This is a genomic window from Vibrio sp. 1CM23M (genome assembly GCF_023161755.1).
Taxonomy (GTDB): Bacteria; Pseudomonadota; Gammaproteobacteria; order Enterobacterales; family Vibrionaceae; genus Vibrio; species Vibrio coralliirubri.
Genome location: NZ_JALNTR010000001.1, coordinates 115,343 through 173,013, shown reverse-complemented (window position 1 = coordinate 173,013; position 57,671 = coordinate 115,343). Strand labels below are relative to the sequence as shown.

54 protein-coding genes and 2 tRNA genes (1 of these 56 cut by a window edge) are annotated in these 57,671 nt (G+C 44.6%); 32 read left to right on the top strand and 24 right to left on the bottom strand.

Going from position 1 to position 57,671, the window contains the following annotated elements:
* Positions 1–6 precede the first annotated feature (6 nt).
* The 9 genes from MSG35_RS00775 (at position 7) to MSG35_RS00735 (ending at position 13,186) form a co-directional block, all read left to right on the top strand.
* Positions 7–1,314: an acetyl-CoA hydrolase/transferase C-terminal domain-containing protein gene (locus MSG35_RS00775; protein WP_248382471.1), complete on the top strand. Its 1,308-nt coding sequence runs from the start codon at positions 7–9 to the stop codon at positions 1,312–1,314.
* 9 nt (positions 1,315–1,323) lie between these two features.
* Complete coding sequence (gene fadB / locus MSG35_RS00770; protein WP_248382470.1) at positions 1,324–3,477, top strand: fatty acid oxidation complex subunit alpha FadB; 2,154 nt, start codon at positions 1,324–1,326, stop codon at positions 3,475–3,477.
* A 15-nt stretch (positions 3,478–3,492) separates the two neighbouring features.
* Positions 3,493–4,653 carry an acetyl-CoA C-acyltransferase FadA gene (fadA, locus tag MSG35_RS00765; RefSeq protein ID WP_086968241.1) on the top strand — a complete coding sequence of 387 codons (1,161 nt, stop codon included), beginning with the start codon at positions 3,493–3,495 and terminating at the stop codon, positions 4,651–4,653.
* Between the two features lie 284 nt (positions 4,654–4,937).
* Positions 4,938–5,507, top strand: a complete 570-nt coding sequence (locus tag MSG35_RS00760) for a hypothetical protein (protein WP_050634289.1) — start codon at positions 4,938–4,940, stop codon at positions 5,505–5,507.
* Between the two features lie 99 nt (positions 5,508–5,606).
* Complete coding sequence (locus MSG35_RS00755) at positions 5,607–7,034, top strand: TolC family protein (protein ID WP_248383226.1); 1,428 nt, start codon at positions 5,607–5,609, stop codon at positions 7,032–7,034.
* A 10-nt stretch (positions 7,035–7,044) separates the two neighbouring features.
* Entirely contained in the window at positions 7,045–8,757 is a 1,713-nt protein-coding gene (locus MSG35_RS00750; RefSeq protein WP_248382466.1) for an efflux RND transporter periplasmic adaptor subunit, read from the top strand.
* A complete protein-coding gene (locus tag MSG35_RS00745) occupies positions 8,754–11,897 on the top strand; it encodes an efflux RND transporter permease subunit (protein ID WP_248382465.1) in 3,144 nt (1,047 codons plus the stop codon). Before MSG35_RS00750 ends, MSG35_RS00745 begins: the two co-directional genes overlap by 4 nt.
* A 106-nt stretch (positions 11,898–12,003) precedes the next feature.
* Complete coding sequence (locus tag MSG35_RS00740; RefSeq protein ID WP_050644223.1) at positions 12,004–12,588, top strand: cupredoxin family protein; 585 nt, start codon at positions 12,004–12,006, stop codon at positions 12,586–12,588.
* Between the two features lie 112 nt (positions 12,589–12,700).
* Entirely contained in the window at positions 12,701–13,186 is a 486-nt protein-coding gene (locus MSG35_RS00735) for a hypothetical protein (protein ID WP_248382463.1), read from the top strand.
* A 160-nt stretch (positions 13,187–13,346) separates the two neighbouring features.
* Here the strand turns inward: MSG35_RS00735 and MSG35_RS00730 are convergent, their stop codons facing one another.
* Complete coding sequence (locus MSG35_RS00730; RefSeq protein ID WP_048613401.1) at positions 13,347–13,604, bottom strand: hypothetical protein; 258 nt, start codon at positions 13,602–13,604, stop codon at positions 13,347–13,349.
* Positions 13,605–13,904: 300 nt separating this feature from the next.
* On the opposite strand from MSG35_RS00730, the gene MSG35_RS00725 reads away from it, so the two are divergent.
* Entirely contained in the window at positions 13,905–16,190 is a 2,286-nt protein-coding gene (locus MSG35_RS00725) for a glycoside hydrolase family 9 protein (RefSeq protein ID WP_248382462.1), read from the top strand.
* A gap of 179 nt (positions 16,191–16,369) precedes the next feature.
* Here MSG35_RS00725 and MSG35_RS00720 read toward each other — a convergent pair.
* Positions 16,370–16,444, bottom strand: a tRNA-Gly gene (locus MSG35_RS00720).
* Between the two features lie 38 nt (positions 16,445–16,482).
* Positions 16,483–16,557, bottom strand: a tRNA-Gly gene (locus MSG35_RS00715).
* A gap of 525 nt (positions 16,558–17,082) precedes the next feature.
* Here MSG35_RS00715 and MSG35_RS00710 point away from each other — a divergent pair.
* The 6 genes from MSG35_RS00710 (at position 17,083) to MSG35_RS00685 (ending at position 22,483) form a co-directional block, all read left to right on the top strand.
* Complete coding sequence (locus MSG35_RS00710; protein ID WP_004731486.1) at positions 17,083–18,246, top strand: threonine/serine exporter family protein; 1,164 nt, start codon at positions 17,083–17,085, stop codon at positions 18,244–18,246.
* A gap of 179 nt (positions 18,247–18,425) precedes the next feature.
* Positions 18,426–18,764: a zinc ribbon domain-containing protein YjdM gene (locus MSG35_RS00705; RefSeq protein WP_017088858.1), complete on the top strand. Its 339-nt coding sequence runs from the start codon at positions 18,426–18,428 to the stop codon at positions 18,762–18,764.
* A gap of 99 nt (positions 18,765–18,863) precedes the next feature.
* Positions 18,864–19,286 (top strand): N-acetyltransferase, encoded by a 423-nt coding sequence (locus MSG35_RS00700; protein WP_248382461.1) that lies wholly within the window; start codon positions 18,864–18,866, stop codon positions 19,284–19,286.
* A 46-nt stretch (positions 19,287–19,332) separates the two neighbouring features.
* Positions 19,333–19,785, top strand: a complete 453-nt coding sequence (locus MSG35_RS00695) for a GNAT family N-acetyltransferase (protein WP_248382456.1) — start codon at positions 19,333–19,335, stop codon at positions 19,783–19,785.
* A 140-nt stretch (positions 19,786–19,925) separates the two neighbouring features.
* Positions 19,926–21,287, top strand: a complete 1,362-nt coding sequence (locus tag MSG35_RS00690; RefSeq protein WP_248382455.1) for a DUF1800 domain-containing protein — start codon at positions 19,926–19,928, stop codon at positions 21,285–21,287.
* Positions 21,288–21,295: 8 nt separating this feature from the next.
* A complete protein-coding gene (locus MSG35_RS00685; protein WP_248382454.1) occupies positions 21,296–22,483 on the top strand; it encodes a DUF1501 domain-containing protein in 1,188 nt (395 codons plus the stop codon).
* 68 nt (positions 22,484–22,551) lie between these two features.
* Here MSG35_RS00685 and MSG35_RS00680 read toward each other — a convergent pair whose 3' ends face one another.
* Positions 22,552–23,163, bottom strand: coding sequence for a LysE family translocator (locus tag MSG35_RS00680; protein WP_248382453.1), 612 nt, complete (start codon positions 23,161–23,163; stop codon positions 22,552–22,554).
* A 102-nt stretch (positions 23,164–23,265) separates the two neighbouring features.
* Between MSG35_RS00680 and MSG35_RS00675 the strand changes: the two genes are divergently transcribed.
* Positions 23,266–24,165 carry a LysR family transcriptional regulator gene (locus tag MSG35_RS00675; protein ID WP_248382452.1) on the top strand — a complete coding sequence of 300 codons (900 nt, stop codon included), beginning with the start codon at positions 23,266–23,268 and terminating at the stop codon, positions 24,163–24,165.
* A 50-nt stretch (positions 24,166–24,215) separates the two neighbouring features.
* Here MSG35_RS00675 and MSG35_RS00670 read toward each other — a convergent pair whose 3' ends face one another.
* From MSG35_RS00670 to MSG35_RS00645, 6 genes are all read right to left on the bottom strand, one after another.
* Positions 24,216–25,160 (bottom strand): ADP-ribosylglycohydrolase family protein, encoded by a 945-nt coding sequence (locus MSG35_RS00670; RefSeq protein WP_248382451.1) that lies wholly within the window; start codon positions 25,158–25,160, stop codon positions 24,216–24,218.
* Positions 25,161–25,352: 192 nt separating this feature from the next.
* Positions 25,353–26,279, bottom strand: a complete 927-nt coding sequence (locus tag MSG35_RS00665) for an amino acid ABC transporter permease (RefSeq protein WP_248382450.1) — start codon at positions 26,277–26,279, stop codon at positions 25,353–25,355.
* A gap of 128 nt (positions 26,280–26,407) precedes the next feature.
* The gene (locus MSG35_RS00660; protein ID WP_012600468.1) at positions 26,408–27,217 is read right to left on the bottom strand and encodes a transporter substrate-binding domain-containing protein; all 810 of its coding nucleotides are present in this window, start codon (positions 27,215–27,217) and stop codon (positions 26,408–26,410) included.
* Between the two features lie 12 nt (positions 27,218–27,229).
* Positions 27,230–28,027: an amino acid ABC transporter permease gene (locus tag MSG35_RS00655; protein ID WP_009845515.1), complete on the bottom strand. Its 798-nt coding sequence runs from the start codon at positions 28,025–28,027 to the stop codon at positions 27,230–27,232.
* Complete coding sequence (locus MSG35_RS00650; protein ID WP_282449796.1) at positions 28,027–28,773, bottom strand: amino acid ABC transporter ATP-binding protein; 747 nt, start codon at positions 28,771–28,773, stop codon at positions 28,027–28,029. Before MSG35_RS00650 ends, MSG35_RS00655 begins: the two co-directional genes overlap by 1 nt.
* Positions 28,774–28,998: 225 nt before the next feature.
* Positions 28,999–30,147: an iron-containing alcohol dehydrogenase gene (locus MSG35_RS00645; RefSeq protein WP_248382449.1), complete on the bottom strand. Its 1,149-nt coding sequence runs from the start codon at positions 30,145–30,147 to the stop codon at positions 28,999–29,001.
* Between the two features lie 193 nt (positions 30,148–30,340).
* On the opposite strand from MSG35_RS00645, the gene MSG35_RS00640 reads away from it, so the two are divergent.
* Positions 30,341–31,225 carry an AraC family transcriptional regulator gene (locus MSG35_RS00640; RefSeq protein ID WP_050646213.1) on the top strand — a complete coding sequence of 295 codons (885 nt, stop codon included), beginning with the start codon at positions 30,341–30,343 and terminating at the stop codon, positions 31,223–31,225.
* Between the two features lie 81 nt (positions 31,226–31,306).
* Here the strand turns inward: MSG35_RS00640 and MSG35_RS00635 are convergent, their stop codons facing one another.
* Together MSG35_RS00635 and MSG35_RS00630 are read right to left on the bottom strand one after the other, a co-directional pair.
* Complete coding sequence (locus MSG35_RS00635; RefSeq protein ID WP_248382448.1) at positions 31,307–31,831, bottom strand: hypothetical protein; 525 nt, start codon at positions 31,829–31,831, stop codon at positions 31,307–31,309.
* A 12-nt stretch (positions 31,832–31,843) separates the two neighbouring features.
* Positions 31,844–32,278, bottom strand: a complete 435-nt coding sequence (locus tag MSG35_RS00630; RefSeq protein ID WP_248382447.1) for a hypothetical protein — start codon at positions 32,276–32,278, stop codon at positions 31,844–31,846.
* 781 nt (positions 32,279–33,059) lie between these two features.
* On the opposite strand from MSG35_RS00630, the gene MSG35_RS00625 reads away from it, so the two are divergent.
* The 6 genes from MSG35_RS00625 (at position 33,060) to MSG35_RS00600 (ending at position 36,883) form a co-directional block, all read left to right on the top strand.
* Positions 33,060–34,307 carry a RidA family protein gene (locus MSG35_RS00625; RefSeq protein WP_050651724.1) on the top strand — a complete coding sequence of 416 codons (1,248 nt, stop codon included), beginning with the start codon at positions 33,060–33,062 and terminating at the stop codon, positions 34,305–34,307.
* A gap of 213 nt (positions 34,308–34,520) precedes the next feature.
* Positions 34,521–34,877 (top strand): hypothetical protein, encoded by a 357-nt coding sequence (locus MSG35_RS00620; protein ID WP_248382446.1) that lies wholly within the window; start codon positions 34,521–34,523, stop codon positions 34,875–34,877.
* A 94-nt stretch (positions 34,878–34,971) separates the two neighbouring features.
* Complete coding sequence (locus tag MSG35_RS00615; RefSeq protein ID WP_248382445.1) at positions 34,972–35,121, top strand: hypothetical protein; 150 nt, start codon at positions 34,972–34,974, stop codon at positions 35,119–35,121.
* 118 nt (positions 35,122–35,239) lie between these two features.
* Entirely contained in the window at positions 35,240–35,704 is a 465-nt protein-coding gene (locus tag MSG35_RS00610) for an acyltransferase (RefSeq protein ID WP_050620653.1), read from the top strand.
* 70 nt (positions 35,705–35,774) lie between these two features.
* A complete protein-coding gene (locus tag MSG35_RS00605) occupies positions 35,775–36,293 on the top strand; it encodes a GNAT family N-acetyltransferase (protein WP_248382444.1) in 519 nt (172 codons plus the stop codon).
* A 113-nt stretch (positions 36,294–36,406) separates the two neighbouring features.
* Entirely contained in the window at positions 36,407–36,883 is a 477-nt protein-coding gene (locus tag MSG35_RS00600; protein ID WP_248367605.1) for a hypothetical protein, read from the top strand.
* Between the two features lie 105 nt (positions 36,884–36,988).
* On the opposite strand, the gene MSG35_RS00595 is transcribed toward MSG35_RS00600, so the two are convergent.
* A complete protein-coding gene (locus MSG35_RS00595) occupies positions 36,989–37,435 on the bottom strand; it encodes a DUF417 family protein (RefSeq protein ID WP_248382443.1) in 447 nt (148 codons plus the stop codon).
* A gap of 281 nt (positions 37,436–37,716) precedes the next feature.
* On the opposite strand from MSG35_RS00595, the gene MSG35_RS00590 reads away from it, so the two are divergent.
* Positions 37,717–38,079 carry a RidA family protein gene (locus MSG35_RS00590; protein WP_017062654.1) on the top strand — a complete coding sequence of 121 codons (363 nt, stop codon included), beginning with the start codon at positions 37,717–37,719 and terminating at the stop codon, positions 38,077–38,079.
* A 129-nt stretch (positions 38,080–38,208) separates the two neighbouring features.
* On the opposite strand, the gene MSG35_RS00585 is transcribed toward MSG35_RS00590, so the two are convergent.
* Positions 38,209–39,795: a BCCT family transporter gene (locus MSG35_RS00585; protein WP_048606304.1), complete on the bottom strand. Its 1,587-nt coding sequence runs from the start codon at positions 39,793–39,795 to the stop codon at positions 38,209–38,211.
* Positions 39,796–40,246: 451 nt separating this feature from the next.
* Here MSG35_RS00585 and MSG35_RS00580 point away from each other — a divergent pair, with 451 nt between their 5' ends.
* Entirely contained in the window at positions 40,247–43,414 is a 3,168-nt protein-coding gene (locus MSG35_RS00580; RefSeq protein ID WP_248367604.1) for a glycosyl hydrolase family 18 protein, read from the top strand.
* Positions 43,415–43,709: 295 nt separating this feature from the next.
* Complete coding sequence (locus MSG35_RS00575; RefSeq protein WP_050646202.1) at positions 43,710–45,173, top strand: sensor domain-containing diguanylate cyclase; 1,464 nt, start codon at positions 43,710–43,712, stop codon at positions 45,171–45,173.
* A gap of 135 nt (positions 45,174–45,308) precedes the next feature.
* Here the strand turns inward: MSG35_RS00575 and MSG35_RS00570 are convergent, their stop codons facing one another.
* Positions 45,309–45,563: a YgjV family protein gene (locus MSG35_RS00570; protein WP_017068159.1), complete on the bottom strand. Its 255-nt coding sequence runs from the start codon at positions 45,561–45,563 to the stop codon at positions 45,309–45,311.
* A 268-nt stretch (positions 45,564–45,831) separates the two neighbouring features.
* Here MSG35_RS00570 and MSG35_RS00565 point away from each other — a divergent pair, with 268 nt between their 5' ends.
* The 3 genes from MSG35_RS00565 to MSG35_RS00555 all read left to right on the top strand — a co-directional run bounded on the left by MSG35_RS00565 (position 45,832) and on the right by MSG35_RS00555 (position 48,241).
* Positions 45,832–46,419, top strand: a complete 588-nt coding sequence (locus MSG35_RS00565) for a DUF4136 domain-containing protein (protein ID WP_248382442.1) — start codon at positions 45,832–45,834, stop codon at positions 46,417–46,419.
* A 178-nt stretch (positions 46,420–46,597) separates the two neighbouring features.
* Complete coding sequence (locus tag MSG35_RS00560) at positions 46,598–47,782, top strand: D-alanyl-D-alanine carboxypeptidase family protein (RefSeq protein WP_050651717.1); 1,185 nt, start codon at positions 46,598–46,600, stop codon at positions 47,780–47,782.
* A 165-nt stretch (positions 47,783–47,947) separates the two neighbouring features.
* Positions 47,948–48,241, top strand: a complete 294-nt coding sequence (locus MSG35_RS00555) for a YkgJ family cysteine cluster protein (RefSeq protein ID WP_248382441.1) — start codon at positions 47,948–47,950, stop codon at positions 48,239–48,241.
* 51 nt (positions 48,242–48,292) lie between these two features.
* Here MSG35_RS00555 and MSG35_RS00550 read toward each other — a convergent pair whose 3' ends face one another.
* Entirely contained in the window at positions 48,293–49,189 is an 897-nt protein-coding gene (locus MSG35_RS00550) for a LysR family transcriptional regulator (protein ID WP_248382440.1), read from the bottom strand.
* 117 nt (positions 49,190–49,306) lie between these two features.
* Between MSG35_RS00550 and MSG35_RS00545 the strand changes: the two genes are divergently transcribed.
* Positions 49,307–49,687, top strand: coding sequence for a DoxX family protein (locus MSG35_RS00545; protein WP_248383223.1), 381 nt, complete (start codon positions 49,307–49,309; stop codon positions 49,685–49,687).
* Positions 49,688–49,767: 80 nt separating this feature from the next.
* On the opposite strand, the gene MSG35_RS00540 is transcribed toward MSG35_RS00545, so the two are convergent.
* The 6 genes from MSG35_RS00540 to MSG35_RS00515 form a co-directional block, all read right to left on the bottom strand.
* Positions 49,768–51,444 carry an RluA family pseudouridine synthase gene (locus MSG35_RS00540; protein ID WP_248382439.1) on the bottom strand — a complete coding sequence of 559 codons (1,677 nt, stop codon included), beginning with the start codon at positions 51,442–51,444 and terminating at the stop codon, positions 49,768–49,770.
* A gap of 150 nt (positions 51,445–51,594) precedes the next feature.
* The gene (locus MSG35_RS00535) at positions 51,595–52,215 is read right to left on the bottom strand and encodes a glutathione S-transferase (protein ID WP_248382438.1); all 621 of its coding nucleotides are present in this window, start codon (positions 52,213–52,215) and stop codon (positions 51,595–51,597) included.
* A 35-nt stretch (positions 52,216–52,250) separates the two neighbouring features.
* Positions 52,251–53,282 carry an NADP-dependent oxidoreductase gene (locus MSG35_RS00530; RefSeq protein ID WP_081230521.1) on the bottom strand — a complete coding sequence of 344 codons (1,032 nt, stop codon included), beginning with the start codon at positions 53,280–53,282 and terminating at the stop codon, positions 52,251–52,253.
* 143 nt (positions 53,283–53,425) lie between these two features.
* The gene (locus tag MSG35_RS00525; protein WP_081230520.1) at positions 53,426–54,016 is read right to left on the bottom strand and encodes a TetR/AcrR family transcriptional regulator; all 591 of its coding nucleotides are present in this window, start codon (positions 54,014–54,016) and stop codon (positions 53,426–53,428) included.
* A 180-nt stretch (positions 54,017–54,196) separates the two neighbouring features.
* Positions 54,197–54,670 carry an FKBP-type peptidyl-prolyl cis-trans isomerase gene (locus MSG35_RS00520; protein WP_050634254.1) on the bottom strand — a complete coding sequence of 158 codons (474 nt, stop codon included), beginning with the start codon at positions 54,668–54,670 and terminating at the stop codon, positions 54,197–54,199.
* A 76-nt stretch (positions 54,671–54,746) separates the two neighbouring features.
* On the bottom strand, positions 54,747–55,373 hold the full coding sequence (locus MSG35_RS00515) for a thioredoxin domain-containing protein (RefSeq protein ID WP_004731367.1): 627 nt from the start codon (positions 55,371–55,373) through the stop codon (positions 54,747–54,749).
* Between the two features lie 258 nt (positions 55,374–55,631).
* Between MSG35_RS00515 and MSG35_RS00510 the strand changes: the two genes are divergently transcribed.
* Entirely contained in the window at positions 55,632–56,267 is a 636-nt protein-coding gene (locus MSG35_RS00510) for an OmpA family protein (protein WP_017631828.1), read from the top strand.
* Between the two features lie 108 nt (positions 56,268–56,375).
* On the opposite strand, the gene MSG35_RS00505 is transcribed toward MSG35_RS00510, so the two are convergent.
* A complete protein-coding gene (locus MSG35_RS00505; protein ID WP_050620666.1) occupies positions 56,376–56,735 on the bottom strand; it encodes a glutaredoxin in 360 nt (119 codons plus the stop codon).
* 89 nt (positions 56,736–56,824) lie between these two features.
* Positions 56,825–57,671: the 3' portion of a nitric oxide reductase transcriptional regulator NorR gene (gene norR, locus MSG35_RS00500; protein ID WP_060981212.1), read on the bottom strand. 746 nt of this gene lie beyond the right edge of the window; the window shows 847 of its 1,593 coding nt (coding positions 747–1,593); the start codon falls outside the window, past its right edge; the stop codon is at positions 56,825–56,827.

The following is a 57,671-nucleotide window of genomic DNA, read 5'->3' as shown; positions in this document are numbered from 1 at the left end:
TACATAATGAATAATTGGCAAGAGATCCATAGCGAAAAACTACTCTCGTTAGAGTCTGCGGTAGGCAAACTCGCATCAGGTGACAAAATCTGGGCAGGAGGCTTACTGTCCATTCCAGTTGTTTTTCTAAAGGAGTTGGATAAACACCTCGACCTATTCAGTGATTGTGAAATCTACACAGGTTTGATGACGACTCCCTTCGAGTTCTTGAAGCCTCAATATCGAGGGAACTTCAAGCATATCAGTCTCTTCATGGGGCCAATTGAAAGAAAGCTGCAAAGCACAGGCAACGTAGAAGTGACCAACTTTCATTTCTCTAATTTCGAAAATATTTTTGAAAAACTGCAGCCAAATACGGTTGTCGTTGAAGTAACACCACCGAATGCAGACGGTTTTGTGAGCTTAGGCGCGTGTGGCGGCGTAGCAACGAAGGTGGCGCTGAAACATGCTTCTAAAGTAATTTTTGTTGTTAATGAACAGCAACCTTTTATCGGCAATGAAGACAATATCGTGCATGTCGATTGTGCGAACGCATTAGTCGAAGGCCATCATAGTATCGCGTCACCTAAAGCTGGCCAGCCTTCAGATCTAGAGACCGAAATTGCAAAACACGTTAGCCCGTACATCAAAGATGGAATGACGGTACAAATTGGTATTGGAACCATCTCAAATGCGATGGGTATGGCGCTTCGAGACCGTAAAGACCTAGGTGTTCATACAGAGATGTTTACGGAATCTCTCATGGAGATGTGTAAAGCCGGTGCGGTGTCTGGCACTAAAAAGAATCACATGCCAAACAAGATCGTCGCGGCATTCGCGGCGGGCCCTCAAGAAGTCATGGACTTTTTGCACAACAACCCAGACATCGAGATGGGCTCAATGAGCGAAGTCGTTAACCCGTATGAAGTCGCTAAGAACGATAATTTTGTCTCCATTAATACGTGTTTGATGATCGACCTTGTTGGTCAAGTTGCTTCTGAAGGTGCGGGCTTTAGCCAGATTTCGGGATCGGGTGGTCAGTTAGATTTTGTACGAGCAGCGAACATGGCGAAAAACGGCGTCAGCATCTTAGCCTTGGCAGCAACGCGTGAAGGCAAAGACGGCTTAGAGTCGAATATTCGTTTGTCATTGCCAGTGGGCACGCCGATTACCACACCTCGTAACGATGTACATATCGTGGCGACGGAATACGGCTCAGTAAACCTGCGTGGTATGACGGTCTCTGAACGCGTTCATGCGTTAGCTAACATCGCACACCCAGATTTTCGTGAGTCGTTACTGGCGGAAGCAAAACAACATGGCTTAGTGAAGTAGGAGGTAATTATGTTTACAGGACAATTTTTCAAACTCGCATTTATCGAAGATTCTAATCGTATCGTTGAATTGGTTTTCAACGCAGAATCTGATTCGGTTAACACACTCACTAAGTCGGCACTAATTGAACTTGAAAGCTGTGTCGATCAACTTGAAAACAGTGATGCTGCCGGTCTGATTATCCGTTCGGGCAAAGCGTTATTTAGCGCGGGTGCGGATGTAAAAGCCTTTCGCTCTCTGTTTAGTGACGGTGATGCGGCCATTACCGATTACTTATCATGGGCGCACTCCATTTATAACCGAATTGAAGATCTCAACCTTCCTAAAGTAGCCATCGTTAATGGTGTCGCTGCTGGTGGTGGTGTAGAGCTTTCACTGCTTGCGGATTATCGTCTTGCGACGACTGATCTAAAAATGAGCCTGCCTGAAGTTAAGCTTGGCATTATGCCAGCATGGGGGGGGGTGACTCGATTACCGCGCATCACAGGTGTAGATACGGCACTGCAATGGCTAACAACGGGTAAAACCTTTAAGGCGAAGCAAGCGTTAGAACATCACGTTGTTGACGGTGTGATCGATGCAAGTAAGACAAACCCAATCGAAAGCGCGTTAACCATGCTTGAATCGTGCATCTCTGGTGACTTTGATTGGCAACAGCGTTATGCAGAAAAACAAGCGCCACTGACTCTGAATGACCCGGAACTGGCGATGTCGATTAATGTGGCTAAAGGCATGGTCGCGAAAGCAGCTGGTCCGCATTATCCGGCACCGAGCATTATTCTGAACACGATTTCTAAAAGCGCTCGTTGTTCTCGCGATGAAGCCTTAAAGCTTGAGCAAGCGGGAATCATCAAATGTGTCGCAAGTGGTGTAGCAGACGCTTTGGTGAATGTTTTCCTGAGTGACATGGCAGTAAAAGCGACGGCAAAGAAACACGCTAAAGGCGGCAAGAAAACCGAAGAAGTGGGTGTCGTCGGCGCGGGTATTATGGGCGGTGGTATCGCTTATGTGACCGCGGATAAAAAGTTGGATGTGGTACTCAAAGACATCAACAAACAGGGCTTAGCGTTAGGGCTAAATGAAGCCAATCAACTGCTTTCAAAGCAAGTGATTCGCGGTCGTAAGAGCCCAGAGGCGATGGGTGAAGTGCTTAATCGTATCGTGCCGACTTTACACAATGCAGCGTTAGACAGCTGTGATTTGGTGATAGAAGCGGTCGTTGAGAATCCAATCGTAAAAGAAAAGGTGCTAGCTGAGCTTGAACAGGTTGCGCCAAATGCAATGATTGCCTCCAATACCTCTACTTTGATGATCAGTGGCTTAGCGCACTCATTAAAGAACCCAGAGAACTTCTGTGGCATTCACTTCTTTAACCCGGTGCATCGCATGCCGTTGGTTGAAGTGATTAAAGGTGAACAAACATCATCAGAAACCATTGCAACCGCAGTCAACTACGTTCTGGCACTTGGCAAGACGCCTATCGTGGTGAACGACTGTGCTGGCTTCTTGGTTAATCGCTGTTTAACGCCTTACTTCTTGGCGTTCAACCAACTGTTGGTTGCGGGCGGTGATATTGCTCAAATCGACAAAGTGATGAGCAAAGGGTTTGGTTGGCCAATGGGGCCAGCGCATCTGCTTGATGTGATTGGACTCGATACCGCGGATCACTGCATTGATGTGATGAGCGAAGCGTTCCCAACGCGTTTAGCCAAGCCTGAAGCTAATCTGATCGCGGAATCTGTGGCGAAAGGACGTTTAGGACAAAAAACAAAAGAGGGTTTCTATCTGTACAAAGCGGATCGCAAAGGTCGCTTACAGCCAGAAAGCCACTTGGAAACCACTGCGCTTATTGAACGCCTTTGTGATGCACCAATCTCAATGGAGCCTCAAGACATCACAATGCGAATGATGTTACCGATGATGTATGAAGCGATTCGCTGTTTAGATGACGGCATTATTTCTTCAGCTGCCGAGGGTGATATTGCGTTTATCTACGGCACTGGATTCCCGGCATTCCGTGGCGGAATCTTCTACTACATGGATAGCATGGGTCTAGATAAGTTGTTAGAGATTGCCCAACAATATGAAGACTTAGGTTCTTTATATGCCATCCCTCAAGGTCTTCGTGACCGTGTTGAACTGAACCGTAATTTTTACGCGTAACCTGGAGCAAGAAATATGAAAAACGTAGTGATTGTAGATGCGATTCGAACTCCAATGGGGCGTTCAAAAAATGGTGTATTTCGACATGTTCGAGCCGATGATCTTTCGTCTCACTTAATGAGCGCCATGCTGAAGCGTCAGCCAAAGGTTGAATCCACTCTGATTGATGATGTGATCTGGGGTTGTGTGCAGCAAACCGAAGAGCAGGGCGTTAACCTTGCGAAGGTCGCAGCACTTCAAGCTGGGTTGTCTGAAGAAGTACCAGCAACAACAGTGAATCGTTTGTGTGGTTCTTCAATGGATGCACTGCACATGGCAACGCGCTCGATAAAAGCGGGTGATGCCGATGTTGTTCTCGTTGGTGGTGTTGAGCATATGGGGCATATCCCAATGACCAAAGGCATCAACTTAAACCCATACAACCGCAATATGGCACAAGCGTCTGCGATGATGGGGTTAACGGCGGAAGCACTTGGTCAACTTCATAACGTGTCTCGTGAAGAGCAAGATGAATTGGGCGCTCGTTCACACCGACTCGCGCACGAAGCGACACTTGAAGGTCGCTTTGATAACGAGATTGTCCCAACCATGGGTCATGACGAAAGCGGTGCGCCAACCTTGGTTAAGCACGATGAAGTGATTCGTCCTGAAACCACCGCTGAATCTTTGTCTAAGCTTCGCCCTGCGTTTGACCCGCGAGGAACCGTAACGGCAGGTACGTCTTCGGCCTTGTCTGACGGCGCATCTTGTTTGCTGGTGATGAGTGAAGATAAAGCCATCGAGATCGGCATTAAACCAAGAGCTAGAGTTATCTCTTCTGCCTCTGCGGGAGTGCCAGCGGCGCTTATGGGTTATGGACCCGTTCCGGCAACCAAAAAAGCGTTAGCGAAGACTGATCTAACGATCGCAGATATCGATTTTGCTGAAGTGAATGAAGCCTTTGCAGCGCAAGCTATCCCGTGTTTAAAAGATTTAGGCTTATGGGAGCAGCGTGAAGATAAAGTGAACCTGCATGGTGGAGCGATTTCACTGGGTCATCCTTTAGGATGTTCGGGTGCTCGCATCGTCGGTAGCCTTATCAATATTATGGAACAGCGTGGTGGTCAATACGGGCTAGCAACTATGTGTATTGGTATGGGGCAAGGTATTGCGACGATTATCGAAAGAGTGGAGTAAGTCACTTAATGGTTCGAGATGAGCTCGTCATCTAGGTGACCAAGACAATAAATTAGGGTAACGATCCAAGCCTTCAACCTGTGTTGAAGGTTTTTTTAGTGAGTTGCACTTTTTGCTTATCCAGAACTATCATTGAAGGACACACATGCCTTAAGTTCAAATAATCGACAAACCATGGTTATGAATGAATATTTTTTCAACGGTCAGGCAAATATCGGCACAATGGCATTGACCTTACCCTAAGGGTAACGTTTATAGTTGCGGTGTAAATTCAAAGGTAAGCTATGACAAACACATTCCGAAAAACTTGGATTATTGTTTTCAGCATCATTGCGATGTTGATGTCTAGCTATGCCTCAAGCTCTTCAGCCATGATGGCTAATATCATGGCAACGCAGATGATGTCGAATAAGTCTATCTGCCATCACAACGATTCGCCGAGCGATCCTGATGCCGCAAGTCAATTTGCTGCCGGTTGCCATGTGACCGTTACCGATTCAGACATGAGCGATCATGTTCATGCAAGCACGCCGAATGGCGACCAGTCTGTTCATGGAGCTCACTCTGCCCATGATGACCACGCTATTTATGTTGAGCTGTCTGCTGATGACAAGATGGCTTCACATCAAGAATCAATGGATGCTCACGGAGAGCATGTGATGGGCAACAACTGTTGTGGCGGTTCGGATTCTGCTCATATCTGTTGCTATTCTGTTTGTTCTACAGCATCACACACAATTCAGGCGCTCCAAGCCAACTACCAAATTTCCTCTTCATTCGCACCTCATCACTCTGTGACTATCGGTCAAAAAGTGACTCGTGCACAATCTTTGCTACGCCCACCTTCCGCATAAATCTATATCTAAAAATACAGCTATATCAGTTAGATAATTCTGATAAGCCATTCTTTTTGATGCGCTAATTAGCGCTAGATATGGACATTCATTGTGAATATGAAACCAACAACCTCTGTGTTTGTCATGAACACGAGCTTAGTGGTTGCTGCTACCTTGCCTATGGCCTTGTTTTCAAGTGCTACGCTCGCGGCTACCACGGCGTCAGCTTCAAATGCTCAACACATTTCAGCACATGACCAAGCAAGCTCGACGCAGCAACTCAATACACTGATTGAGATTGCTTTAAGCGAAGATGGAAATCGCAAACAGTACTTTGCTCAGTCTCAAGCGATGCGAGAAACGGGCATTGCCAGCTCGACCTTAATGGACCCGAAATTGAAAGTTGGATTTGGTGGTTTGCCTGTCGATAGCTTTCAATTCGACGAAGACCCGATGACTAATATATCGGTAGGGTTGATGCAGCAGTTTGAGCGTGGCGATACGCTTAACCTCCAACAGAAAAAGGCAGGCCAACAGGCAGATGCTTTAGCTTTGCAGGTGCAAGCAAGAGAATTGACGGTTGCGAATAGCATGACGCAGCTTTGGCTTGAGTTAGGTTATCAGCAAAAGGCTGAGTCGGTGATTCGTCAAAATCGTCGTTTGTTGGTTGAGCTTGAAAACTATGTACAAACCAACTACTCGATTGGTAAAAGTGAAGCGCAAGATCTGCTTAATGCTCAGCTCCAAGTGAGCAAGCTTGATGAGAAACTTCAGGCAAACCAGCAGGTTCAGAGCCGCTTAATCTCTCAGCTTTCTGAATGGTTGGGTTCTGATTGGCTAGGCTCTCAGATTCTTGATTCTCAGGGCACACTGAATGCAACTAACCAAATCGATTGGTCGTTGTTGGAAAGCAAATTAGCGACCAATATCGATTCAACCAAGCACTACCAGCTGCTGACTGACCATCCTTTGGTTAAGATCTCCGATGTCAGTATTTCCTCCAATCAAACTAAGGTTGAGTTAGCCGAGCAAGCTTATACCCCGCAGTTTGGGGTGGAAGTGATGTATGCACACCGTCAAGCCAATAACATGGCAGGTGAACCTGCTTCTGATCTGGTGAGTGCTTATCTGACAGTCGACATCCCGCTGTTTACAGGGAACCGACAAGATAAAAACTTATCGGCTGCTCAGTATCAAGTTGGTGCGGCTAAATCTCAAAAAGACACCTTACTTTCCCAAATGAACGCGCAAGTGAATGCATTGCTGGTGGACAGATCAAATCTGATCCAGCGATTAGATCGCTATCAAACGTCCTTGCTTCCTCAAACCGCAGCACGAATCAGCGCGGTTGAGAGGGGCTATCAAAACAACACCGCCCAGTTTAACGATGTCATTTCAGCAACGACCGATGAGCTGGCGCTTCAGTTAGAGCAACAACGTTTGATCACCGATCTCAACATCGTTAATAGCAAACTGGCGGCGTTAGTCAGTGGCTTTGAATACCAAGTGAACCAACCACAACTTGCAACCACAGAGAATCAGTAAGGGATACATAATGAGTTCAGTAAAAGTAGCAACAATCGCTTTATTGGTCGGTGGTGCATTGGGTTTTGGTGTGAACCATTTTCTAATTAATCCAGCACACGACATGTCAGCAATGGCAACCAGCACAGAAGCCAGCGATGAACCTTTGTATTGGGTAGCTCCGATGGACCCAAATTATCAGCGAGACAAGCCGGGTCAGTCACCTATGGGGATGGATCTTATCCCTGTGTATGCAGACGATGTGAACGGCGGAGAAAAAGATAAGCCCGGAACCGTGTTTATAGATTCTTCCGTGGAAAATAACCTTGGCGTGAAAACCGCACAAGTCACACGAGAACCGCTATCACCGCGCATTGAAACGGTTGGCTACGTGGCATTTGATGAAAGTGCGCTATGGCAAACCAACGTCCGTGTTTCTGGTTGGGTGGAAAAACTCTCCATCAACGCAGTAGGTGAGAAGGTAAACAAAGGTGATGTGCTTTTCACACTCTATTCTCCAGAGCTTGTTAAAGCACAAGAAGAGTTGATCAGTGCTTATAAAACGGGTCGTAAAGGTTTGATCAAGGGCTCGACTGAACGCTTGATTACCTTGGGTGTTGATAAGACTCAAATCCGCGCTATTACGCGCAAAGGCAAAGCCTCGCAAACCATTGAAGTTAAAGCGCCAGCCGATGGTGTTATAGCGAGTTTGAATATCCGAGAAGGTGGTTATCTTTCACCTGCACAAGCGGTGATCAGTGCTGGCCCATTAGGCGAAGTATGGGTTGATGCAGAGGTGTTTGAGCGTCAAGCGCACTGGATCTCGTCAGGCAGCAATGCGGTGATGACGCTAGATGCCATTCCTGGCAAAGAGTGGTTGGGTAATGTCGATTACGTTTACCCAATCCTTGATCCAAAAACTCGAACCTTGCGCGTTCGTTTGAAGTTCTCCAATCCAAATGGTGAGCTTAAGCCGAACATGTTCGCCAATATTGCGCTGAAACCGATCAGTGATGAAGCCGTTCTTACTATTCCAAGATCTTCGGTTATTCACTCCGGTGGTATGACTCGAGTGGTGATGTCAGAAGGTTCTGGCAAGTATCGTTCTGCTCGTATTGAGGTTGGTCGTGAAGCTGGCGAAAAAATAGAGGTGCTTCAAGGGCTAGAGCAAGGTGAGAACATTGTCACTTCTGCGCACTTCATGTTGGATTCTGAATCGAGCCAATCCGCTGATCTGTCACGCATCAATGGTGTTGAGGAAGAAGCTGAAACCGTGTGGGCAAACGGTGAAATTTCCGACGTTATGCAAGGCAGCCGTATGGTGACGATTAACCATCAGCCTGTTCCTGAATGGGATTGGCCGGGCATGGTGATGAATTTCACCTTTGCGGAAGGCTTAGACATGAGTGACGTGCAACGCGGTAAGGCGATTGATTTTGAGATGAGAAAGACAGAGTCAGGGCAGTACGAGGTTGTTGATTACAAGGTCAACAAACACAAGATCGCTGGCGAAGTTTGGGTAACAGGTGACATCACTATGTTGATGGCAGATTTTGGCATGATCACCGTAAAACATCAGCCAGTCCCTGAGTGGAATTGGAAAGCGGGTGAAATGAATTTCCAAGCCAGTGATGAGCTTGATTTATCTGAGTTTGCCGAGGGTCAAACCATTCGGTTTCTAGTGGCGAAGCAGGGTTCTGATTATGTGCTCAAATCTTTAGAAGCGGGTGAGGGCGAACTATGATCAATGCAATCATTCGCTGGTCTATTAGCAACCGCTTCTTAGTGCTGGTTGCTACTGTAGCCATCGTATTTGGCGGCTTATACAGCGTTAAAAATACACCGGTCGATGCCATTCCAGATTTATCAGATGTTCAGGTAATTATCAAAACCAGTTATCCGGGACAAGCGCCACAAGTGGTTGAGGATCAGGTGACTTATCCATTAACCACCGCCATGTTAGCTGTACCGGGTGCTGAAACGGTTCGTGGTTACTCGTTCTTTGGTGATTCCTATGTCTATATCATCTTCAATGACGATACTGATATGTACTGGGCACGTTCACGAGTGCTGGAGTACCTAAGCCAAGTTGCACCTAACTTGCCTTCGAGTGCTAAGCCAACACTAGGGCCAGATGCAACCGGTGTGGGCTGGGTTTACAGCTACGTGTTGCAAGATAAAACCGGTCAGCACGACTTAGCGGAACTTCGTAGTTTGCAAGATTGGTTCTTGAAGTATGAATTGCAAACCGTAGAAGGCGTGTCTGAAGTGGCGACCGTTGGCGGCATGGTGAAGCAGTATCAAGTACAGATTGATCCTGCCAAGTTACGTGCATATGACCTGACGCTTCAGCAAGTCAACAAGGCAATCCAAGATGGTAATCAAGAAACCGGTGCATCTGTTGTCGAGATTGCCGAAGCCGAACATATGGTTCGTACGACCGGTTACCTGACAAGCATCGAAGACATTCAATCCCTGCCATTAAAAGTGACCGACAAGGGTACTCCGCTGCTATTAGGTGACATTGCTGACATCAACCTTGGCCCGCAAATGCGTCGTGGTATCTCTGAGCTGAATGGTGAAGGTGAAGCCGTTGGCGGCGTTATCGTGATGCGCTTTGGTGAAAATGCCAGTGAAGTGATCGACTCGGTGAAATCCAAGCTCGCTGAACTGCAAGCTGGCTTGCCTGATGGTGTCGAGATTGTCGCGACTTATGACCGCTCTACTTTGATTGATTCAGCCGTTGAAAACCTTTGGAAGAAGCTGGCTGAAGAGTTCATCGTGGTCGCTGTCGTGTGTGCGCTGTTCTTGTTCCATATCCGCTCATCACTGGTTATCGCACTAAGTCTGCCTGTTGGTATTTTAGGTGCATTCATCGTCATGCATTGGCAGGGTATCAACGCCAACATCATGTCTCTTGGCGGGATCGCGATTGCGATTGGCGCCATGGTGGATGGTGCCATAGTGATGATTGAGAACGTTCATAAACACATTGAACGGACTCCGCTCACTGACAAAAACCGTTGGCAAGTGATTGGTAAGGCAGCAGAAGAAGTCGGCGCACCGCTGTTCTTCTCTCTGATTATCATTACCTTGAGTTTTGTGCCTGTGTTCGCGCTAGAAGGGCAAGAGGGCAAGATGTTCTCGCCACTTGCGTTTACCAAGACGTATGCGATGGCCGCAGCCGCTGGTTTGGCTATCACGCTTGTGCCTGTGCTAATGGGTTACTTCATTCGCGGCAACGTGCTACCTGAACACAAAAACCCAGTCAACCGCAGCCTAGTGGCGATGTACAAACCGCTTCTGAACCTAAGCTTAAAATATCCCAAGGTGATGATTGTTATCGCACTTGGCTTAATGGCGTCTGCTTATTACCCAACCAGTAAGCTTGGCAACGAGTTCATCCCTCCTTTGGACGAAGGAGATTTGATGTACATGCCAACCACGTATCCAGGCATCTCAATAGGTAAGGCTCGTGAGTTGTTGCAACAAACCAACAAGCTCATCAAAACCATTCCAGAAGTCGAAACCACGTGGGGCAAAATTGGTCGAGCAGAGACAGCAACCGATCCTGCACCTTTAACCATGATTGAAACCGTGATTCAGCTTAAACCGCGAGATGAGTGGCGTGACGGTGTCACTACGGAGTCTCTGCGTAAAGAGTTTGATGATCTGATTCAGTTCCCAGGTTTAACTAATGCGTGGGTTATGCCAATCAAAACTCGTATCGACATGTTAGCGACCGGTATCAAAACCCCAATCGGAATCAAAATCGCTGGCCCAGAGCTGAGCGTGATTGAAGATATTGGTTCGCAACTTGAACCCATCCTCAACAGCGTGAGTGGTACGGCTTCTGTCTACGCCGAGCGTGTTGCGGGTGGTCGTTATGTGACGATAGACATCAAACGTCGTTCTGCTGCGCGATATGGCTTGAGCATTAAAGAAGTGCAACAGGTTATTTCGACTGCGGTTGGTGGCATGAACGTGGGCGAAACCGTTGAGGGGCTAGAGCGTTATCCAATCAATGTTCGTTATCCACAAAGCTATCGTGATTCTGTCGTTAAGTTGCAGAACCTGCCGTTAGTGACACCAAATGGAGCGCGAATTGCTTTGTCTGATGTTGCAGATATTCGTTATGAAGATGGACCGCCAATGATTAAGACGGAGAACGCGCGTCCTAATGGCTGGGTGTTCGTTGACATCGAAGGTCGCGACCTTGGTTCTTATGTGGCAGAGGCGCAAAAAGTCGTTACAGATCAAATCGTCTTACCTGCGGGTTATTCATTGGCGTGGTCTGGTCAATACGAATACATGGAGCGTGCGAAGGAGCGTTTGAGTGTCGTTGTACCAATCACCATCGCCATCATCATGTTGTTGCTCTACCTGAGCTTCCGTCGTGTCGGTGAGGTGATGATGATCATGCTGACATTGCCACTCGCAATGGTGGGTGGCCTATGGCTGATGCATGTCCTCAATTACAACTTCTCCATTGCGGTGGGTGTGGGCTTTATCGCCCTTGCCGGGGTTGCTGTTGAGATAGGTGTGATCATGTTGGTCTACCTAAACCAAGCATGGCACTACAAGAAATTGGATGCGGAGCAGAACCAGCAAGCACTTAAGAGTGAAGACTTAACGGATGCGATTCGTGAGGGCGCAGGACTGCGTGTTCGCCCAGTGATGATGACGGTACTTACGGTGATCATCGGCCTCATTCCAATTATGTATGGCGAGGGAACGGGCTCTGAAGTGATGCAGCGAATTGCAGCGCCGATGATAGGCGGAATGGCGTCTGCACTATTGCTTACCCTACTGGTTTTGCCTGCAATCTTTAAGCTCTGGAAACAGCGTGAGATTACGCATAGCCAAAACGAAACAATCAAATAACGTATTGATTATTAGCCCTTACTGACCAAAGCAGAGTGGGTAAGGGCCTACCACATGAACATGTGAAACTAACAAATAAATAACTGAATTAATCTAAGGAACGATCATGAAAAAGACACTTATTGCGATTGCACTGACGTTAACTACTGCAACGGCTTTTGCTGAAATGGACCATTCAACTGTTGATCATTCAAGTATCGACCATTCAAACATGGATCACTCGATGATGAAGAGTGGAGAGATGGATCATTCAAAAATGGATCACAGCATGATGAAGGATGGAAAGATGGACCATTCGATGATGAATATGGAAGGCATGTCCGAGGTGGGTATGCCTGCGACAGGCGCAAAGCCGGATAAAGTGGTTCATGTTCTGCTAAGTGACGATATGAAAATCACATTTAAGAACAAGGTTGATATTGAGCCGAACGATGTGGTGCAGTTTGTTGTGATGAACACAGGCAAGATTGATCACGAATTCTCGATTGGTTCTGCTTCAGAGCAGTTAGAGCACCGCGAAATGATGAAAAACATGGGTAATCACGCCCATGACTCGGGTAGCACAGTGACAGTTAAGCCGGGTAAAGCGAAGCAATTGCTGTGGCATTTCCATGGTGATAATAACGTAGAGTTCGCGTGCAATATTCCTGGTCACGCTGAAGCGGGTATGGTGAAGTCGTTAACGCTATAAGGTGATACACAAGCCATATCTAGTTCAAAGGGATGAGTGCTAGATATGGCTACCTTGTTTTAGTGCTATTTAGGTATTAGCTTTAAAAGACTATAGGAATAGGAGCTTAAGGATGAATAAGACAGTTCTAGTACTTGCAATAACGGGTGCTTTAATAACGTGGTCGACCCACAGCATTGCTGCTAAACCTGAGTGGGCTGGTAAAGGTAAGCCCGATTTAGAAGAAGTAAAAACGCTCGCTGAGGCTAAAAAAGTTGAAGGCGAAATTGATGATCGTGAGAAGCAGCTTGATTCAATGATCGAAGAGAAAAATAAGAAAGCGAAAAAAAGTAAGAACAAAAAAGATAAGCAGAAACTAGATAAAGAACTCGACGATTTGGAAGACGAGAAAGAAGCCCTCGAAGAGAGTAAAGAGAAGCTCAAAGATAAGAAAGAAAAGATTGAAGATGATATGGATAATGACGAAGAAAAGTCAGGATTAGAAAAGCAGAAAGACAAGAAAGCGGAACAAGAGCGTAAAGAAGAAGGAAAAGGGTCAGAGAAAGGCCAACAGCAGCGTGAAGAAAACAGCAAAAAGTGGTGGAACTTCTGGGAGTAATGCGAGGGCCTAACATCACCAATTCATTTCAACCTATCAGCACAGCTTTGTGTGACCGCTAAGTCATTGGTTAAACATTATGACCAGTTAAAGATAAGTCTCAACCTGTTCAGGAATACATGACTAACTTGTATTGGCTGAGGCTTATCTGTAGTTAGAATCACTGTAGCAAGATAGAAGTTTCAAGCAGGTGGTGTGCTTCGCCGCTTAGGTGCGGTAGCTCTGTCATGATCTTTTTAAACTTGTCGTCGATTGATTCTGCTTCATTCAGCGATCGAAAAGCCAGTACAGCCTGTTCAGGCTCGCTGTTCACATAACCTTTCAATGTATCTAGCTGAATTTTATTGGCATTTTCAACTTTTGCTAGCGCGACATTAATTGCTTCGATGTTAATTGTTAACTCATTGCTTTTAAACATTTTTTATTATTTATGGGTTGTTGCTAATGCGCGCACATTACCACAACTGTTTTTCCAGATATTGACCAAGATTATTAAACCCGCACTTTTATGAAATCTGAGTTTAATTGAGAGGCACTAGCACAATATCGTTTTGTCTATCCATGCAATTGATTCATGAGCTTGTTCCTTAGTGTTAAACATCACAAGAAATCATAATATTTATTTTTACGAGTCTATTTTTTGCGAATGTTAACTCTCTATTATTGAGTCTATTTCGCTAGTTTCCTTGGAGATATGAAACATCTTTAAGGAATAATGATGAAAAAAGGAACGTTATCTCTCGCGATTGTCATGGTTTTATCTTCTGGAGCAATTTACGCAGAAGAGCAGATTAGAAATAGTCACTTTAAAGGCAATATGGATGGTTGGTGGAATGCTGGCGCCAACATAGCAACAGAAAGTAATGAAGCGTGTATTGATATAAAAAACCCAGGAAAGAATTCTTGGGATGTCATTTTTGGCCACAGTGGCATTGGTTTAGAGCAAGGTCAAAGGTACCAAGTATCGTTCGATGCATATGCGAATATTGATACTGAGATGAAAGCCTTGATCCAACATGAAGGGCCTCCTTATACGCATTATTTCCTAAGTGACGTGGGTATATCAACAGACAAGCAAAGCTATACGTTTGATTTTGTACACGAACTTGATAGTGACGCCGATACAGAATTCCAGTTTCAATTAGGCGCACAGAAAACTGGTGTCATCTGTGTTGATAACGTTTCTGTTGTAGGTAAGCCATTTGTAAAAATAGCGACTAAGATGCCTATTCGAGCTAACCAAGTTGGCTTCTTACCGAAATCAGATAAATATATCTTTGTTGAAAATACCTCGACGACACCTTTGAAATGGACATTAGTCTCTCAATCAGGGATCAGCCTCGACCTCGGTAAAACAGAAGTATTCGGTTTGAATAAAGCGTCGGGTGAGCACATTCACCGAGTTAACCTTTCAAAATATACAGACACGATGAGAGGTTTAACGGTCAAGGTCGATGACGATGTCAGCTATCCATTCGATATTCGAAATGATGTTTATAGCAAGTTGAAGCTCGATGCGTTGTCTTACTTCTATCAAAATCGCAGCGGCATTGAAATAAAGCCAGAGTTCGTTCAACGTGAAGATCTTGCGAGGCCCGGTGGCCACATGTCCGATACTGCAACCTGTTTTGATAAAGTTGATAGTTGGGGAAATAAATGGCCTGGCTGTGACCTGACTATTGATGCGACCGGTGGTTGGTACGATGCAGGCGATCATGGTAAATACATGGTGAACAGTGGCATCTCAACATGGACACTTCTGAATTTATACGAGCGAAGTCAGTTCCTAGAAAACAAATTGCTTCCTTTTTCTGAGGGCAAAGTGAAAATCCCTGAAGCAACCAATGGCGTTAATCCGTTGTTGTCTGAAGCGCGTTGGAACATTGAGTTCATGTTAGCGATGCAAGTCGACTATGACACGCCTATCTCTGTCCCTGTTGGTAATCAGTCTGCCAGTAAAAAGCTAAAACTTACCGAGATTAACGCGAGAGGGCTGGCTTTCCATAAGATCGCGGATGAGTCTTGGACTGGCATGCCATTACCGCCACACAAAGATACTCAGAAACGTTATGTTGGTTATCCTACTACTGCGGCTTCATTGAATCTGGCGGCAATCGGTGCTCAGTGCGCACGTATTTGGAAAGATATCGACAGTGATTTCTCACAGTTATGTTTGGATTCAGCGACCAAAGCGTGGAACGCAGCAAATCAACATCAAGATATCTATGCTTACGACAACTTCACAGGTTCTGGGCCGTATGATGATATCGAATTGAGTGATGAGCGATACTGGGCTGCGTCCGAGCTCTTTATCACAACCCATGATGAGGTTTACAAAAAAGTATTGATTGATTCCCCGCACTATCTTGAAGTGCCGAAGGGGAACATCAATGCGGATGGTGACATGTATTGGCAGTATATAGCGCCTGCAGGCACCGTGAGTTTAGCCGTGGTACCTAATTCATTGGACAGCCAAGTTATTGAACAAGCACGTAAGAACATCATTAAAACGGCAGAATCTTATACAAAACAGCTGGTAAATGAAGGCTATCACATCCCTTATACGGTAAATGAGTATTCGTGGGGATCAAACTCCAACCTTGTAAACCGAAGTATCTTTTTGATCTACGCTCACGATTTTTCTAATGATGTTCGATACATCAAAGCGGCGGCTAGTGCGATGGATTATGTCCTCGGAGGTAACCCGATGAATATCTCTTATGTTACTGGTTATGGAACGAAACCTGCTGAGAATCCTCATCATCGATTCTGGGCTTACGCTGCTGATGAAAGTTCACCAAAACCAGCGCCGGGTGCGTTAATTGGAGGCCCAAATTCGGTAAGTTTTAGTGATCCTATTGCCGCTGTGATGAAAGGCAAGTGTGTTGGACAAACGTGTTACAGCGATAATATTGGCGCTTGGACGTTGAACGAGATAACCATCAACTGGAATGCGCCGCTAGTATGGGTTACTTCTGCTTTAGATGAAGGGCAGCTTGATTGAGGTAATCAATTAAATTAAGAATATTCAAAGAGTAATATCATTTGGTATTGCTCTTTTTTAATACAGAAAATCACACAATGAAGTGCGCAGTTTTAATTTTTTTTAGGTTTCGAAGCTAAGAAGAGATGGTGGGTCTAAGGGGTTTTGTAACTAAAGAGAATTTGAAACTAAACAGAGGTTGGAGCGTGCAGCGGGAATCGAACCCGCATCATCAGCTTGGAAGGCTGAGGTAATAGCCATTATACGATGCACGCACACTGTCTTATGAGTAAGACTAAGGCATTAAGAGACTTGGAGCGTGCAGCGGGAATCGAACCCGCATCATCAGCTTGGAAGGCTGAGGTAATAGCCATTATACGATGCACGCACATCGTCTTAACGAGTTTGATAATGCCACATCTAACTGAAAACGAAACCTTTTTCTTTCATTTTTATTCTAAGTGCTCGCATAACCACCACTCCGCTAGTTTTTCCATCATGTTCGGCGTTTTCAGAGTGAATAAAATGTGACTAAAATCTCTAAAAAAGGAGGGCGAGAAATAATAGTAAATGTCATGCTGTTTTTTGCGATAAATCCGCCTTAATTTATAAACCTGTTTTAGTGGTACTTGGCTGTCATAAATCTCATGAAAATTAAGGAATTTGGAGTGTTAACATAAACTGATTTTTATTTGTGTTTTGGCGTCCACTAATAACAATCTGAATGCATAAATTTAACTTGTCAGCCTGTCAAAACATTCAGTAAACTAATCCCAAATGAGTAGAGTTATAGGCACTTCTAAGGCTTTGCAGAAAAAAGTAACGAGTTCAGTTGATAATTCACGCAAAAGTCTCGTCATTCCGTCTATCGTTTGGTACATTTGCCGCACATTTTGTCTCCCCTAAAATACCCATGCCTTCTCAGTTCCGAATTAACAAAATTGTTGAAATTGGTGACACTCTTCACCGCAGTGGCTGTGCCCCTTACAAGCTAGAGAAATACACTCAATTCTATGCAAAAAAGCATGGTGTTGATGTGATGATCCAAGCTACGCCAACTGCGATTAACTATCAATTTCCAGACGATAACAACGCCGTGATTCTTAAGCGTCTAAAGCCTGCGTCAATTAACCTGAGTTTGTTGGCCAATACGATCATTCGTATTAACCAGCCAAGCAGTGAGCCTGTACCAGAACCTGTCGGTTACTCTAAATTCGTGACGGCACTTGCCAATATGGGTATTCCGCCTGCTTATTTGATGCTGGTGGGCAGTACGTTGGAAGCGGTGGGCTTTTCTGCGTTATTGGGTTTGATGGTTTGGGTATGTCAGCAAGTTCTTCATTCACGTCGCGCTATCGCGGTTGAATTCATCTCGGCACTGTTAACGGGTATCTTTGTGGCGTTTCTGGCGAGTACAGGGTTGCCGATTCCGGTGTGGGCGTTGTGTATCGCCTCGATTGTCTTGTTTGTCCCCGGGTTATCCATAGCCAACGCATTAGAATGTTTGGCCTTTAATGACTTGGTTTCTGGTACCAGCTTGCTAGGGCAGAGTGCCTTAACGCTGATTAAGCTGTTTGTCGGGATTATCATGGGGCTTAATATTGGCGAAGCGATATGGGGACAAGCGGTCTCCATCGACTATACCAATGCGGTACCGATGTGGATGCATATATCTGGCTTGGTGCTGATCTCGGTGTCTATCGGTGTGATGTTCAATGCACGTCCTAAAGATATCTTGCTTGGCTTGCCAGTTGCCGTTCTCGGTATGTGGGGCCCATTCTATCTTGGTTTTGATAGTGGTTGGGTTGTCGGCACTTGGGTGACGACGGTTCTTATTACTTTGTACGGAACTTGGATCGCCAAGAAGATGGAACTCACGGGCTCTATTTATATCGTGCAAGGGATCATCATCTTGGTTCCGGGTAGCCGAGTATTAGTGAGTGCCAGCCAGTCGGTGTTTGAACAATCGATTTTGCCTATCCCGAGTATCGGTTTGTCGGCGTTATTCATGTTCTCGGCAATCGTGGCAGGGCAAATCACCGCTTACTCGATTTACTCACCAAAAGTCGAACGTTAAACCTTTCCGCTTCTCAAGTTTTTAAACAAACACAGCTTAGCGGCTGTGTTTGTTCGTTTTAGGAACGGCTCTTTTTTAAAGACAATTAGCTCTCCGTAAAACTTGTTAGATTTATGCTCGCTAAGCCTGACAAGAGCCATTAAAATGGAACAAATTCTATTTAAATGAAGTATTAACGTATGTCTCTACCTCCTTGTCCGCAATGCCAATCTGAATATGTCTATCAAGACCAAAACAACCTAATCTGCCCTGAGTGTGCCTACGAATGGAACCCAGAAGAAGAGCGTTTAGAAAGAGAAGCCGCGCGTGTTAAGGACGTGAATGGCGTTGTATTGGAAAGTGGAGATAAAGTTACCTTCATTAAAGATCTAAAAATTAAAGGCAGTTCTAGCGTATTGAAAATCGGCACTAAAGCCGTGATTCGACGTATCAACGAAGGTAAAGACCACCAGCTAGATTGCAAGCTGGATGGTGGCGGTGAAATGCTGGTTACAGCGAAGTACGTTAAGAAGCAGTAACCATTGTTTCAAACAATTGTCGTAAATCTTCAATAAGTTTAAGTCGCTTCTCGGCATACTGATTCGCATATTGAACCGCAATAATTTCAGAGAATGAAGATGATCAGAGAATACCGTCCAGCCGATATTGAAACCGTTATAGATATTTGGTTAACCGCCTCGATCAAGGCGCATGATTTTGTGGCTCCTGAGTTCTGGGAGTCGCAAGTGGGTAATATGCGCGATATATACATCCCAGCATCAACAACTTACGTGTATCAAATAGACGGTGAGGTTCGTGGCTTTTATTCGCTTTATGAAGGGGTTTTAGCTGCGATCTTTGTGAGCCCGCAGCATCAAGGTTGTGGTGTTGGTAAGCAACTTATCCAACACGCGAAGCTTGAATGCCCGAATCTGTCTTTGAATGTGTATAAAGAGAACCAAGCGACCATTGAGTTCTATTTGTCTCAAGGTTTCTCTATTGTGAGCGAACAAACTGATGAGCACACAGAACATCAAGAATACACCATGCACTTATCTTAGGCTTGATAACTAAACCCGGTAGAAAAGTAACAGGAATCAACATTATATGGACATGGTTAAAGCTGCTCTTTCGTATTCAACAAGACCTGCTCAGTCATCAGATTATGAATTTCTGTTTGAGCTTAAGAAGGCCGCTGAGTTTGAACCTATCAAGGCCGTATTTGGCTGGGATGAGCAGGTTCAACGAGATATACACGCCGAAGAGTGGGCAGAAGAACGGCCTGAAATCATTGAATATCAAGGCAAAGCGATTGGCAGTGTATTGTTGCAAGACAAAGGCGAACATTTCTATTTTTGTCGATTCTTCTTACTGCCTGAGTATCATGGAAAGGGTATTGGCAGCCAAGTATTGAAAGATTGCTTAACTAAGGCTGACAGCCTCAATAAACCAGTCGAACTTTGTTACCTGCAAGGTAATCGAGTTGGGGAGTTGTACTTGAGGTTTGGGTTTGAAATCACCTCGCAAAACGACCAGTTTGTCTATATGTGGCGTAAATAGACATTCATTCAAAATGATCACACCGTGTCTGTAACTTGATAGGCACCTGACACCCATCTAACGTAAAACCTTGTAAAGCTCCCTATGCTTAATGACTAAGCGATTACACTTAGTAAAGATCGAGCGTAAGGGAGTGTGCAATGAATTATTACCCGACTTCAAAAATCGTGGGTGAACAAAGGTTTGGTTTTGGGCCGAAACTAGGTCAAACAACCTATTATTCTCCTGTAGAACAGTTGGATAAAAAGCCATTCGTTCACCAAGCCATACAAGACTTACCGAGTACCGAATCTACTCTGATTAAAGTAGGAGAGAATCGTGTACAGCGAATGAAGGCCAAGGGTGACGAACAACAGATGCAAGCCACGAAGAAAGAAGCGCAGTCTTTCCTTCGAACGCAGTATCGACAACAAGCTCAAGCTCGCCACCTGCAAAGCGTTGATACCCCTTATGGTTTTCAAGAGCGCATCATTCAGTTTTGGAGCAATCACTTCGCCATCTCGGTCGATAATCGAAAACTGATGCCCTTAGCGGCAAGTATAGAAAACGATGTGGTTCGTCAGCATTGGAATGGTAACTTTGGCGAGATGCTGATGGCTTCTTCTAAACATCCTGCGATGCTTCTGTATCTCGATAATCAACTCTCGATTGGTCCCAATTCAAAAGTCGGAAAGCGCCGTAATAAAGGGCTCAATGAGAACCTCGCTCGTGAGATTTTAGAACTTCACACTCTTGGCGTTGATGGTTCTTACACTCAGCAAGATGTTATTGCTTTAGCAAAAGCCATTTCAGGCTGGGGCATTACATTCAAATCTCCTGATGCTGGTTTTCGATTTGCTAATAACCTGCATGAGCCGGGAAGTATCACACTGCTTGGCAAGTCCTATTCTCAATCAGGCGTCTCGCAAGGAGAGTCGTGTCTGCAAACCTTAGCGACTCACAAAGACACTGCTACACACTTGGTTGGCAAGCTTTGCCAGCATTTCATTGGCGACACACCTAAAGAACTCTCAGAGCAATTGGTTGCTGAATATCTGAAAGGCGAGGGGAATTTACTGCCTATTTATCGACTGTTATTGAACAGCGCTGAGGCGAGTAAACCTAACCCCAATCGTTTTAGACCGCCGAAGGAGTGGCTGTTTGCCGTCCTTCGTAGTGCCGATATTTCTTTAAACGAGAAACAGGCATTCAATGCTCTCAACAATTTAGGGCAGCCTCCTTTTAAACCGGGTTCACCAGCAGGCTGGTCGGATCAAGACAGAGACTACAATAGCCCTTCGGCGTTGACTCAACGTATGCAAGTTGCGAATAGGCTTGCATCTGCTGCAATAAAATCGGCTAAAGCGTCGGGAGTTAAACCGAAAGCGGTAGTGGATAAAGTGATCGCGGGTTTATATGGCGATGCTATTGATGAACACACCCAAATTGTATTGAACAAAGCCGACAGCGCTGCAATGCAACTTTCCCTGTTGTGGCTAAGCCCGCAGTTTCAATATCGTTAGGAGTGGGTATGAAAAAGCAAGATTGTTCTCAGAATAAAGCGCCACATAGTATTAACCGCCGCCAGTTCATGGGCATTGCGGCGGCTGTTGGCGTCAGTGCGATGTTGCCATTTCCAAGCTTTGCCAAAACAGGTTCAGACAATATCTTCATTTGGGTATCACTGCGTGGCGCGATGGATGGCTTAAATGTTGTAGTGCCGCATGCCGATCCGGATTACTCTAATTTGAGACCTAACATCGGATTGAAACCCGATCAGCTATTGAAGTTAGATAACTTCTTTGGGCTTCATCCATCTCTAAAGCAGTGCCATCAATGGTATGAGAGTAACGAACTCAGCTTTGTACACGCTTGTTCAACCGCTTATCGTGAACGTTCACATTTTGATGGACAGAAGATATTAGAGAACGGCACTTCCGACCCGTTTAACACCGTAGGATGGATTAACCGTTTACTCACGTTGAGCTCAGAAAAATACGATGGAATAGCGATTGATTCGGGCTTACCACTCATCATGCAGGGCGAATCGACCGTGGCAAGTTGGTACCCAAACCGCTTAAAAACACGCGATAAACAAACAGAACTGCTGGAAGAGCTGTTTCAAAGTGATCAAATGCTGTCTTCAAACTTTGAAAGTGTCATGAAGATAGATCAATTGGTGGGAGACCAAGGTGTCGGCAAACAGTTTAAATCACTGATGGGCAAAACAGGCGATATCTTATCGGCTGATAACGGACCAAACATCGCAGCGTTAGAACTCGGTGGATGGGACACTCACGCCAATCAAGGCAGCGTAAATGGACGGTTGAGTAATCAACTTAAAACTTTGGATGTTGGGTTAGCGGCTCTCAAGGCTTCACTAGGTGGTCGTTGGCAGAAGACAGTGATCATCGCGGCCAGTGAATTTGGTCGAACAGCAAAAGAAAACGGCACTAAAGGCACCGACCATGGCACTGGCAACGTTATGTTTATTGCGGGTGGTGCGCTGCCATCGTTGAAAGGAGCGGGTGGTAAGGTTATTGCCAACTGGCCGGGCTTGAGCCAAAGCCAGCTATATGAAGGCCGAGACCTTAGTCCAACGACTGATATGCGTTCGGTTATCAAGGGCGTGCTCAACCAACATTTATCGGTAGAAGTGAAACAACTCAACACTATCTTCCCTGATAGTGCCGATATTAGACCGATGAATCTTGTTTAGAGGTTTACCAAGATCCAGTTAGGTGCGATTCAGTCCTTTGAATCGCTTTCTATTTGTGACTCGCTTGTTTACGATTTAATCGCCAACAGTGCTCCGAAAGTCACTAAGCCAAATCCACATGCTTGATTGAGTCTTTTCTTTGCTCTCAATAGATGCTTTTGCAATGTATTCGAAGTAAACAGCATAGCGACAATTCCAAACCATAAGCCGTGAAGAACGATCATATAAAGCCCATAGCCGAGTGCGACATGCTGGTTTTCTGCATCAGGTGAGATGACTTGGCTGAAGATGCTCAAGAAGAACAACATGGTTTTTGGGTTGAGCACGTTACATAAAAATCCTTGGGCTAAATAGCGCCAAACACTGGTGCTTTGCTTTGCATCTTCCATAGGTGCAAGCTTGTTGTCCGCACTCAAGATACCATTTAGCCCTAGATAAATAAGGTAGGCTGCGCCTGCGTATCTGATCATATCAAACAGCTGCTCATTCTGTGAGATTAAGTAACTGATCCCAAGCATTGAGTAACTGATGTGAACACAAATGGCTAAACTCACACCTATTGCAGTCCAAATCCCTGCTTGTCTTCCTTGATTGACACTGTTTTTCAAAACTAAAACGAAATCAGCTCCTGGACTAATAACAATCAATAGTCCCAATACTGCTAGGCTTAACCACTCCATAATGACTCCAACTCTTTATATTTGATGAGCCAGCATTGTATGGTTTTTTATTGCTGCCTATAATCGAAATGAATTCTATCTATCTGTGAGAAAAAATCACACATGAGACATTTGAAAGCATTCCATATTTTCCACGTAGCAGCGCATTCGAGCAGTTACAGTGAAGCGGCGGATAAACTCAATATCACACATGGCGCGGTGAGTAAGCAGATCAAGGTATTGGAAAATCACTTGTCCCAAGTTTTGTTCTATAAACAGGGCAGGAATGTGTGTCTCACCAAAGAAGGGGAATTACTAAAAGGTTACACAGAGCAAGCGTTCCAAGCATTGGAAACTGGAGTCCATAAGCTTAATCAGCTGAATCATCAAGCGTTAGAAGTTTCATGCGAACCCACATTGACCATGCGTTGGCTAATGCCTCGACTAGGTGATTTCTATAACGAGTCCGGAATTGATGTTCGATTGTCTACCGCAGGTGGGCCTGTGACATTAGGCGCAACTGGATTAGATATGGCCATTCGCCGAGACGACTTCAACGTAACCGAGCATTACAAACAGATACCGTTAGTCGAAGAATGGGTTGGCCCTGTGTTTTCGCCTGATTATTGGCAACAGGTCAAAGACAAGTTAGCCGATGTAAAATTACTGCACAGCAGCACGCGACCAAATGCTTGGAGCCACTGGGCATCCATCACCAAAGATAGTGGATTTGATCGCCGAATGGTGCCGCAAGCTATTTCAAACCAAACCTTTGCTCACTTCTATTTTTGCTTTCAAGCGGCCGTTGATGGGCTAGGAGCGGCTCTTGGTTCTTATCCATTAGTGGTTGATGATTTGAATAGAGGCAACTTAATCGCACCGTTTGGCTTTGTGCCTTCCGGTCATCAGTACATATTGCTCACAAAAGATGACAAGCGCGATGAGCCAGAAAGCCCATTTGTGGTTTGGCTGAAGAATGAGTTATCGCAGTGTGTTCCAGCCTATAGGAACAACAACCGCTGAACTAGAAGTGTGCTTGTCTTATGTCAGACTCTAGTTCGTTATTGTGGGAATCACTCAATAGGCAAAGACAGCACACCGCCATTGAGTTTGACTTGTTTTAGCCATTCGGTTGGAATCGCTCCGTCTTCTTCGTAGAAACATGCCGCTAATACCGCGCCAATCACAATCGCACGCCCGCAGCTGTCACCGCCACATAAGATATTGTCTCGAATACCTTGTTTATAGCTCTGAGCACCCGCAATGATGCGAATCAGCAAGGGAAATGCGGCACTCAGTTCACAATGCAATCCGAACTTCTTCGCGGCATCTGTAATCGAAAGCTCAGGCTCAGCCAATGCTTCATCGATTTGATCGTGTATAAACTTGCTGCAAGTTTGTCGCACCATTTCTACCGATTGTAGTGGCGAGTTGCCTTGAATTGCCGCTTGAACCAATAGGGTGATGGCTTGCGCCCACTCTACTGCTTTGTCGTTATTGTTAGTGACTCGCACCGCACTCTCTACCATGGCTGGCAAAGTGTGAGAGGTGTAAGTACACGCCACCAATGGGATAATCTTTGAGACTGCGGGAAGTTGTGTATCGTCTGCGCCACAGGCAGTAATCGGGGCGTCCTCTAGTTCTAATTGATGGATGTTCAGCAAGCTCATGCGCGTCGCTTTATCAATGTAGCCTTGCCAACTGCCGCCAAAATCAAACCAGAAGCGGAAGTGTTTGATGTAGCTCGCTTCGTCGTATTGTTGGTTGTCGACTAAGCTGTCGACCATCGCCAATAACTGAGCACCATATTGCGATTGCTCGCCTGCGGTTTTACCTTGGTGCGCAAAGTAGCCTTTGTCTTGATAATCGAACTGATTCGGTGAGCGAAATTCTGGCTCAAAACCCGCTACGTGTAAGATCCTCTCTTGGTCATACAGCCAGTGCAGCCCCATTGAAGCGGCGTCTCCAACCAATGCGCCGACAACGGCGTAAAAAGCTCTTTCTTTATGATTGTCCATGTTGAGCGATGTCCTTGAGAAGAATCAACGTAGTTCGATACGTTAAGTATAGTGATTAGACGAGTATTTTGCTGTGTTTCTAAGAATAAATATGAAGGAATAAATCCTGATTGGTCAATAACTTAAACCAATCAGGTGAAATGGGTAAGGGTGATGAATAGTTGGGCGAGTCGGTACTTCTGATTAATGACGTTACTGATGGTTAAGGTAAGCACTGGAACGTTGCTCAATCACTTTGAACAGACGTGAAAGCACAAAGCATAAAGCAAAATATACGAAGCCTACAATCAGCCAGATCTCGAAGATCAAACCTGAGGAGTTTGCCATTTCAGTTCCAACAAACGTCATCTCTTGGATGGAAATCAGAGACACAATCGAAGTGTCTTTAACCAAGGAGATTGCTTGGCCAGCCAATGGTGGTGTGATGGCTGTTAATACTTGCGGGCCAACCACAAATCGATACTTAGACAATGCCGATAAGCCGAGCGAGTCAGCCGCTTCCCATTGGCCTTTAGGAATACCTTCTAAACCAGCTCGAATCACTTCCGCAATATAAGCAGAAGAGAGCAAGCCAATACAAATAACACCAGACGCTAAGTTTTCCCAAAGGTTAGCTGGGCCGAACAGGAAACCTTGAACTGCATTAATCTCGCCATTGTGTTCACGTAAGATACTTTCTAAACCAAGTAATGGAATCAGTTGGTTAGAAACAAAGAAATAGAAGATGAAGACAAATACCAATGGCGGAATATTTCGAACCAACTGGATAAAAATCAGTGCCGGCGTTCTGAAGAAAGCGATTTTGGAGTGCCTTGCGACGCCAAGTAATGTCCCAAAAGAGAGTGCTAACACCATGCTCCAGACACTCAAGCGCAGTGTAGCGATCAAGCCTTGGAAAAAGTAGGGAATACTGCCTTGAGAAGGTGGAATGAAAATCAGGGTAAACGCATCTTCCCAGCGCCACTGGTAGTTAATACCAACAGCGGAACGATAATAAAGCCAGCCTGCAAACACACAAATGACAGCGAGTAACAAGCCATCTAAAAGGTTAAGGCGTTGATACCAAGGCTTCATATGAACGTTGGGCTTAGGTGTTGTTAATGCGCTAGTACTACTCACGTCATTCCTGTTTAAACGATAATAATTGATGTGTTGTGAGAGGTGGCTATGAGGTTATAGCTATCTCGTTGTTTTTAACAAGGCAGCGCAAACACTGCACTGCCTCGATTCACTAGCAATAGTTTTGATTACTGACCTTGAGCAATCTGGTCTTGCCAATCTAGAGTAGAGAACCAGTACTCGTAACGCTCTTTCAACCAACCGTCTTCAGTACGTGCTTTGATCCATTCGTTGAAGAATTCTGCCTTGTCAGTTTCACCTAGGCGAACTGCAAATGCTTCGTTACCTTTTGATAGACGCTCTTCAAATGGAATAAATAGCGTGTCTGCGTTTTTGATCGTTTCGTGTTCTGGTTTCGGGCTAGACGCGATAACCGCGTGTGCGTTACCGTTCAATACTTCTTGGAATGCTTGAGCATCGTCATCGAACTGCAGAACTTTCGCTTTAGGGAAGGTTTCACGAGCGACTTGAACCGTGAATGCTCCACGACGTGCTGCAATTTTTACGCGGCGAGAATCAAAATCAGAGATCTGAGTAAAGCCTTCCGCTAGCTCTTTATTCGCCGCCAGTTGAACGCCAGAGTGCGAGTAAGGTTCAGTGAACAATACGCTTTTAGCACGAGCTTCAGTGATAGACATACCGCCGATGATCACATCAAATTTCTTCGACAATAGAGAAGGGATAATACCGTCCCATGCCGTAGGAACGAACTCGACTTTCCAACCCGAATCTTCGGCAAGGCGTTTCGCCACGTCGATTTCAAAGCCAACAAGATCGCCTTGTTTGTTACGCATCGCCCAAGGAACAAACGTCGACATACCAACGCGTAGAGAGCCACGTTCGTTGATTTTGTCTAGGTTAGGCGTTTCAGAAGCAAGTGCAGGCAAACTGACGGCAAGCGCAAGTAGGGCTGTAATTGCGGTTTTAAATAGCTTCATGCTGATAAATCCTTATTGTGTTCGCCAGTTAGCTCCGAGCTTATGCTCAAGCCAAGCTGCAACGGCAGAAAGTGAAAGTGTAAGTGCAAGATAAATGATCGCCACAGAGAACCAAATCTCAAATGGCATCGCGGTTTCAGAAACGATGTTTCTGGCTTCTGTTGTTAGGTCAAAGATAGCCATGACACTCACAATCGAAGAGTTTTTGATAAGAGAGATCACTTCGTTAGTCAAAGGTGGCAAGGTGCGTTGCACTACCTGAGGAAGAATCACATCCCAGTAAGTATAGGTCTTTGATAAACCCAAAGATTGAGCTGCTTCAAATTGTCCTCTCGCAATACCATTTAAACCAGCACGGAAGATTTCGGCGGTGTAAGCGCCTTGGAAAAGTGCCAAGGCTAAAACGGCAGTGCTAAAACGATCCAGCCCTAAAACGGGGCCAAACACAAAATAGAGCAAATAAATTTGTACTAATAACGGCGTGTTACGAATTAACTCAACATAGCTGGTGGCTAAGGTGCGTCCAACTACAGAATTTGAGTTTCTCAATAGCGCCGTCGTTAAGCCGATGATCAGTGTCGCGACCAAAGAAATCAGAGAGATATTGATGGTAACCAGTAGCCCTTCAACTAACTCTGCAGGCCACCATTCGCCATCTTCATAGAAAGCAATATAGTCCGGCACGCGCTCCCATTGCCAGCTGTATCCCATGGTTTGTGCGCCAGAATCGAGAATCCAAACAACAGCAGCCACTAGTACAACAATTTGTACTAGAGCGGAAAGGGCGGGTTTAATAATTCGAATCAACATCAATATGTCAGGATCTGATTTAGGAACGCTTGAGTACGTTCATGTTGAGGGTTTTCAAAGAGCGATTGTGGAGTATTCGATTCCACAATTTGTCCTTCATCCATGAAGATAACGCGGTCGGCCACTTGTTTCGCAAAGCCCATTTCGTGGGTGACACACACCATGGTGATGCCTTCGCTCGCCAGTTCAACCATCACATCGAGCACTTCGTTGATCATCTCCGGATCAAGCGCTGAAGTGGGTTCGTCAAACAAGAGTAATTCCGGCTTCATACACAGGGAACGGGCGATAGCCACGCGTTGTTGCTGGCCGCCAGAAAGTTGCACTGGATATTTGTTGGCTTGTTCTGCAATGTGCACACGCTCGAGATAGTGCATTGCTATCTTCTCGGCTTCTTGTTTGCTTTTTTTAAGTGTACGTATTGGAGAAAGAGTTAGGTTCTCAAGCACGGTAAGGTGGGGGAATAAATGAAAGTGCTGAAACACCATTCCGACTTGGCCTGGTGTGCTGAACTTACTCGGGAGTACTTGTTCTAGCACGGAAAGTTCGCCACTTTCGAAAGGTTCTAGCTGATTGATGCAACGGATCAAGGTTGATTTCCCCGAACCAGACGGCCCGCAAATCACCACTATCTCTCCTTGTTCAATACTTAAATCGATATCCTTTAGGGCATGAAAATCACCATACCACTTGTTAAGTGACTTAAACTTAACCATTTCCTTGAGATTGTTCAAATCGTTGTTCATACCTAGTAAAGAGACAGGTTTACCTTAACAATATAGAAATATGATTGCACATAAAATTAGGGACTTATGAGAATTTAATAGCATCTTGTAGGGCAAATTAAAAAGCAGCGCCCAAAATGAACGCTGCTTCTGTTGTACGAAAGAAAAAAGTAATGGGTTCAGTCAGATGTGAATATTCATCTTTGTATGACCACTATCTTTACTTTCTCTCTATTTCCCCGATTCTTAGTGAATCGCAGACTCTAGAATCTCACGTGTTTTCTCAGGTGTGATTGCTTGGTTTTCGCCAAGTTGCAGGTAACCGTGTGATTCAAGTTGAGCGACAACGTTGTCAATCGCCGTTGCTTTGTTTGTTTCGTAGCCGTCGAACATGGTTGCTACGTCTAGGCTGTGGTAGAACGCTTCGATTGCAGCGATTGTGCGTTCTGCTAAATCAGCACCCGCTTCTAGGCCAAATACGTTACGACCCATTTGCTCTAGCTTGCCGCGCTTCACTTCGATTTGGTTACGAAGTAGTGAAGGTTGAACAATCGCAAGTGAGCGTGCGTGGTCTACGTGCCATAGTGCAGTGAATTCGTGGCCAATCATGTGAGTTGCCCAATCTTGAGGAACACCCGTACCAATCAGGCCGTTAAGCGCTTGGTTTGCTGTCCACATTAGGTTTGCACGCCATGCATCGTTGTCACGCTCGTCGTATTGCTTACCCAGTACAAGTAGGTTCTTAAGCAGTGTTTCCGCGTAACCGTCTTGAACCATCGCGTCTGTTGGCATCGTGATGTATTGCTCACATACGTGAACCCACGCATCAACTAAACCATTGATAAGTTGGCGTTCAGGCAGAGACTTCATTACGTCTGGGTCCATAACCGCAAACTTAGGCTGTACTGCAGGGTTAAGGAAAGCAAGCTTCTCCTGAGTCGCTTTACGCGTGATTACCGCACCCATGTTAGATTCAGAACCCGTCGCAGGAAGTGTCAGTACCGCACCGATTGGCGTCGCTTCGGTTACTTGGTGTTGGCCCGTTAGAATGTCCCAACCGTCGCCGTCGTATTTAGCCGCTGCAGCAACGTACTTAGAACCGTCGATTACTGAACCACCGCCAACAGCGATAATGAACTCTACGTTTTCTTCTTTAACAAGAGCGACTGCTTTGTCTAGCGTCTCTTTGGTTGGGTTTGCTTCAACGCCAGAGAACTCAATCCAAGAGTGATCTTTTAAAGATTCTACAACTTGGTCGTAAACACCGTTGCTCTTGATCGAACCGCCACCGTAGATGACCAGTACTTTCTTTGAAGTATCAACCGCTTGGCTGATAGCGTTGATTTGGCCTTGGCCGAAATGGATAACAGTAGGGTTAACGTAAGTAAATTGCATCAGAGATTCCTTGTGTAAAGCGAAATTTGTTATTTTGGTTTATTGCTCAATTTCTATATTTGCATATTAGTACAGTAATCTAGGTCAATGAAGAGCTGTTCCTCCAAATAAATTGCCTATTTCTACAAACTTGATATTCTTCCTCTGCTTTAGCTTACTTACTCTTAGCACTTGGAATGGAAAGTCGCCACTTATGAAAACACTCGCACATTTATTACAGTCTTATGTAGAACATAAAGGTTGGGATGATCTCGAAGGGATCAGAGAAACTGAAATTAGCGGTGTGTGGTTGTATAGAAGCAGTGGCGGGAATCAGCGTCAGCCATTTACTTACCAGTCTGGCATTATCATGCTCGGACAGGGCAAAAAGAACATCTACATTGGCGAAAGGCCAGTGACTTACGCTGCGGGTGATTATCTTGTGGTGGGTGTGCCAATGCCGCTAGAGTGCGAAGCCTTGCCTGTTAATGGTGAGCCATTGCTTGGCTTGTCGATTAGCATTGATTCTCAACGCTTGCATAGCTTAGTCAAAAAGCTCGAAGACCAGGGCTTTCTAGAGAGCTACTGCAACAAGCACAAACAGAACTCGAGTGGCTTAGAATCGACGCCAATGGAAGAGCAAATGCTAGAGAGCTTTACCCGATTGGTGAAAACGCTGCATTGTGACATTGAAGCCAATATATTGGGTGATGCCATGGTGACAGAGATTGTCTACCGCGCATTAACTGGCTCAGAAGGGCGCGTGCTGTTTGATTTAGCTCATCATGATGGCCATTACGCACGTGTCGCCAAAGCGCTTTCTAAAGTGCATGAAGAGTACGACCAAACCATCACTGTTCAATCGCTTGCCGACGAAGCCAACATGAGTGTGTCTGCCTTCCACAATGCATTCCGTAATGTCACCTTTGAATCACCTCTTCAATACTTGAAGAAGGTTAGACTTAATAAAGCCAAAGAGCTGATTCAACTAGAAGGCCTGAGAATCAGCGATGCTGCACGTCGAGTCGGCTATTCGAGCCCATCCCAATTCAGTCGCGAATTTAAGCGCCACTTCAATACGACTCCAAGAGCGGTTTAGTTCGTTATATTGTTGATTGGCCGGAGAAAGTAGAAGGCTTCACTGCACTAACGAGTTTGTTTAGCCCCATAAAATCAATCGCTAGAATGCCATACCAATAGACACGTTAAACGTATCCTCATCAATGTCGAACTTTAGCGGCTCGCCGTTCACTTCCCCGCTGTCCACTTGATAGTTTCTCCATTCCATTTTGAGCTCTGCAAATTTCCATTTAGTCGATACACCGAGGGCGTTGAAATAGGTTGCGTCAGGGTTGGCCGCATCATCAGCCCTATCGCTGAGCTGAGCGCCACCTATGCCGAAATTATAATAAGGGCGAACCGTGATGCGTTTAAGCGGGAAGCTGTAACCTGCGCCGACCTTTACAAACGCCATGCCGTCACTGATCGCGTCTTCGTTAATGTCTTCCAGCATGTCATCGCGATTTCTGTGCTGGTACTCACCACCAATCTCAAATATGTCACCACGAAACATCAGGTCGACGTATTGAGATGAGAGTTTATCACCCTCCTGATACCCCAAGCCGAACGCAATATCAGCCATAGAGGGAGCGGAAAACCCTGCCAATAGAGCAGCTAACACTCTTGTTTTAAGGCGCTTTGTCATTGCCGAATCTCCTTAGTTCAGGGCGTTGTATTTCTTATCAATCATGCAGTTTCTCAACACCGTCGCATACATGGCTTTGTTATCTTCTTCGGCCTGAGCCCCTGCTCGTCGGCCGCTAACTCTGCCGGATACCACACCAATCGCCGCGCCAGTCTTGGCTGCGTCAGAGCCAGAGCCACCAGAGATAGCGCCAGCCGCCGCGCCAGCCGCCGCCCCTTTCGCTGCGCCTTTTACGCCGCTTCCTTTCTTGGTGTCTGTAGGTGCTGTCAGCGTTGACTCAGCAACACCTTGGCATGTTGCAAGTTCTTGCTGAGCAACCTCAAGGGTCACGTTGTCGTAATTGAATGAAATGTGAGTGGTTGGGTCTGTGATGTAGCCACCATTAGCAAGAGCAGAGAGGGAGGTCATGACTAGGCTCAGGCCTAACAGTTTTGTTCTTTTGTTCACTTTCTAATCCTCAAGTTGATTAAACACATTCGTTTAATCATTGATATTGAACTCTCTTCGAGGTCGACAAATAGATTTAAACGTAATGAAGCGATAAGTGATCTTCATGTTGCGTGCATACTATCTTGGTGGGCATATGTTGGATAATGACCTTGAAACATAAGAGTTATTTGTCTGATGCATAACATGTTTCAGCTATGAGCTATTTACTCAGGCTGTTGTGGAGAGAGCGGGCTTAGAAAAGGGACAACTTATGAGAACATCACTCCCTTGTTAATCAAGATGAGCAAATGTATTGAATTGTAGGTAACTTCAGTATGTTGGTATTTGAATTTCTAATTTATTATTAATGTATTTATATAGTCAAAGCGCTCTAAAATAATTAGTTATTTAGGTTAAGACTTTATGCACGTATATAAGAATAAAAATCAAACAATACAGTCAGTAAGCGGTTTCTAAGAACTTTAGTGTGAACGACCTATCAAATTCTTTCTAAATTACTAAAATTATTCCTCAGTCTGTCTGAGATAGTATTCATGATTGTTGAATATATCTGAAAATAGAAAGAATTTATTACTCGGTTAGCGTTCATATTGCGGATAATTAGTCGTGTTGTGACTAATTATTCTGTAACGTGCTGATTTATAGTTAAGTGATAGCCTGACGGTTATCACGTTTCTCCTAAAACAATTAAACTAACATGGCGCTACTTTAATCATTCTTCAAAATACGATTGTTAAATATAAATACGTATACCTATTTTATTAAAAGGATAATACCGATGAGTAGCGATATCATTAAAATTTCAAGAAACACTGAAAACGCACCAATTAATTCTGTATCTACACAAACGGTCGCTTTTTCTCATTATAATAACTTTTCTGCTCAACTTCCGATTGACCCTAAAACGGGTGAAATAGTCGTCGGTGATATTAAAGATCAAGCCGAACAATGTTTGAATAATATTAAATCGATTGTTGAAAGCATCGACCATGTTATGGATGATGTCGTGAAGATTAATGTTTTCGTTAAGAATATTTCTGATATCGATGCTATTGATGAAGTTTACAAAAGCTTCTTCCACAACAGCCTGCCAACACGCAATGTCGTGGGTGTCGCTGCACTGCCAAACAGCGATGCGCTGGTTCAAATGGATGCTCTCATTTCTAACGGTGAAGGCACTAAACCACAAGCACCTTGCGCACTAGTTAAGGTATCAAGAAATACGGATAATGCACCTCAAAGTACTGTGTCCACGCAGACTGCAGCCTTTTCTCACTACAACAATCTTTCAGCTCAGTTGCCTATAGATGTAACCACAGGTGAGTTGGTTGATGGTGGTATCGAATCGCAAACAGCACAATGTCTATCAAACATCAAAGCTATTTTAGAAAGTATCGGTCATGTCATGAATGATGTGGTTAAAACGACTATCTACCTAAAAAATATCGCAGACGCGGAAGTGGTAAATGAAGTATGTGCTAAATTCTTCCCAAGCTATGTTCCTGCTCGTACCGTTGTTAATGCCGCTGAATTACCAATGGGTGCTTTAATTCAAATTGATACATCCGTTTCACATGGCGACGGTACACCGCCACAATTACCTGAAGACACTCGTTTACTGGTCATAGAAGCCAATAATACCGATGCTGCACCATTTATGCCTTATTCGCACACAGTAGCTTTCTCTCACTACAATCATATTTCAGGACAATTACCTTTAGATCCGAAAACAAATGAAATTGTTGCTGGTGGTGTAAAAGAACAAGCTGAACAATGCTTAAATAATATTAAGGCGATAATTGAAAGCGTTGACCATAGCATGGACGATACGGTGAAAATTAATATTCAACTTAAGGATATTTCAGATATTGATGCGGTAAACGAAATCTACACCACATTCTTTAATGCTGAGCTACCTGCAAGAACGGTAGTCGGGGTTTCAGAAATCCCAATGAATGCTTTAGTACAAATTGATGCTGTCGTTTCTAACTGTGAAGGGACACCTCCACAAGACGTTGTTGCTTAAATCAATTAAACCCCTCTCGATAATATCGATCAGATCTCGGCTTTAACTTCCAAACAGGGAGCAAATTCAACAGGCCGTGATCTGATCCGTTCACCTCATTACTCAAGTCCATCGAAGCGACACACCTAAGCTTATCCCGTAAATATGGTATTTATAAGGTTGAAGTGTTTTAATATGAAAAACAGACGCTTAACGTAATAAAGAAACCCGTTTATGCAATTTCGAGCCATTTTACTGCTATGTCTTACCCTAATAGGGTGTACGTCCAATCAAGAGTTGGTACCCGACCCAACAACCATTACGCTATTTTATGGTGATACATCCATCTCTGCGGGTGTTTTAGAGGATAAAACATTCAATTCAGTCCTCGCCGATAGGGTTGAAAGCGTTACGTTTTCGGGCTCAATATCAAAGAAAGACTCTGGCTACTTTGTCGATATGTTAGTGATTCGAGAAACAAAAGAGCCACGTTCAACACGACAGCTTAACACCTCGCTTCTAATGAAACCGGGAGAGTTAGTCGATGTTGGCGGCGTGAATAACGATGTGTTCAGAGTAATCCTCGAGTAACAAAAATAAAGTGATCAATTAATCTGATTTTTTGCTTTACCTCAACCTAACTTCAAGTCTTAAGCTTCTCTTACTGATTAAGAAGGAGCTTATTATGCAAAATAACTACGTAAAAGAACTCGCCATTAAAACTTACCAAGAAGACCTTCAAAAAGAGTACGTTAGAGCTAAAGCTCAGCCATTCCACGCCCCAAGTTTTATCGGTGGGGTGCTGTTGTCAGTTGTATTGGTAGGACTGTTTTAATTTATGCAGAATCTTTGATCCATTGCCAACTCTCAACACATCTATTTGATGCACTTTAATGCATACGGCACAATCGCTTAGGTTGAATTGTGACGCTAATGTCGAGAGGAAGTGAAGTATGGCAAGTCCAAGAGTATTAAAGTCGCAGATTACTGATATTACCTGTGGCGAGAATGTCACTATCATCGAACCAAGTAACGTTTATGGTTGTGAACTTAAAGATGATGTGTTCGTTGGGCCCTTTGTTGAGATTCAAAAGAACACCGTGATAGGTGCGAGAAGTAAGATTCAATCTCACACCTTTATCTGTGAGTATGTGACCATTGGAAGTGACTGCTTTGTTGGTCACGGAGTCATGTTTGCCAACGACTTATTCAAAGAGGGCAGGCCAGATCCTAATCCTGAAAGCTGGGGTCGTACCTTGATAGCTGATAACGTCACGATCGGTTCTAACGCCACGGTTCTGTCTGTGAGCATTTGTGAAGGTGCAGTAATCGGAGCGGGCAGTGTGGTAACCAAAGACATCACCGAAAAAGGTATCTACGCTGGCAACCCTGCCAAGAAATTAAGAGACTTACCGTAATCCGAATTAATAAGCCGTGGTTCATGAATCATAAGGTGCGGCTTTTTAGGGAAACATTAGAGTATTTGTCATGGATGTATTTTTACACTTACTTCAACTGAATGACGCAAGTGCGCTCTTGGATTTTGAGGTCGAAAATAGAGAGTGGTTTGAGCAATTTGTCCCAGCTAGGGAAGACCGTTTCTATTCCTATGAGGGTGTTGCCGAGCAAATCACGAGCTTTCTCACTGAATATGAGAACGGTGAGATGATCCCTATGTTGATCAAAGACATCAATGGCACTGTATGTGGAAGAATCAACATTCACGATATCGACCAAAGCTCTGACAGTGGAGAGCTAGGCTATCGAGTTGGTCATTCCTTTGCTTCAAAAGGCATTGCGTCTAACGCAGTAAAGCAGTTTCTAGACTATTTGACGCAGCAGACCAACCTTAAATATGTTGATGCCTATGCGTTAGTGGGCAATGTCGGTTCTAACAAAATCTTATCCAATACAGGTTTTGAATTGGTCGAGCATGTTGAGAACTACGCGGTGTTCAAAGGAGAACATCAAGATGCCAACTATTATCGTAAGTCGATATCTACTTAAGTAACGATGTAACTGTTTGATATTTATTATTTGTCCTATGATCAATGAGATAATAGATTTAGACAAGATGAGCTAACACCAATTGTGGTGTGAAACAATACAGAGATCAGTTTATGAACATTGTGACAGTCTATAGTGGTAATCAGCAGGTATATGCGAATTTGTATCAGGGCTATGCGGCCGAGTTTTCAAAGATCATCGGCGATAAGCCAGACGAGTATGGCTTGTTTGAGATTTATCCGACGCTTGGCGATACCGTAACGGGCTATTTACTTTACATCGACGGTGTTCCAGCTGCGTTAACAGCCATTGAAACTAAAGCCCCAAATGAGTTTGAGATTTGCGACTTCTATGTGGTGCCTTATTTTAGAAAAAATAAAGTCGGCAAGCAGTTTATCTGTGAGTTGTTTGAACATCTCCAAGGCAGTTGGGAGATCAAGCAAGTACTGGGCGCAGAGCATGCAGTTAAGTTCTGGAGAGAGGTTGTTAGCGACTACACCTCAGATAATTACGTAGAAGATCAATACCAAGACGAAAAATGGGGATTGGTAACGAGACAGCGCTTTAATCACGATACTAGTGCAAAGTAAATCTTTATACATTAGAAGCTGGCAGCGTCCTTCTAGCCAGCTTCGAGCCTTTTTATTTCAAGGTTTAAGGTTACTTCTAGGTTTTGGCCACTTCTAGATTTACAGTTATTTCTGAGGTTTATTCCGTTCGATTACGCTAATTGCGATCGCTAAAAACAGGATGTCTTTCACTAAAAAGAAGTTAGTGACTAAGATGCCATCCGATACTTTCCAAGCGTTTGGCGTTGTAATCAGGAAGCTAAGTGTCACAGCAAAGATAGCCGCTGCCGCAATGCCTGAATAGAAAGCAATTGTCGGTTTCTTAAATCCAACGATCAGTCCAATCGCAACAACGATCTCCGCGCCACCCACCATGTTAGACACAGCTTGCACTGAGAACAGATTGTAAAGCCAGTTCATTGCTGGATGATTTGCGATTAGCGGTTCAATGAGCATCGCTTCGGTTGGCGTAAACTTATAAATACCAATCCAAGCTAACACCAATGCTACGCCAATCACGCCTAGGTTGTATCCGACGTTACTCTGTTTTAAATCATAGGTTTGAACATGCATAAAAGTACTCCATTTAATAAAATCCCTGAATATGACCGCAATAGCTCAGATTAAATTTCGCGCTGTGAATAATACTTAATATATTTATCTAAAAACTTAATAGGTAACGACTTATTGTCTCGATAGGAACTCAAAGGCTAGTGACGTTGAGAACCTAAAGAGTGTGTAGGCGATAGTGCTGTTCAAAAGGTGCCGCGAGTTTTCCAATTTTTGTTTTCAATATTCATGATTTGGATTAGATTACGCTGATGTTCACCCTAATTATAAGAAGAGTATAACCAGTGAAAATCCATAGAATTAACCCGACCAAGCGTTGGTCTGATGTGACTGTTTTTAACGGTATCGCAAGCTTTGTGGAAGTGGCAGAGACGGATACAACAGCAGGAATTAAGAGTCAGGTTCAGCAAATCTTCGAACAAGCTGAAGAAATGATGAGTTTGGTAGACAGTGATAAATCTCGCGTATTGTCGGTAACTATTTACCTAACGGATTTCGCTAACTTTGATGCACTGAATGAAGTTTGGGAAGCGTGGTTCCCTGAAGGTTGTGCGCCAAGCCGTGCATGCGTGAAAGCAGAACTTGCTAATCCTGAACTATTGGTTGAGATGTCATTCATGGTTGCTGCGGGTGAAAAGTTTCAATAAGCTGAATTATCGGTAGAAATAAGCATTCGTCGATACAAGTAACGAACAGATAAAACAAAGCCACTCAGGTGAATCACTTGAGTGGCTTTTTAGTGTTCTAGATTATCCGAAACTAAATCGGATTAGGTATTAAGCGAGACCTTGATCTCTTGCCATCTGTTTCGCGATCTTCGGAGCGTGCCATAAGCATGGCAGTAAGATGAACGAAACAGGAACCGCAGTGATTACAATGAACGACTGTAGGGCAGAAATGCCGCCAGAGCCCATTGAGATAAGTGCGATCGCTACCGCACCCATGATGATACCCCAGAAGGTACGTACCGCTGCGTTCGGCTCTGTCGTGCCCGTCATTACTACACTGATGGTGTAAGTCATTGAGTCACCTGTTGTCACGATGAACGTGGTCGTCAGGATCAGGAACAGAATTGCAATCAGAGTTGGGAACGGCAGTTGCGCGGTAATTGCTAGAAGAACCGCAGGAAGGTTGAAGCCTTCGAACGCACTAGAAATCACACCTGGGTTCTCTAATTCAAACGCTAGACCACTACCACCAACGATGCTGAACCAGAAACACGTTACAAGCGGTGCAACGATGCTGATAGAAACGATCATTTGGCGAATAGTACGGCCTCGTGAAATACGAGCAATGAAGATAGCCATCATTGGGCCATAGCCTAAGAACCAACCCCAGAAGAATACCGTCCAGCCACCTAGCCACGCTGTATCTTGGCGGTATAGCGCCATTGGGATGAAGTTATCAACCATTTCGCCCATACCTTGCAGGTAACCATCAACGATGAAGCTCGTTGGGCCAACAAGAAGGATGTAGCCGATTAGACACACAGACAAGATGATGTTGTAACGGCTTACTAGTTGGATACCTTTGTTCACACCACTCAAAGCAGAAAGTGTGTACATTGCGATAGCAAAGATAATAACGACACTTTGTGTTGCAAAGCTGTCTGAAATGCCAAACAGCTCGCTTAGCGCGTAGCTTATTTGTAGGCCGAGGAAGCCAATAGGGCCGATAGTACCTGCGGCTACAGCCACGATGCTGCATGCGTCGACAACGTTACCAACCCAGCTGTTAATCGCTTTGTCACCAAGTACTGGGTAAAGCAGCGTGCGTGGCTTAAGAGGAAGACCTTTGTCGTAATGCAGGTGCATTAACACGATGGAAGACAAGCCACCTAAGATTGCCCATGCAAGGAAACCCCAGTGCATGAAAGATTGTGATAGAGCATTGAACGCCATCGCTTGAGGATCTGCGTTGCCATACAGTGGCGGAGCTGAAACAAAGTGAGCGATAGGCTCTGCGGCTGCCCAGAACACACCACCGCCGGCTAGCAACGTACATAGGACGATAGACATCCATTTAAAGGTGGTCATTTCAGGTAGAGCAAGCGTTCCTAAGCGAACGTGGCCGGTGCGACCTAGTGCAAGCACTAAACCGATAATGAAGTTGAGAAGTAGTAGGACTTGCCAGAAAGCACCGAACCATTTAGTTGAATAACTAAAGCCGATGTTTACAAGTTCGGACAACACGGAGGTGTTGGTGAAGGCTAGGATGACAAAGAGGGTTAAAAAACTGCCACTAAGCCAAAAGACTGGGTTTCCGAGTTCCAGTTTTTCACCCAAAGATTGAGCTTTATTGAAATCGATAGAAGTAGATTCTGCGTTGATGTTTTCGTTGGCGACTTGCGTCAAGTTGGACATTATTTCTTCGCTATATTTGGCTCTTTCAAGCCTATGTATTTCTCCCACACTTGCATAGAAATGTGAGGTTCGTCAAAAAAGCCGCCGATACTAACACATTTGTTATCAAAAAGTGGGCGAATTCCCAAAAGAATCCCAAATCGCCTTTAAATCACTACTTTTTGGCTAGTTTTGATACGAATTTTTTTCTCGAATCCAAATCACATTTCTGATTTTTGAGACGTTATTTTTTAGCTTTCCGAAATAAATTAATATTAGTTGTTGGTGCAAAATAAGTGTCGACTCATTGCATGCTATAAACAAATTAATGCGAGTCATTTTATAAATACTGAATATTTTAGGTGTTAAATTGGCGCTGTTACCTACAGTTGTTTTGCGAAGAGATTTAAGTGGCGAGGAAAGTCCCATTTAAATTAAACATCTTGAAACAACAACTTAAGGGATAGCTAACATGCACCTAAATCAAGGAAGAGTGGCCAAGAAGGTTTTTACACTCAGTACGCTCACCGCGTCATGCTTAATGGCGTTCAACAGCTATGCGGCTGTGGATTGCTCAACGTTAGAAACGTGGGACTCTGCCACTGTATACACAGGTGGTGATCAGGTTTCACATGACGGCAGTGCTTATACGGCAAATTACTGGAATCAAAATAACAACCCAAGCCAATTTGAAGGCGACTACGCACAATGGAAGAAAGTCGATGTGTGTAGCGGCGACGGAGGTGGCGGTACGCCAAATGAAGTACCAACGGCTTCATTAACGGCACCCTCTGCTTCTGACGTGATTACTGAAGGCGATAATGTTGTATTGAGTGCAACAGCACTAGATTCTGATGGCAGTGTGGCTTCGGTTGAGTTCTTTGTTGATGGCACATCAGTTGCGGTAGTCACAGCGGCACCTTTCGAAGCGACTTGGGCTGCAACGTCGGGTAATCATCAGGTTTCTGTTGTTGCAACGGATAATGAAGGCGCAGCAAGTGTTGCAAGTGCGGTTTCTGTCTCTGTTGATTCAGCACAACCAGGGAATGAAGCACCGACAGTTTCAGTTGCACTTTCAGTGACATCTGTTGATGTTGGTGGTGTAGTCACACTGACAGCAACGGCAGCAGATAGCGATGGCACGGTTGATAAGGTTGATTTCTACGTAGCGGGTGCTCTTGTGGGTACAGCAGCAACGAGCCCTTACACGTTAGATTACACAACGACTCAAGCGGGTTCTTTAGCGGTTTACGCAAAAGCAACAGACGACCAAGGTGCGACTGCAGATTCTGCGTTGGCATCGTTGACTGTGAATGGCGCTCCAACAGTGAGCACATGTCGCCCTGATGGCTTATATCAAACTCAAGGTGTCGATGTTCCTTACTGTACGATTTACGATGATGAAGGTCGTGAGAAAATGGGCGCGGATCACCCACGTCGTGTTATTGGTTACTTCACAAGTTGGCGTGCAGGGGATGACCCACAAGCGGCTTACTTAGTAAATGACATCCCTTGGGAACAACTCACACACATTAACTACGCTTTTGTGAGCATCGGCTCAGATGGCAAAGTAAACGTCGGTGATGTGAATGATCCTGAAAACGCAGCGGTTGGCAAAGAGTGGCCGGGTGTGGAAGTTGATCCTGCATTAGGCTTCAAAGGTCACTTTGGTGCATTAGCGACAGCGAAGAAAAAACATGGCGTGAAAACGCTAATCTCAATCGGTGGTTGGGCAGAAACCGGTGGTCACTTCGCGACTGACGGCAGTCGAGTGGCTGATGGCGGTTTCTACACAATGACAACCAATGCCGATGGCTCTATCAATCATCAAGGTATCGAAACATTCGCCACTTCCGCGGTTGAAATGTTGCGTAAATACCAGTTCGATGGTCTGGATATCGATTACGAATACCCAACCTCAATGGCAGGTGCCGGTAATCCATACGACAAAGACTTCATGGAGCCGCGTCGTCAATACCTATGGGCTTCGTACCAAGTGTTGATGAAAGTGCTACGTGAGAAGCTTGATGCAGCCTCTGCGCAAGATGGCAATCACTACATGTTAACGATCGCGGCGCCTTCTTCTGGTTACCTGTTACGCGGTATGGAAACATTCGATGTAACCAAGTACCTCGATTACGTGAACATCATGTCTTACGACCTTCACGGTGCGTGGAACGATCACGTAGGTCATAACGCAGCCTTGTTTGATACAGGTAAAGATTCAGAGCTAGCGCAATGGAACGTTTACGGCACGGCGGCTTACGGTGGTATTGGTTATCTGAACACGGATTGGGCTTACCATTACTTCCGTGGTTCTATGCCAGCAGGCCGTATTAACATCGGTGTGCCTTACTACACTCGTGGTTGGCAAGGCGTAACGGGTGGTGAGAATGGTCTTTGGGGCCGAGCAGCACTGCCAAACCAATCTGAATGTTCAGCGGGCACTGGGGAAGGCGAGAAAAACAACTGTGGCCATGGCGCTATTGGTATCGATAACATGTGGCACGATACCGATCCAAAAGGCAACGAAATGGGCGCGGGTTCTAACCCAATGTGGCATGCGAAGAACCTAGAGAAAGGTATTTGGGGTTCTTACGCTGAAGCTTACAAGCTTGATCCAGTGAATGATCCTTCAGATGTTCTAACTGGCACTTACACGAGAAACTATGACAGCGTGGCGGTTGCGCCTTGGTTGTGGAACGCAGAGAAGGGCGTATTCCTTTCAACGGAAGATAAACAGTCTATCGACGTGAAAGCGGACTACGTTATCGACAAAGAGATCGGCGGCATCATGTTCTGGGAACTAGCAGGGGATTACAACTGTTATGTACTCGATGCGAATGGCAACCGAACCTCTATCGATACGACTGAGCAAGCGTGTAATAGTGGTAACGGTGAGTTCCACATGGGTAACACCATGACGAAAGCTATCTACGATAAGTTTAAGTCTGCGACTCCATACGGAAACAAAGTAGCGACGGGTGCTATTCCAACAGAAGCATTAGATATTTCGGTATCGGTTGGTGGCTTCAAAGTGGGTGACCAAAACTACCCAATTAACCCTAAGATCACGTTCACGAACAACACAGGGCAAGCTCTTCCGGGTGGAACTGAGTTCCAATTCGATATCCCAGTATCTGCACCTGATAACGCGAAAGATCAATCGGGTGGTGGTTTGACCGTGATTGCTTCAGGTCATACTCGTGCGGATAACATCGGTGGGTTAGATGGAACCATGCACCGAGTGGCATTTACTTTACCTACATGGGAAGAGCTTCCTGCTGGCGGTGTGTATGAGTTAGACATGGTGTATTACTTGCCAATTTCTGGCCCTGCTAACTACGCGGTGAATGTCGGTGGCGTTGATTACGCGTTTAGCTTTGAGCAGCCAGATCTACCATTAGGTGATATCAGTTCAGGTGGCGGTAACCCTGGCGATGGTGGCACCAACCCAGGTACATGTGATACAGCAGGTTTAGCGGTTTACCCAGACTTACCTCAGAAAGATTGGGCGGGTAACCCAAGCCACGCAAACACAGGCGACCAAGTGGTTCATAACGGTAGTGTTTATCAAGCAAACTGGTGGACAAGTTCTGAACCGGGTAGCGACGGTAGCTGGACTCAAGTTTGTTCTTAATTTAATGCTAAGTAATCTCTTTATAGACAATAGAGCGTAGTAATAGGTAATAAATGCGAATGCTTTTAAGTCTATTTATCAGGATGTTAGTATAAATTAAGTCATCAATTTAAACGTAAAATTAAAACGCCGAACTGAATCCAGTTCGGCGTTTTTGTCATAAGTCACAGATTGCGTATAGAAACCCTTGAAAATATCGACACTCGTTCAGTAAAAAATAAAAACATGATATAAAACAGTCTGTATATAAGAGAAGTCACAGCGTTACCTGAAATTATAAATCTACGGGGTAATCTTGAAAGTCAGACGTAAATACATTCTTAATTTTTCAATTGCGCTCGCCGTCGTGTCGATGATTCTTTCTGCCTTTCAATTTAATCGAACTGAAAGGTCATTGTTGGAATCTAACCAACTGTTTTTTCGTACGATTGTGAACGCGAGTTACGATATTGTCGACACCACAGTGAATGAGGCGATAAAGACATATCTTAAAGGAATTACGGATACCGTTGCGTCTCATGTATGGCATACCACGCCAGAACAAGAAGTTGAACAGGTAAGCCAAATTGCCCGTGAATTGCATATTGGACAATCGGGTTATATCTATTTGATGTCACCCCAAGGCGTCCACCTTTATCATCCATTCTTGCAAGGTCAGAAGCGCGGACATCTTACTCATATCCAAAAACAGCTCACTATTGACTCTGGCATGATCGAGTACTTTCACGCTAATCCTCATGAAATAAGCCGTAGAGCCAAAGTCGCTTATTCGATGAGGCTCCCGAGTGGCAACACTTTGGTTGCGACGACCTATAAAGAAGAACTGATGTATTTGGTCGATCTTGAAGGTTTAAAAGACAAACTTAGAAAGTACGCGTTTGGTGATAGCGGATATGTATACATTGTCGATCTGCAAGGTAACTTAGTGCTTCATCCGGATTATGAACATAAATCATTGAAATCCTTAATAGGCTACTCGTCTGAACTGCTTATTGATCGAATCGCCACCAAACCAGAAGGTCAATTCAGTTACTCGATTTCCAGTGATAGTGGCACGACCAACAAAAAAATCTTCTATAAGTTTTACCCTTATCTTAATTGGGTCATTTCTGCAGGTATCTTAGAGCAAGAGCTTAATCGAAATCATAGCCTGTTGTTTATTAGTTTGATGGCTTTGGTTGTAAGTTTGTTGAGCATTATTGTCGTGTTGGTTCTTTACCTGCGGCATCGTCATCTCAAAATCTTGGATGTGGCAAGCCTAGATTACCTTACTGGGCTTCCTAGTCGACGGAGTTTTATCGAGCAGCTAAAACTGAAAATTACTCAGAATTCACCTTATCCGATAACGAATGTCGGCGTCATCTTGCTTGATATTGACCATTTCAAACGGGTCAACGATCAATATGGTCACGCTCAAGGCGATCGAGTTATCTGTGCGGTCGCAAAGTCACTTAAGAGATTTGTTAACCGTCGTCGTTTGATTGCACGCTATGGCGGTGAAGAGTTTATTTTGGTGACGTTTGATTGTGATGAACATGAGTTATTCGAATTATCAGAGGCGTTACGGCTATGTGTTGAGCAACTTCAAGGCTTGGTGTCGCCAGTGACTATCAGCGCTGGGTGTTGCCATACACAAGCACTGACTGACATTGAAACCGCTATCGATAAAGCCGACAAAGCGCTTTATCAAGCAAAAGAGAGTGGACGTAACAACACTCAAGCGTATCGAGAGAACGAATATCACGTTGCTTACATGTGATTGGTTGAAAGACTCGTTGGATTGAAAAGTTTTGTGCACACAAATCGAGTTCTTGAGAACGACAGACACAAAAAAGCCCAAATAGATCGCTCTATTTGGGCTTTTTCAGAATTATTTGAAAGGCTAATCGCTAATTTAAGCTTTCGCTGCTTTCATCGCTTCCGTTTTTTTTTCCTTTTGCATTTTTGCAAGGAAGTAGATGTTTACACAAGCGATAAAGCCGTTGGTGGCTGCAACTGGCCATGCGTCAATCATGATGCCGTATGCTGTGAAGAGTGCACAGCCAATAAAGTTAAGGACACGCAGACGAACGATATCTTTCATTGTTAATGAAATTGCGACCATAATAGACGCAGCGTAACCTAAAATTTCAACCATATTGAATTCCATTGTTTGACCCTCTTAAATTTGCCGATACTTTGTCGGTACCAATTCTTCTCTTCATGAGATGATTGAGGAAGCTCCGTGCCTCGAATGGTCTGGTTTTGTTTAACGGGGTGAACTATACCAACTCTGTTTTTGTGATTAAACCCCCAAAACGGACAGAAGTGAAGGTTAGCGATTACGCAAACGTTTAATGACCTTTCTATTAACATAATTACTATTTATGTTGGAGGTTGAATTGATAGTTATTCTTATATAGGTAAGGAAGCCTCGAATGATAAAACGATCCATTTGTGCAACAAAAAGCATAAAAAAAGTAGTACTGTTGGCTTTGATGGCTATTGGGGTGATTGCATGCACTTCGCAAGAAATACCACCCACACACAATTATGGTGTGGTCACTAGCGGTGACTTTGATTTCATGAAACACGGCGTGATGACGTACTCCTGGCACCCTGAATCTGAAAAGGTTTACCTTTCTCAAAAATATGATGAAACCGTGGTGACCGACTTAGTGCGGGACTCGATTCAAGAACAACTCTCAAGTAAAGGTTACCAGTTAAAGCAGAATGGTGTCGGCGATGTTGTTGTAGGCTTTGGATTAGCGGAAGAATCGGAACTGAACGATGAGTCTATCTTCGATGCGATTAAGCTATCTACTGGTGTGCCATTTTACGATGGTGAAGGTAAAGTTGTGGAGAAAGGGTCGTTGTACATTGCGTTTTTCGTACCTAACTCAGAGGTCGTACAATGGCAAGCATTAGCACAGTCTGGCATTCAACCTGATTTAGAGCCAAGCGAGAGCAAACAGCGCATTACTGGCTTTGTGGAAATGTTATTTAGACGCATGCCTGAGCGATAGTATTAGATGTTGAATGCATTCATTGGGTCAATATTAGTTGTGGAAAATATGGTCAGATCGCAGATTATACTTTTTTATTTGTAACGAATGGTACAAATACGTAAAGCAACGTAAAGTTCGCGCTTCTTTTGCTAGCATTTGTCTATACTGCTCAAAACGTTAACTTAGGTTTGATTCAATGAAACTGTTTTCCAAATACTCTCTCCCTCTATTAAGTATATTCATTGTAAGTAACGCAGCGATGGTAAGTAATTCAGCTATCGCAGCACCTTCTATAGTACCAAGCCCACCTAGCCTAGGCGCAAAAGGGTATGTGTTAATTGATTTTAATTCTGGTGATGTGCTGGTAGAAAAAAACGCACACACGAAGTTAAACCCAGCAAGCTTGACCAAACTGATGACCAGCTATGTGGCAGGTCAAGAGATGAAGCGAGGCAATATCTCTGCTGATGATCAGGTACGAATCAGCGAAAATGCGTGGGCGAAGAACTTCCCAGACTCCTCAAAAATGTTCATCGAAGTAAACACCGATGTAGCAATGATGGATCTTTACCGTGGTTTGATTATTCAATCCGGTAACGATGCAAGTGTTGCTATTGCGGAACACGTTGCGGGCTCGCAAGATGCATTCGTTGACCTGATGAACTCTTGGGCGACCTCTCTGAAGCTAGAAAACACCCATTTTGCCAATGCACATGGTTTAGACGCTGACGATCTCTATTCGACTCCTTATGATATCGCGCTACTCGGTCGTGCCATTATTCGTGATTTACCGGATGTGTATGGCTTATACAGCGAACGCTCTTTCAGTTACAACGGCATCACACAGCACAACCGTAATGGCTTGTTGCGTGATAGAAGCTTAACCGTTGATGGCATGAAAACGGGCTACACCTCCGGTGCTGGCTACAGTTTGGCGAGTTCAGCGACACAAGGTGAGATGAGACTTATCGCGGTTGTGATGGGCGCATCAAGCGTTAAGAGCCGTGAATCAGACAGCAAACAGCTATTGAGCTATGGTTTCCGTTTCTTCGATACACTAAACCCGCACAAAGGCGGCGATCAAGTGGCTGAAGAGAAGGTATGGTTTGGTGAGCAAGACACATTGAAACTAGGTGTGGCAGAAGACACGTTCATTACGTTGCCTAAGTCGGATAGTAAAAAGCTGACTGCATCTATCGAGCTTAACTCTGAACTGAAAGCGCCGATTGCAGAAGGTCAAACTCTAGGTGTGGTTCATTACACTGTTGATGGTGAAGATGTTCAAACTCAGCCTTTGATCGCGCTTGAAGCGGTTGAACAGGGCGGTTTGTTCAAACGTTTAATGGACTACGTTAAGCTGTTCTTCGCGAGTCTATTCTAGATAGCGCTTCTAGTTAATTAAACGAAAAATCTAACGGGCGTTGTGAGTCAATCACAACGCCCGTTTCTATTCTTGCCTGTATGAAAACAGTATTGGCAGCTTTCTTTATTAGCCGTAGCGAGCGGTTTCGATTACTATACGCAAAATTTAGCAGTGTAGTCACTTATGACCATAGAGATAAAGAACATCACCGAACCTGAAGTAACTTGTGCCAATTGTCAGGCATGCTGTTGTCGTTTAGAGGTTATGATCATCACAGATACGGGCGTACCTGAAGAGCACATCGCTTACGATGAATGGGGCGGTGAAACCATGAAGCGCTTAGATGACGGGTGGTGTTCTGCGGTAGATAGAGAAACACTGATGTGTACTATCTACGAAAACCGACCATGGATCTGTCGTGAGTTCGAAATGGGCTCTTATGAATGCGTTGATCAGCGCAAGGATGTAATGGGCTAAGATTTTATTTTAGCTATCGATTTCAGTTGAGCTCTAGCTGTTCTTAGAGCTTTAACTATTTCTTGAACTCAAATACTCCGCAAGAAAATCGATAAATACTCGGATTCGTTGGGGCAAATAGTCGCTCGCATGATACACCGCATACATTGGTAACTGGTCATTACTCCAATCTGCCAACAACCGTATTAATTCCCCTTTCTCTACAAACTCTTTACCCATCCAATTCGGCAAAGCGACAATACCTAAACCTTGACGAGACATCTTAAGCAGCATTTCTGGGCTGTCTGAAGTGAATATTTGATTTACTTTAATACTGCTGGCTTTGTGGCTCTTGTCGGTAAAACGCCACTCATTTGCAGGCGTCATCAGTGAATAGGTTAAGCAGTGGTGTTTGCTCAGTTCTTGTGGCTGTTGCGGTGCTCCGTGTTTCTCTAGGTATGCGGGTGATGCGAAGTAGTGAACTTTGTTATTAAACAGCAAGCGTGCTTTTAGCCCTGAGTCTTTCAGCTGTGATGCGCGGATGGCGACATTAATATTGTGTTCATTGAGATTAACGATACGGTCGTCAACACTGAGATTAATCCGTATCCCCGGATGTTGTTCAATGAATGCTTGAAGCGGTTCACTGAGTAACATGGTTGAAAAGGCACTTGGAGCGGATATTTTCAATTCACCTTCTACGGACTCAGTTTCTCGCTTGAGCTGACTTTCTATTGCGGACATTTCTTCTAGGAAGCGGACACAATAAGTGAGGTAGTCTTTACCTGCATGGGTTAGGGATATTTTGCGACTGTTTCGCTGAAACAACGTCATTCCTAAATCACTTTCTAACCACGCAATCTTTTTACTGACAGCACTTTGTGTCATATCGAGCTTATTGGCAGTAGCAGTAAAACTGTTCAGCTGTGCAGTTTCCACGAAGATACGAATACACTCAATTTTATCCATTCTACTTGCCTTATGTCTGCTATCTAAACTTAATCATTCCAAATTGGAATCTTTACTATCATAAAATTAGCATTTATCGCTCGATTTATGAATGGTTAAATAATCCCACTGACGTTAATAACTCTTAAGAAAGGTGGCGATATGATTTCAGTGGTGAGTGTATTACTGGTGGTGTTCTTTTTATTGGCAAGCTCAATCAAGACACTTGCTTGGCAGCGTAAAGTGTTTGAAATCCAACTTGGTTTTTTTAAAAGCTATGGATTAAACCGAGTGACCATGTTTCTAGTTGGCATGGTTGAGTTTACTGGAGCTGTATTGTTGCTCTGTGCTTTGGTTGGTTTAGCACCTGAACATACGCAAATGATGGGAGGTTTGATATTAGCGAGTACTTCACTAGGGGCTATTTACTTTCATTTGAGATTCGATACGTGGAAGGATGGTATTCCCGCGATGGTGACACTGTTGGGGTCTGGCTTCTTGATCATTGCATCGTACTAAGTTTATTCGACATGTAGCGATAGCAATGGGGGGCAAAGGAAATAAGAGTAGGGCACGAAGCCCTACCAAATGGAAATGGTTCAGAACTCAGAAGGAACTTCAAACTCCATCCATTCACCGGTTGTCGGGTGAATCAGTTTCAGGTAGCCAGCGTGCAGGTGTAAGCGCTCGCGTTTGTATCCGTATAAGTCGTCACCACGAATAGGCACACCAAGCCCTAATGGGTGAGCGCAGTGTACTCGCAGCTGGTGGGTTCGCCCTGTTTTAGGGTACAGATGAACCTTGGTTTTGCCATTATGAGTGCTCACCGCTTGCCAATGGGTCTCTGCATTTCGGCCGTGTTGATGGCAAACCAGTTGTCTTGGTCGGTCTGTGATGTCGCCGCGTAAAGGAAGGCTGATATCGCCGGATTCGCCCGTAATTTCGCCATCAAGTAGCGCGGTGTAGCGTTTCTCTACGGTTCTATCAATAAACTGCTTCTGAATGTGCTTGTTTGACTCTGCCGTGAGCGCCAAGATCAACAAACCTGACGTCGACATATCCAATCTATGGATAATCAAAGGACCAGTCGCATCTGGGTAACGCGCTTTTATGCGAGTATAAACAGAATCTTCAATGAACTTACCGGGAACCGACAAGAACTCTTCAGGCTTATTGACGACCACGATCTCGTCGTCTTCATAAACAATATCAAAAGACTTGCCTACAGCAGGGTTCACGATAAGTGGGTTATCTTCTAGTTCAATATCACTCAGCTGGTGGTCGAGGATCTCAAAGCTTTTACTTTGACAAACCGGGTAGAGGTTTGCGTGTTGTCGAATGATGTCTGTAGGCGGTAATCCCCACCAAAATTCAGACAAAGCTAACGGCTTGAACCCGTGTTCAAAGGCGAAGTTAAGCAGCTTAGGTAGGCAGCAGTCACCAGAGCCTTCAAGTGCGTCTTTACCATCGAGCAACTCGAGTAAACTCTTAGATTGCTTGGCTTGATTGATAAAGCGATAGTGAGAGAGACGTTGAGTTTCCAACTGCTGTGAAACTGCTTGGTGATCTTGCTTACGGTTTTTCAGTTCGCTTTCAATCAAATCAACGTATGATTGGCGCTCTGCGATCTTCTGTTTCCACTCAATACGAAGTGCTTTTAGGTCACGTTTCTCTTGGCTACTTTGATTACCCAGTTGTTTGAGCAAATTCGTCGCCGACTCTAGATTCCCTAATGCTTTTTCTTGGTTTGCTTGCTCTCTGAGTTCGTTACGCTGAGCTTTGTTCGCGGCCATTGCTAACTGAAAGGCTTCGATAGCTTGTGTTGATTCGATTTTTAACCCTTCAAGCTCGGCCAATAATGCGTCTAGATTGTGCGACTGTTGCAGCTTTTCAATGTCGTCCGCGAGTTGCAACTGGCGAACAAGGTTCGCACTGTTCTGAGATTGAAACTTTTCTGAATCGAAGGTTGGTGGAACAAAGTGAATGTTGTTTAACTGAGAGACCAAAGCCGGATCTAACTGCAAGCCTGAAAACGCAGAAAGGTAGCCTAACTCTTGTGTTGTTGGATTCTGCACAAGAAGCACAGCGTAGAGATTACCTTGCGAGGTTTCATTCACACCACAGTCGATAAGTGACTGTTGAAGCTGCAACATAGCGAGTTCACACACAGGGTGCGGCGTATAGTAATACGGGAACGTAAAGCGAGTCGGTAGCGCTAAATCGACATTCGTGTTTGCTAGGTGCAGAGGTGTGTATTGAGCGAGGTTTACTGGCATTAAGATCAAACTCTATGGCTGTTCAGTTAGAGTTCGGTATTGTTGTCGAAATGAAGACAAATGAGAAGCCAAAGCAGAAGATAAATAGGCTTTGGCTTCATTTAGTTTCTTGTGTTTACCCTAGCAAGCACGTGTTTGAGTGAAACTCGATCAGTTCGAGTGTTCTAGCTCTACTTGCTCTGCTTTTTGGTAAGCAGGGTGGCTTGTTAAAAGTTCACCGTATTTAGCAATGTTTGGGTAGAGCGCAGTTGCACCAAAGTTCCCAACGATTTCTACGATGAAAGACATCATAAAATCTGCACCTGTTAGTGTGTCTGCAACCAAGTAGGTTTTACCTTCAAGTGCATTATTCACGTAAGTTAAGATCTTTTGGTTTTCATCGTCTGCATAACCGCCTAGGAAGTTAGTTTCACAGCCGTCTTTCATTACAAAGATCTTAAGTAGCATTGGCAAAATACCTGAACTCTCAGCGAAGTGAAGCCATTGCGAATATTGCACGTAGTCTGCGGTGCCGCGTGTAGGTGCGAACTTACCCTGACCGTATTTGTCGATTAGGTATTCCGTGATAGCACCAGATTCAGTGATCACGACGCCATTGTCTTCAATGACAGGAGATTTACCCAATGGATGAATGGATTTGAGTTCTGGTGGTGCAAGAAAAGTGACACTGTCGCGTTGGTAGGGTTTGATTTGGTAATCTACCCCAAGCTCTTCCAACAGCCAGATGATACGCTTTGAGCGCGATTTATTTAGGTGATGCAAAGTAATCATGATTCTACCTAGTTAACGGGTTCAGTTTATTGAATTTATTTAGCTTCGTTCGTTTTGATAACAAGCTTACCGAAGTTCTGACCTTCCAAAAGGCCCATGAATGCTTGTGGCGCATTCTCTAGACCTTCAACCAGGTGCTCACGATAGTGCATCTTGCCTTGAGATAGCCATTCTGTCATTTGAACAGCAAACTCGTTGTAACGGTGCGCGTAGTCATCAAAGATGATGAAACCTTGCATCTTAATTCTTTTAACAAGCAGCATACCCATCAGGCTAGACATACGATCTGGGCCTTCAGGAAGTGATGTCGCATTGTATTGAGAAATAAGACCACACACAGGAATACGAGCACCTGTATTAAGTAAAGGCATTACTGCATCGAATACCTTGCCACCAACGTTTTCAAAGTAAACGTCAATGCCGTTGTCACACGCTTTAGCCAGTTGCTCTGCGAAGTCGTCAGCTTTGTGGTCGATACATTCATCAAAGCCAAGAACCTCTTTTGCGTATTGGCACTTCTCTTGACCGCCTGCAACGCCGATAACACGACAGCCTTTTAGTTTGCCGATTTGTCCAACGGTTGCGCCTACAGCACCTGTTGCTGCTGCAACGACTAGCGTGTCGCCTTCTTTAGGTTGGCCGATATCAAGCAAGCCCATGTAAGCAGTAAAACCAGGCATACCCATGATGCCAAGCGCGTAAGAAGGGTGCGTTGGTTCTTTGCCGAGTTTGATTAGGCCTTCACCGTTAGACACACCAAGATCTTGCCAACCTGTGTAAGCCAGAACCCATTCGCCAACTTCGTAATCAGCGTGGTTTGATTCTTCAACCTGACATACGGTTGCGCCTACCATCACTTCATCAATCGCAACTGGATCTGCGTAGGATTTAGCATCGCTCATACGACCACGCATGTAGGGGTCTAGAGAAAGGAAAACTGAGCGAAGTAACATCTCGCCGTCTTTGATGCTTGGCGCAGCTACTGTCTCTAAACGGAAGTTGTCTTGAGTTGGTGCGCCAACTGGGCGAGAAGCCAATACGATGCGGCGATTGTCTTGTTGAGTCATTGGATATCCTTAATCTATGTTTTATATATTTAGAATTAGACCAGTCGTCTAGTCTTGTTGTCTAAAAATCCCGCCGTCATCAAGTTGATAAGAGGGCGGGTGATTTCTTTTAAGTCAAAGCCTATAAAGCGCGCTGCGCGTTATTAGCTTTCACCTTTTAAAATTCGTTCGGTAAGGCTCAAAGCTGACTGTAAGCTATGTGAACTCTGGCTCAGTTTGCTTAATAAGCTTGCGCCTAACCACATTGAGTATAGGTTCTGAGCGGCTTCTTGGCTGTCTTCAACCTTTATAGAGCCATCTACAATACCACCAACAATGCACTGCTCGATGGTATTCGTCACTTTCTCAGCACCCTTTAGTAGCGCTTGGCGCATAGGATCAGAAAGATCAGAAACTTCCGCGCTGAGTTTAACGACCAAGCATTTATGAGCATTACAGGTACCGTTTTCGGTCTTCGCCCATAGCGAGAAATAGCTCAAGATTCGCTGATAATGATTACCTTCACCGTGTACTAAAATTGCTTCAATCTTAGTGATGTAGTTTTCAAAATAGTGCTGAATCAACGCCTCGCCAAATTGCTCTTTAGATTTAAAGTAGTGGTAAAACGACCCTTTCGGTACGTCCGCTTCTTTAAGCAATTGCGATAGGCCAACGCCGTTAAAGCCGTTGTTTACTATTAGTTGATAGCCAACATCTAAAACATGCAGGCGTGTGTCATTCGTTTTTTCGTTCATGGGCGGTACTATAAGTTAAATTAGACCAGTCGTCTAGTGGTCGAGTTTTGAGGGTATATTTGGTCGTTGTTACAGTAGCTAGGTAGTTAAGTAGCTAAATAGCCAAAGTGCTATCAAATGTTCAGATATAAAAAAGCCCCAACATAGCGCGTATGTTGGGGCTTAAATCAATCACTTCGATTATTTGATAGAGATGAGTTCTACATCAAAAATCAGAGTCGATGATGGTGGGATAGGGCCTGAACCGCCTTTACCGTAAGCTAGAGTGCTTGGAATGAATAGACGAACTTTTTGACCTTCAACCATGTAAGTCAAACCTTCTTGCCAGCCTTTAATTACTTGCTTAAGAGCAAATGAGATTGGCTCGCCGCGCTCAACAGAGCTATCGAAAACCGTGCCGTCAATCAAAGTGCCGTGGTAGTGAACTGTTACTTTGCTGTTCTTTGTTGGGTGCTCTGTACCTGTGCCTTCTTCAAGTACAAGATACTGTAGGCCGCTTTCAGTCGTTACAACACCTTCTTTAGCGCCGTTCTCGATAAGGAACTGTTGACCTTGTTCGAAGTTCTCTGCACCAGACTTATGATTCGTCCAAGTACGGTAAATCATGAAACCCGCCAAAAGAAAGACAATGACCGGGATGACAAATTTAGACATAGTAAAACCTATTTATATTGAGTGCTGAATTTCGTAGTTAATACAGAATGTGTTAATCAGTTGACTAAAGCCGTGATTATGGTTGAGTCAAAAGGTAGTTGATCGTTTTTGCAATGCCAGCAACGTCTTGATGACCTGCTGTTAGTACTTGGTATTTACCGTTGATGATAAAGGTTGGTACTGAGTTGATCTGACCTTTTACTGAGATCTCTTCTGCTTTCTTAACGTAGTCGAAAAGAGCGACTTGCTGTTCTTTGTTCAGCTGGTATGGGCTCACCAAACCACGAGAAGTAAACGCTGTCTCTAGTGCTTGTTGACGCTGCTCAGGTGTTGCATCTGCACCCATTTGAACCGCACCAAATAGGTCGTCCATGAATGCGTGGTCAGGCGTCGCATCAAGCTGCATCACTGCTGTGTAGTAGATCATTGCGCTAATTTGAGCGCTTTCGTTGAACGTCACGTGCATCTTACCAATAGTTTGGTCTGTTAAAGATTCAATCTCTGGAATGGCACTTTCCATTTGACGGCAGTGACCACAGTTAAGAGAGAAGATTTCAGTGATCGGAGACAAGTTAAATTCTGTTAGAGCAGTTGGAAGCGCTTCGTATTGAACGCCTTTTTGTGGCTCGTCTGTTTCACTACAACCCGCAATAATAAGTACAGCAGCGAGTGCTGTGATGAATTTAGTAAATGGTTTAAACATAATGTTTGCTCTAGCGTTGAGAAGTCGTGAGATTCTAACTATTTAGTACGAATTGGAAAACAATTATAAGGTAAATAAATGCAAACAGTTCGAACTAGCGGCTGAAGACAGGCTAGTAGACGGTTAACTGTGATCAACAGCACTTTTTTGGGTTATGCTTTCTTTTCGTCTAAAGTTTTTCCCTCGGTGCCGATATAGACATTAGTGAATGGTTTATCTGCATGAGTGGTTGGTGAAGTAATGAGATATTTAGCGATAATGTTAAGCATAGCTTTGGCGGGGTGTGAAGCCACGTCACCAACTGATTTACTTGGCGGTGACATGCTAGAAACTGCGCCGCAAACCGATTACGACTTGATGCATCCTGAATGGGGTGTGGTTCAAACGACTCATGTAGCAAGTAATCGTGGCTACTCGATTCAGAGCAGCACTCATCAACAAAGAACCATCACGACCAACTACGGACGTGGCGTTTCGACTAACGATCCACTGGAAGTCTTTTTAAGACAAAACCGTATCGATTTTGAAGTGTTGCCGGGCAACCATGTGATGGTAAAGCTTGAGCAGCACGTGAACTTTAAAACAGGTTCAGCATTCCCCGAGCCAGCTTATAATCAATGGCTAGATACGCTAGGCAGCTACCTTGCTCAACGCCAAGATATTGATGTGGTGATTGAAGGGCACACCGATAATACGGGCACAGATCGAATCAATGATCCGCTTTCAGAGCAGCGAGCAAAAGAAGTGAAGGCTCGATTAGAGAGTAACTATGTTTCTAGTCGCTCCATTTATACTCGTGGATTTGGCGAATACGTACCAGCTTGCACCAACGCTTCTGCGCAAGGCAAGGCGTGTAACCGCCGTGTGGAATTGATGCTGATTGTAGCTAAGTAGTGGTTGAATTTTCGCTCCCAATTTGACGCGATTAACGCCAAATAACAGACATAAAAAATCCCTCACATTAGAGGGATTTTTTGTATCTAGATTTTGTCGCTTTATTGCTTATGCAAACTGCTTTTCTAAGTAAGTTACGATATCTGAAGATTCGTACATCCACTCAGTTTTGCCGTCTTTTTCGATACGTAGACAAGGCACTTTCACACGACCGCCGCCAGCTTCAAGCTCTGCACGGTGTTGTTCGTTGTTTTTTGCATCACGAAGTTCGAATTGAACCGACTGACGTTTCATCGCGCGGCGCACTTTCACACAAAATGGGCACGCTTCGAATTGGTATAACGTGTGCATTTTTGCTTGCTCATTTACTTTGCTTTGTTCTTCTTGAGAACGCTTCACACCACGTGGGCTGAAAACAAAATTCAATAACAAGATGACACGACCTAAGAACCAACGGATAAACTTCATAACTCTCTCTACATATTTAAAATTAGCGTTACAATTTGCAGCATTATATACACAAGTTTTGTCAGATGCTCGCAACAAACCGCTAATATCTATTTTGTCCGTTCGATCGTGTGAGACTTAGCCACATTTAGCCCTAAACGCTTAGACAGTCGAGTCAGGTTTGCTCGGTCTGTTTTCAGAACTCGTCCTGCTTGTGCCCAGTTAAAGTTGGCATCTTCCAACACCTCAGTAATGATACTGCGTTGAAAATCGTCCGTTGCACCACGTAGCCCTGCAGAAAGGTCGATCGTTGGTGTCGATAATGGTGTGTTTTTCACCTGTGTCGTGGCAATAGGCTGATCTTGGTCGAGTGGACCACAATCTTCTTTGGTGATTGTCACTAGGTTTTTATTGGTGCTGCGTGCTAACGCTTTCAATGCGGAACGACTGATCACATGCTCAAGTTCACGCACGTTACCTGGCCAACCATAACGGTTTAGGAACGAAAGAACGTCAGAGCGGAACTTAACTTGGTTGATACCAAGCTTACGACGCGCTTGTTCTAAGAAGAAACCAGCTAATAGGCTGATGTCGTCACCACGATCTTTCAGTGCAGGCACCGCGATAGGGTACACACTCAGTCGATGGTATAAATCGGCTCTGAATCGACCGTCTTCAACTTCTTGCTTTAAGTCTCGGTTGGTTGCAGCCAGAACACGAACATCAATGGTTTGGATATTGTCTTGGCCAACAGGTTGGATTTCGTTGTTTTGCAGCGCACGCAGTAACTTACTTTGCGCAGCTAAGGGTAATTCACCAATTTCATCTAAGAACAGTGTGCCACCATCGGCTAGAGCAAACTTACCTAAGCGGTTTTTGTCTGCGCCAGTAAACGCACCACGAACGTGACCAAACAGTTCACTCTCTACCAAGTTCTCAGGAATAGCAGCACAGTTA

Bases quoted from the DNA above. Each gene is read 5' to 3' on its own strand.
- MSG35_RS00775 (WP_248382471.1), top strand. From the start codon at position 7: ATGAATAATTGGCAAGAGATCCATAGCGAAAAACTACTCTCGTTAGAG.
- fadB (WP_248382470.1), top strand. From the start codon at position 1,324: ATGTTTACAGGACAATTTTTCAAACTCGCATTTATCGAAGATTCTAAT.
- fadA (WP_086968241.1), top strand. From the start codon at position 3,493: ATGAAAAACGTAGTGATTGTAGATGCGATTCGAACTCCAATGGGGCGT.
- MSG35_RS00760 (WP_050634289.1), top strand. From the start codon at position 4,938: ATGACAAACACATTCCGAAAAACTTGGATTATTGTTTTCAGCATCATT.
- MSG35_RS00755 (WP_248383226.1), top strand. From the start codon at position 5,607: ATGAAACCAACAACCTCTGTGTTTGTCATGAACACGAGCTTAGTGGTT.
- MSG35_RS00750 (WP_248382466.1), top strand. From the start codon at position 7,045: ATGAGTTCAGTAAAAGTAGCAACAATCGCTTTATTGGTCGGTGGTGCA.
- MSG35_RS00745 (WP_248382465.1), top strand. From the start codon at position 8,754: ATGATCAATGCAATCATTCGCTGGTCTATTAGCAACCGCTTCTTAGTG.
- MSG35_RS00740 (WP_050644223.1), top strand. From the start codon at position 12,004: ATGAAAAAGACACTTATTGCGATTGCACTGACGTTAACTACTGCAACG.
- MSG35_RS00735 (WP_248382463.1), top strand. From the start codon at position 12,701: ATGAATAAGACAGTTCTAGTACTTGCAATAACGGGTGCTTTAATAACG.
- MSG35_RS00730 (WP_048613401.1), bottom strand. From the start codon at position 13,604: ATGTTTAAAAGCAATGAGTTAACAATTAACATCGAAGCAATTAATGTC.
- MSG35_RS00725 (WP_248382462.1), top strand. From the start codon at position 13,905: ATGAAAAAAGGAACGTTATCTCTCGCGATTGTCATGGTTTTATCTTCT.
- MSG35_RS00710 (WP_004731486.1), top strand. From the start codon at position 17,083: ATGCCTTCTCAGTTCCGAATTAACAAAATTGTTGAAATTGGTGACACT.
- MSG35_RS00705 (WP_017088858.1), top strand. From the start codon at position 18,426: ATGTCTCTACCTCCTTGTCCGCAATGCCAATCTGAATATGTCTATCAA.
- MSG35_RS00700 (WP_248382461.1), top strand. From the start codon at position 18,864: ATGATCAGAGAATACCGTCCAGCCGATATTGAAACCGTTATAGATATT.
- MSG35_RS00695 (WP_248382456.1), top strand. From the start codon at position 19,333: ATGGACATGGTTAAAGCTGCTCTTTCGTATTCAACAAGACCTGCTCAG.
- MSG35_RS00690 (WP_248382455.1), top strand. From the start codon at position 19,926: ATGAATTATTACCCGACTTCAAAAATCGTGGGTGAACAAAGGTTTGGT.
- MSG35_RS00685 (WP_248382454.1), top strand. From the start codon at position 21,296: ATGAAAAAGCAAGATTGTTCTCAGAATAAAGCGCCACATAGTATTAAC.
- MSG35_RS00680 (WP_248382453.1), bottom strand. From the start codon at position 23,163: ATGGAGTGGTTAAGCCTAGCAGTATTGGGACTATTGATTGTTATTAGT.
- MSG35_RS00675 (WP_248382452.1), top strand. From the start codon at position 23,266: ATGAGACATTTGAAAGCATTCCATATTTTCCACGTAGCAGCGCATTCG.
- MSG35_RS00670 (WP_248382451.1), bottom strand. From the start codon at position 25,160: ATGGACAATCATAAAGAAAGAGCTTTTTACGCCGTTGTCGGCGCATTG.
- MSG35_RS00660 (WP_012600468.1), bottom strand. From the start codon at position 27,217: ATGAAGCTATTTAAAACCGCAATTACAGCCCTACTTGCGCTTGCCGTC.
- MSG35_RS00655 (WP_009845515.1), bottom strand. From the start codon at position 28,027: ATGTTGATTCGAATTATTAAACCCGCCCTTTCCGCTCTAGTACAAATT.
- MSG35_RS00650 (WP_282449796.1), bottom strand. From the start codon at position 28,773: ATGAACAACGATTTGAACAATCTCAAGGAAATGGTTAAGTTTAAGTCA.
- MSG35_RS00645 (WP_248382449.1), bottom strand. From the start codon at position 30,147: ATGCAATTTACTTACGTTAACCCTACTGTTATCCATTTCGGCCAAGGC.
- MSG35_RS00640 (WP_050646213.1), top strand. From the start codon at position 30,341: ATGAAAACACTCGCACATTTATTACAGTCTTATGTAGAACATAAAGGT.
- MSG35_RS00635 (WP_248382448.1), bottom strand. From the start codon at position 31,831: ATGACAAAGCGCCTTAAAACAAGAGTGTTAGCTGCTCTATTGGCAGGG.
- MSG35_RS00625 (WP_050651724.1), top strand. From the start codon at position 33,060: ATGAGTAGCGATATCATTAAAATTTCAAGAAACACTGAAAACGCACCA.
- MSG35_RS00620 (WP_248382446.1), top strand. From the start codon at position 34,521: ATGCAATTTCGAGCCATTTTACTGCTATGTCTTACCCTAATAGGGTGT.
- MSG35_RS00615 (WP_248382445.1), top strand. From the start codon at position 34,972: ATGCAAAATAACTACGTAAAAGAACTCGCCATTAAAACTTACCAAGAA.
- MSG35_RS00610 (WP_050620653.1), top strand. From the start codon at position 35,240: ATGGCAAGTCCAAGAGTATTAAAGTCGCAGATTACTGATATTACCTGT.
- MSG35_RS00605 (WP_248382444.1), top strand. From the start codon at position 35,775: ATGGATGTATTTTTACACTTACTTCAACTGAATGACGCAAGTGCGCTC.
- MSG35_RS00600 (WP_248367605.1), top strand. From the start codon at position 36,407: ATGAACATTGTGACAGTCTATAGTGGTAATCAGCAGGTATATGCGAAT.
- MSG35_RS00595 (WP_248382443.1), bottom strand. From the start codon at position 37,435: ATGCATGTTCAAACCTATGATTTAAAACAGAGTAACGTCGGATACAAC.
- MSG35_RS00585 (WP_048606304.1), bottom strand. From the start codon at position 39,795: ATGTCCAACTTGACGCAAGTCGCCAACGAAAACATCAACGCAGAATCT.
- MSG35_RS00580 (WP_248367604.1), top strand. From the start codon at position 40,247: ATGCACCTAAATCAAGGAAGAGTGGCCAAGAAGGTTTTTACACTCAGT.
- MSG35_RS00570 (WP_017068159.1), bottom strand. From the start codon at position 45,563: ATGGAATTCAATATGGTTGAAATTTTAGGTTACGCTGCGTCTATTATG.
- MSG35_RS00565 (WP_248382442.1), top strand. From the start codon at position 45,832: ATGATAAAACGATCCATTTGTGCAACAAAAAGCATAAAAAAAGTAGTA.
- MSG35_RS00560 (WP_050651717.1), top strand. From the start codon at position 46,598: ATGAAACTGTTTTCCAAATACTCTCTCCCTCTATTAAGTATATTCATT.
- MSG35_RS00555 (WP_248382441.1), top strand. From the start codon at position 47,948: ATGACCATAGAGATAAAGAACATCACCGAACCTGAAGTAACTTGTGCC.
- MSG35_RS00550 (WP_248382440.1), bottom strand. From the start codon at position 49,189: ATGGATAAAATTGAGTGTATTCGTATCTTCGTGGAAACTGCACAGCTG.
- MSG35_RS00540 (WP_248382439.1), bottom strand. From the start codon at position 51,444: ATGCCAGTAAACCTCGCTCAATACACACCTCTGCACCTAGCAAACACG.
- MSG35_RS00535 (WP_248382438.1), bottom strand. From the start codon at position 52,215: ATGATTACTTTGCATCACCTAAATAAATCGCGCTCAAAGCGTATCATC.
- MSG35_RS00530 (WP_081230521.1), bottom strand. From the start codon at position 53,282: ATGACTCAACAAGACAATCGCCGCATCGTATTGGCTTCTCGCCCAGTT.
- MSG35_RS00525 (WP_081230520.1), bottom strand. From the start codon at position 54,016: ATGAACGAAAAAACGAATGACACACGCCTGCATGTTTTAGATGTTGGC.
- MSG35_RS00520 (WP_050634254.1), bottom strand. From the start codon at position 54,670: ATGTCTAAATTTGTCATCCCGGTCATTGTCTTTCTTTTGGCGGGTTTC.
- MSG35_RS00515 (WP_004731367.1), bottom strand. From the start codon at position 55,373: ATGTTTAAACCATTTACTAAATTCATCACAGCACTCGCTGCTGTACTT.
- MSG35_RS00510 (WP_017631828.1), top strand. From the start codon at position 55,632: ATGTTAAGCATAGCTTTGGCGGGGTGTGAAGCCACGTCACCAACTGAT.
- MSG35_RS00505 (WP_050620666.1), bottom strand. From the start codon at position 56,735: ATGAAGTTTATCCGTTGGTTCTTAGGTCGTGTCATCTTGTTATTGAAT.